Annotated in this window: 49 protein-coding genes, 1 tRNA gene and 1 pseudogene (1 of these 51 cut by a window edge); 23 read left to right on the top strand and 28 right to left on the bottom strand. The window is 43.4% G+C overall.

Features of this window, described 5'->3' with window-relative positions; genetic code table 11:
- The 4 genes from A9957_RS05860 to htpX form a co-directional block, all read left to right on the top strand.
- On the top strand, positions 1-388 hold a 388-nt coding region (locus A9957_RS05860), incomplete at its 5' end, for a hypothetical protein (RefSeq protein WP_292343499.1).
- 5 nt (positions 389-393) lie between these two features.
- Positions 394-648 (top strand): hypothetical protein, encoded by a 255-nt coding sequence (locus A9957_RS05855; protein ID WP_105460677.1) that lies wholly within the window; start codon positions 394-396, stop codon positions 646-648.
- 79 nt (positions 649-727) lie between these two features.
- Positions 728-856 (top strand): hypothetical protein, encoded by a 129-nt coding sequence (locus A9957_RS05850; protein WP_292343498.1) that lies wholly within the window; start codon positions 728-730, stop codon positions 854-856.
- A 94-nt stretch (positions 857-950) separates the two neighbouring features.
- A complete protein-coding gene (gene htpX / locus A9957_RS05845; protein ID WP_096712191.1) occupies positions 951-1,805 on the top strand; it encodes a zinc metalloprotease HtpX in 855 nt (284 codons plus the stop codon).
- Here htpX and A9957_RS05840 read toward each other — a convergent pair.
- Together A9957_RS05840 and A9957_RS05835 are read right to left on the bottom strand one after the other, a co-directional pair.
- The gene (locus A9957_RS05840) at positions 1,802-1,921 is read right to left on the bottom strand and encodes a DUF488 domain-containing protein (RefSeq protein ID WP_241645959.1); all 120 of its coding nucleotides are present in this window, start codon (positions 1,919-1,921) and stop codon (positions 1,802-1,804) included. The genes htpX and A9957_RS05840 overlap by 4 nt on opposite strands.
- Before the next feature lie 3 nt (positions 1,922-1,924).
- Positions 1,925-2,244: pseudogene (locus A9957_RS05835) on the bottom strand (DUF488 family protein); the annotation flags it as partial.
- 120 nt (positions 2,245-2,364) lie between these two features.
- Here A9957_RS05835 and A9957_RS05830 point away from each other — a divergent pair.
- From A9957_RS05830 to A9957_RS05820, 3 genes are read left to right on the top strand one after another with little or no spacing between them, the layout of a single operon-like run.
- A complete protein-coding gene (locus A9957_RS05830) occupies positions 2,365-3,018 on the top strand; it encodes a thymidylate synthase (RefSeq protein ID WP_292343497.1) in 654 nt (217 codons plus the stop codon).
- A complete protein-coding gene (aroA, locus tag A9957_RS05825; RefSeq protein WP_096712195.1) occupies positions 3,019-4,302 on the top strand; it encodes a 3-phosphoshikimate 1-carboxyvinyltransferase in 1,284 nt (427 codons plus the stop codon).
- Positions 4,303-4,310: 8 nt separating this feature from the next.
- A complete protein-coding gene (locus tag A9957_RS05820; RefSeq protein WP_096712280.1) occupies positions 4,311-5,507 on the top strand; it encodes an NAD(P)/FAD-dependent oxidoreductase in 1,197 nt (398 codons plus the stop codon).
- Positions 5,508-5,509: 2 nt separating this feature from the next.
- On the opposite strand, the gene A9957_RS05815 is transcribed toward A9957_RS05820, so the two are convergent.
- The gene (locus tag A9957_RS05815) at positions 5,510-6,013 is read right to left on the bottom strand and encodes an amino acid-binding protein (RefSeq protein WP_096712196.1); all 504 of its coding nucleotides are present in this window, start codon (positions 6,011-6,013) and stop codon (positions 5,510-5,512) included.
- Positions 6,014-6,290: 277 nt separating this feature from the next.
- On the opposite strand from A9957_RS05815, the gene A9957_RS05810 reads away from it, so the two are divergent.
- Positions 6,291-7,619 carry an isopropylmalate synthase gene (locus tag A9957_RS05810; RefSeq protein ID WP_096712197.1) on the top strand — a complete coding sequence of 443 codons (1,329 nt, stop codon included), beginning with the start codon at positions 6,291-6,293 and terminating at the stop codon, positions 7,617-7,619.
- A gap of 33 nt (positions 7,620-7,652) precedes the next feature.
- On the opposite strand, the gene A9957_RS05805 is transcribed toward A9957_RS05810, so the two are convergent.
- Positions 7,653-8,669 (bottom strand): isocitrate/isopropylmalate dehydrogenase family protein, encoded by a 1,017-nt coding sequence (locus tag A9957_RS05805; protein WP_096712198.1) that lies wholly within the window; start codon positions 8,667-8,669, stop codon positions 7,653-7,655.
- Positions 8,670-8,870: 201 nt separating this feature from the next.
- Between A9957_RS05805 and A9957_RS05800 the strand changes: the two genes are divergently transcribed.
- Together A9957_RS05800 and A9957_RS05795 are read left to right on the top strand one after the other, a co-directional pair.
- Entirely contained in the window at positions 8,871-9,713 is an 843-nt protein-coding gene (locus tag A9957_RS05800; protein WP_292343494.1) for a TatD family hydrolase, read from the top strand.
- Positions 9,714-9,796: 83 nt separating this feature from the next.
- Entirely contained in the window at positions 9,797-10,093 is a 297-nt protein-coding gene (locus tag A9957_RS05795) for a carboxymuconolactone decarboxylase family protein (RefSeq protein WP_096712200.1), read from the top strand.
- A 27-nt stretch (positions 10,094-10,120) separates the two neighbouring features.
- On the opposite strand, the gene A9957_RS05790 is transcribed toward A9957_RS05795, so the two are convergent.
- Complete coding sequence (locus A9957_RS05790; RefSeq protein WP_096712201.1) at positions 10,121-10,549, bottom strand: desulfoferrodoxin family protein; 429 nt, start codon at positions 10,547-10,549, stop codon at positions 10,121-10,123.
- A gap of 39 nt (positions 10,550-10,588) precedes the next feature.
- Entirely contained in the window at positions 10,589-11,614 is a 1,026-nt protein-coding gene (locus A9957_RS05785) for a DUF21 domain-containing protein (protein WP_096712202.1), read from the bottom strand.
- A gap of 445 nt (positions 11,615-12,059) precedes the next feature.
- Between A9957_RS05785 and A9957_RS05780 the strand changes: the two genes are divergently transcribed.
- On the top strand, positions 12,060-12,263 hold the full coding sequence (locus tag A9957_RS05780; protein ID WP_292343492.1) for a DUF378 domain-containing protein: 204 nt from the start codon (positions 12,060-12,062) through the stop codon (positions 12,261-12,263).
- 10 nt (positions 12,264-12,273) lie between these two features.
- Here the strand turns inward: A9957_RS05780 and A9957_RS05775 are convergent, their stop codons facing one another.
- Both A9957_RS05775 and A9957_RS05770 read right to left on the bottom strand, forming a co-directional pair.
- Positions 12,274-13,155, bottom strand: a complete 882-nt coding sequence (locus tag A9957_RS05775; protein WP_292343490.1) for a hypothetical protein — start codon at positions 13,153-13,155, stop codon at positions 12,274-12,276.
- Positions 13,116-13,541: a hypothetical protein gene (locus A9957_RS05770; RefSeq protein ID WP_292343488.1), complete on the bottom strand. Its 426-nt coding sequence runs from the start codon at positions 13,539-13,541 to the stop codon at positions 13,116-13,118. The genes A9957_RS05775 and A9957_RS05770 overlap by 40 nt, the downstream gene beginning before the upstream one ends.
- 190 nt (positions 13,542-13,731) lie before the next feature.
- Between A9957_RS05770 and uvrA the strand changes: the two genes are divergently transcribed.
- Together uvrA and A9957_RS05760 are read left to right on the top strand one after the other, a co-directional pair.
- The gene (uvrA, locus tag A9957_RS05765; protein ID WP_105460672.1) at positions 13,732-16,557 is read left to right on the top strand and encodes an excinuclease ABC subunit UvrA; all 2,826 of its coding nucleotides are present in this window, start codon (positions 13,732-13,734) and stop codon (positions 16,555-16,557) included.
- An 87-nt stretch (positions 16,558-16,644) separates the two neighbouring features.
- On the top strand, positions 16,645-16,830 hold the full coding sequence (locus A9957_RS05760; RefSeq protein WP_096712206.1) for a hypothetical protein: 186 nt from the start codon (positions 16,645-16,647) through the stop codon (positions 16,828-16,830).
- Between the two features lie 5 nt (positions 16,831-16,835).
- Here A9957_RS05760 and A9957_RS05755 read toward each other — a convergent pair whose 3' ends face one another.
- The 5 genes from A9957_RS05755 to A9957_RS05735 form a co-directional block, all read right to left on the bottom strand.
- On the bottom strand, positions 16,836-17,423 hold the full coding sequence (locus tag A9957_RS05755) for an FmdE family protein (protein ID WP_096712207.1): 588 nt from the start codon (positions 17,421-17,423) through the stop codon (positions 16,836-16,838).
- 8 nt (positions 17,424-17,431) lie between these two features.
- Positions 17,432-18,775, bottom strand: a complete 1,344-nt coding sequence (gene purB / locus A9957_RS05750; protein WP_096712208.1) for an adenylosuccinate lyase — start codon at positions 18,773-18,775, stop codon at positions 17,432-17,434.
- 137 nt (positions 18,776-18,912) lie between these two features.
- Positions 18,913-19,665, bottom strand: coding sequence for an ABC transporter ATP-binding protein (locus tag A9957_RS05745; RefSeq protein WP_128754451.1), 753 nt, complete (start codon positions 19,663-19,665; stop codon positions 18,913-18,915).
- Positions 19,665-20,738 (bottom strand): iron ABC transporter permease, encoded by a 1,074-nt coding sequence (locus A9957_RS05740; RefSeq protein ID WP_292343486.1) that lies wholly within the window; start codon positions 20,736-20,738, stop codon positions 19,665-19,667. Before A9957_RS05740 ends, A9957_RS05745 begins: the two co-directional genes overlap by 1 nt.
- 17 nt (positions 20,739-20,755) lie before the next feature.
- Complete coding sequence (locus tag A9957_RS05735; protein ID WP_292343484.1) at positions 20,756-21,880, bottom strand: ABC transporter substrate-binding protein; 1,125 nt, start codon at positions 21,878-21,880, stop codon at positions 20,756-20,758.
- Positions 21,881-22,194: 314 nt separating this feature from the next.
- Here A9957_RS05735 and A9957_RS05730 point away from each other — a divergent pair, with 314 nt between their 5' ends.
- From A9957_RS05730 to A9957_RS05710, 5 genes are all read left to right on the top strand, one after another.
- Positions 22,195-25,239: an FAD-binding and (Fe-S)-binding domain-containing protein gene (locus A9957_RS05730; RefSeq protein ID WP_128754448.1), complete on the top strand. Its 3,045-nt coding sequence runs from the start codon at positions 22,195-22,197 to the stop codon at positions 25,237-25,239.
- A 122-nt stretch (positions 25,240-25,361) separates the two neighbouring features.
- Positions 25,362-25,631 (top strand): ferritin family protein, encoded by a 270-nt coding sequence (locus tag A9957_RS05725; RefSeq protein ID WP_096712213.1) that lies wholly within the window; start codon positions 25,362-25,364, stop codon positions 25,629-25,631.
- 79 nt (positions 25,632-25,710) lie between these two features.
- Positions 25,711-26,319 carry a hypothetical protein gene (locus tag A9957_RS05720; protein WP_105460666.1) on the top strand — a complete coding sequence of 203 codons (609 nt, stop codon included), beginning with the start codon at positions 25,711-25,713 and terminating at the stop codon, positions 26,317-26,319.
- Positions 26,320-26,338: 19 nt separating this feature from the next.
- Positions 26,339-26,740, top strand: a complete 402-nt coding sequence (locus A9957_RS05715; protein ID WP_292343482.1) for a secondary thiamine-phosphate synthase enzyme YjbQ — start codon at positions 26,339-26,341, stop codon at positions 26,738-26,740.
- A gap of 54 nt (positions 26,741-26,794) precedes the next feature.
- Entirely contained in the window at positions 26,795-26,932 is a 138-nt protein-coding gene (locus tag A9957_RS05710) for a hypothetical protein (RefSeq protein ID WP_165868962.1), read from the top strand.
- 3 nt (positions 26,933-26,935) lie between these two features.
- Here the strand turns inward: A9957_RS05710 and A9957_RS05705 are convergent, their stop codons facing one another.
- The 3 genes from A9957_RS05705 to A9957_RS05695 all read right to left on the bottom strand — a co-directional run bounded on the left by A9957_RS05705 (position 26,936) and on the right by A9957_RS05695 (position 27,932).
- The gene (locus A9957_RS05705; RefSeq protein ID WP_096712215.1) at positions 26,936-27,313 is read right to left on the bottom strand and encodes a DUF2283 domain-containing protein; all 378 of its coding nucleotides are present in this window, start codon (positions 27,311-27,313) and stop codon (positions 26,936-26,938) included.
- Positions 27,314-27,625 carry a hypothetical protein gene (locus tag A9957_RS05700; protein ID WP_096712216.1) on the bottom strand — a complete coding sequence of 104 codons (312 nt, stop codon included), beginning with the start codon at positions 27,623-27,625 and terminating at the stop codon, positions 27,314-27,316.
- Between the two features lie 64 nt (positions 27,626-27,689).
- On the bottom strand, positions 27,690-27,932 hold the full coding sequence (locus A9957_RS05695) for a transcriptional regulator (RefSeq protein WP_096712217.1): 243 nt from the start codon (positions 27,930-27,932) through the stop codon (positions 27,690-27,692).
- Positions 27,933-28,059: 127 nt separating this feature from the next.
- Here A9957_RS05695 and A9957_RS05690 point away from each other — a divergent pair, with 127 nt between their 5' ends.
- The 3 genes from A9957_RS05690 to A9957_RS05680 all read left to right on the top strand — a co-directional run bounded on the left by A9957_RS05690 (position 28,060) and on the right by A9957_RS05680 (position 28,931).
- Entirely contained in the window at positions 28,060-28,407 is a 348-nt protein-coding gene (locus A9957_RS05690; RefSeq protein ID WP_096712218.1) for a hypothetical protein, read from the top strand.
- A complete protein-coding gene (locus A9957_RS05685) occupies positions 28,404-28,565 on the top strand; it encodes a hypothetical protein (RefSeq protein ID WP_165868961.1) in 162 nt (53 codons plus the stop codon). The genes A9957_RS05690 and A9957_RS05685 overlap by 4 nt, the downstream gene beginning before the upstream one ends.
- 174 nt (positions 28,566-28,739) lie before the next feature.
- Positions 28,740-28,931, top strand: a complete 192-nt coding sequence (locus A9957_RS05680; RefSeq protein WP_132130892.1) for a hypothetical protein — start codon at positions 28,740-28,742, stop codon at positions 28,929-28,931.
- Between the two features lie 45 nt (positions 28,932-28,976).
- Here A9957_RS05680 and A9957_RS05675 read toward each other — a convergent pair.
- The 5 genes from A9957_RS05675 to A9957_RS05655 form a co-directional block, all read right to left on the bottom strand.
- Positions 28,977-29,064: transfer RNA gene (locus A9957_RS05675), tRNA-Leu, on the bottom strand.
- Positions 29,065-29,365: 301 nt separating this feature from the next.
- Complete coding sequence (gene argF / locus A9957_RS05670; protein WP_096712220.1) at positions 29,366-30,274, bottom strand: ornithine carbamoyltransferase; 909 nt, start codon at positions 30,272-30,274, stop codon at positions 29,366-29,368.
- A gap of 1 nt (position 30,275) precedes the next feature.
- Entirely contained in the window at positions 30,276-31,589 is a 1,314-nt protein-coding gene (gene purD, locus A9957_RS05665) for a phosphoribosylamine--glycine ligase (protein WP_096712221.1), read from the bottom strand.
- A gap of 139 nt (positions 31,590-31,728) precedes the next feature.
- Positions 31,729-32,271, bottom strand: coding sequence for an orotate phosphoribosyltransferase (gene pyrE, locus A9957_RS05660; protein WP_292343480.1), 543 nt, complete (start codon positions 32,269-32,271; stop codon positions 31,729-31,731).
- An 18-nt stretch (positions 32,272-32,289) separates the two neighbouring features.
- Positions 32,290-32,838, bottom strand: a complete 549-nt coding sequence (locus A9957_RS05655; RefSeq protein ID WP_292343501.1) for a CDP-2,3-bis-(O-geranylgeranyl)-sn-glycerol synthase — start codon at positions 32,836-32,838, stop codon at positions 32,290-32,292.
- Between the two features lie 240 nt (positions 32,839-33,078).
- Between A9957_RS05655 and A9957_RS05650 the strand changes: the two genes are divergently transcribed.
- On the top strand, positions 33,079-34,008 hold the full coding sequence (locus A9957_RS05650; protein ID WP_105460660.1) for a cytochrome c-type biogenesis CcmF C-terminal domain-containing protein: 930 nt from the start codon (positions 33,079-33,081) through the stop codon (positions 34,006-34,008).
- On the top strand, positions 34,005-35,054 hold the full coding sequence (gene ccsA, locus A9957_RS05645; protein ID WP_096712225.1) for a cytochrome c biogenesis protein CcsA: 1,050 nt from the start codon (positions 34,005-34,007) through the stop codon (positions 35,052-35,054). Before A9957_RS05650 ends, ccsA begins: the two co-directional genes overlap by 4 nt.
- A 323-nt stretch (positions 35,055-35,377) precedes the next feature.
- On the opposite strand, the gene proB is transcribed toward ccsA, so the two are convergent.
- The 7 genes from proB to mcrB all read right to left on the bottom strand — a co-directional run.
- Entirely contained in the window at positions 35,378-36,520 is a 1,143-nt protein-coding gene (proB, locus tag A9957_RS05640; protein ID WP_292343478.1) for a glutamate 5-kinase, read from the bottom strand.
- A 23-nt stretch (positions 36,521-36,543) separates the two neighbouring features.
- Positions 36,544-37,887 carry a glutamate-5-semialdehyde dehydrogenase gene (locus A9957_RS05635; RefSeq protein ID WP_292343476.1) on the bottom strand — a complete coding sequence of 448 codons (1,344 nt, stop codon included), beginning with the start codon at positions 37,885-37,887 and terminating at the stop codon, positions 36,544-36,546.
- 136 nt (positions 37,888-38,023) lie between these two features.
- Positions 38,024-39,745, bottom strand: a complete 1,722-nt coding sequence (gene mcrA, locus A9957_RS05630; RefSeq protein ID WP_292343474.1) for a coenzyme-B sulfoethylthiotransferase subunit alpha — start codon at positions 39,743-39,745, stop codon at positions 38,024-38,026.
- Between the two features lie 5 nt (positions 39,746-39,750).
- Positions 39,751-40,506, bottom strand: coding sequence for a coenzyme-B sulfoethylthiotransferase subunit gamma (gene mcrG, locus A9957_RS05625; protein WP_128754439.1), 756 nt, complete (start codon positions 40,504-40,506; stop codon positions 39,751-39,753).
- A gap of 4 nt (positions 40,507-40,510) precedes the next feature.
- On the bottom strand, positions 40,511-41,122 hold the full coding sequence (gene mcrC, locus A9957_RS05620) for a methyl-coenzyme M reductase I operon protein C (RefSeq protein WP_096712282.1): 612 nt from the start codon (positions 41,120-41,122) through the stop codon (positions 40,511-40,513).
- Between the two features lie 5 nt (positions 41,123-41,127).
- On the bottom strand, positions 41,128-41,622 hold the full coding sequence (gene mcrD / locus A9957_RS05615; protein WP_096712230.1) for a methyl-coenzyme M reductase operon protein D: 495 nt from the start codon (positions 41,620-41,622) through the stop codon (positions 41,128-41,130).
- A gap of 29 nt (positions 41,623-41,651) precedes the next feature.
- On the bottom strand, positions 41,652-42,708 hold the 3' portion of the coding sequence (gene mcrB / locus A9957_RS05610; protein WP_096712231.1) for a coenzyme-B sulfoethylthiotransferase subunit beta. Its footprint extends 248 nt past the window's final position; only the last 1,057 of its 1,305 coding nucleotides appear in the window; the start codon falls outside the window, past its right edge — the gene reads right to left on this strand; its stop codon occupies positions 41,652-41,654.

The following is a 42,708-nucleotide window of genomic DNA, read 5'->3' as shown; positions in this document are numbered from 1 at the left end:
AGTTAAAATAAAGCTCAATGAAACCGAGGATGAGTTTACCCTCAATACTACCGATTTGAATGAAATCATAGCCGAAATCGGTAACAGAACCTCATTGACAGCTGAGCAAATCGAGCAGTATATGGAGGTCGATGAAGGCGAAGATTTCTATGATGAAGAAGACGTCGAGATTGAAGTGGAAATCGAGGGCGAGCAATCAGAAGTTAAAATAAAGCTCAATGAAACCGAGGATGAGTTTACCCTCAATACTACCGATTTGAATGAAATCATAGCCGAAATCGGTAACAGAACCTCATTGACAGCTGAGCAAATCGAGCAGTATATGGAGATCGATGAGGACGAAGACTCAGTAAACAGTACAATGAATGACGAGGTCGGGGAGGAATGAATAGCATGAAAAGATTCATATCTTTGTTGCTTGCCCTGATCATGTTTTCATCCCTGATGGTTTCGGGTTGTACAGACCAGAGTGATTCGGAAGTGGAAAATGAAACTGCATCCGAAGATACTGCGGAAGATATACTTGCACAGGAAGGTGCAGCAATTACCGATGAAGAAATATCGTCATTGGATGATGATCTCGCAGAACTTGAATCGATGCTTAAAGGTGTCGATAATGAATCCAATATTACTGTAGAGGACATCTAAACATCCTCTATCGTTTTTAGGGGCATGTATTAATAAGATGATTTATATATTAACACATGATCAACATCAGGAGATGATTATGCAAGACACGAAATTTAATGGAGAGGACGGTGCACAATATAATCCGGCTAATGTACTTCTTATCTTTGGTCTTGTATTCATGTTCCTGTTTGCCCTGCTTTTGGTAGGTATTGTAGGAGTAATCTGAGTTGACCGCAATACTTTTATAGAATTACAATTCATTCTTACATAACTAATATGAGCTTATTTTGACATAATCCGAAGTATGCTCGAGGTATATCATGAAGAACATGCTTAAAACTACAGTATTACTTGCAACACTCACGGGTCTGCTGGTAATGGTTGGTTCATACTGGGGTACAGGGGGAATGCTGGTTGCTTTTGCCTTTGCTATCCTCATGAATTTCGGTACCTACTGGTATAGTGACAAGATTGTGCTTAAAATGTACAAGGCAAAGGAAGTTACGGAAGCACAAGCTCCACAGCTGTACCGGATAGTGCATAATCTTGCTTATAATGCCGGTCTTCCAATGCCGCGGGTTTATATTGTGGAGACATCCATGCCCAATGCTTTTGCTACAGGCAGGAATCCTGAGCATGCTGCTGTGGCAGTGACTACAGGTATTATGGATATCCTGAATTCAGAGGAGATCGAAGGTGTTCTGGCTCACGAACTTGCTCATGTCAGGAACAGGGATACACTGATCAGTGCAATAGCCGCAACAATTGCAGGTGTAATCACCATGGTTGCTACATGGGCCCAGTGGGCAGCAATATTTGGAGGACTCGGCGGACGTGACGGTGAAGGCAATAATATCATAGGCTTCCTGGCTCTTGTCATAGTTGCTCCCCTTGCAGCTACGATTATACGCCTTGCAATTTCCCGGTCCCGCGAATTTGCAGCAGATTCAGACGGGGCCCGTATTTCCAAAAACCCCCAGGCTCTTGCAAGTGCTCTTTCTAAACTTGAGAAGGGTGCAACCAATTACAAGCAAAATCCAAAGGATGTGAAAGCATCTGAAAGTACGGCTCATATGTTTATCGTAAATCCGATAAGGAAAAGTACGCTTGCTAACCTTTTCCGCACGCATCCCACAACAGAAGAGCGTATTAAACGCCTGGAAAATATGTATTAAAAGGGGAGGGATGCCTGCCCGGGGTCGGTCAGGTGTATCACCTTTATCCCCTCTTTTTCAAGTTTTTCTGCAATATGTCTGCGATGACAGTTGCGTGGATTCTTTTCTGCACACATAAGAGCGATCTTTGTATCGTTGTCTGCCTTCCTGTTTATCTGGTATAATAGATCGCAAACCCTTTCCTGAAGTCTGCACTTTCCATATATTCGATGTAAGAACGCTTACCCATCCCACCAAGCAAAGGGTAGTGACAATAGACAATTTCATTCTCTGGGAGTTTAACTTTCAGGTTTTCTGCATTAAATTCCGGACGCTGTGATTGTGGATAACTATGTACATCTACAACGATTTTTATGGAGTTGTCCAGTAATCTATTCAGAAATTCATTAAAAATGCTATTTCCATAACCAATAGTATAGCATATCCGCTGTTTTTCCATAAATACTCTTTTGATACCCGGTTTCATTAGGATTTCGATGGGTTGTTATATATGGATCTATTCAGGTAAAGATTATATATTCATGAAATTCTATTTCCTTGCAGCTTGAGAGGATTTGACATGGTTCACAATACGCCTATAGGAAGAATAATTAAGGCCGATACAATTAGCGACGCATGGTATCGCGGACTCAATATAATATGGAATCACGGGGAAAATGTAACTGATGAAAGGGGCAGCAAAATCAAGGAATTCATGAATCTGATGGTTGTTATCGATAATCCTTATTCCAATGAGATACCTTCTGACATTTCCTGGAATCAGGAGCGTCTGGACGAATATGCAAAACAGCTGATTACGGGGGAAAATCCCCAGGACTTCGAATATACTTATGGGCAGCGATTACGGAACTGGGATGGACGAGTGGACCAGGTCTCCTATGTAATCGATAAACTCAAAAACAGTAATACCACTCGCAGGGCAACTGCTGTAACATGGATACCCTACATTGATACTGAAGTTGATGAAGTGCCATGTATGATCCTCGATGATTTCAAAGTCCGGAACAATCGGGTTCATATGACCACTCTTTTTCGCAGTCATGATTTTGCAGGAGCTTATCCTGCAAATCTTTACGGTCTTTCACAGCTTCTAAAATATGTGGCACAGAATGCCGGTTATGAAACAGGTACTATTACAACTATCAGTGTATCTGCACATATCTATGAACATGACTGGGATCGTATTGAAAAGATTGTTACAGGAGTGTGCTAAATGAGGGTAAAAATCAGTCGTACCAGTGTGGAGGGTGAAGTTTTTGCACCTCCGTCAAAAAGTTACACGCACAGGGCAATCACTATAGGTTCCCTTTCTGAGAAGTGTGTTGTTCGCAGGCCACTTATTTCGGAAGACACAAAGGCTACGATCCGTGCATGTAGAATGCTTGGTGCACAGATTAATGAGGAAAAAGGGGACCTCTTTATTGAGGGAGTTAAGGGCAAACCTCACATTCCTGAAGATGTGATTGATGTGGGTAATTCGGGTACAACATTGCGTTTCATGACTGCTGTGGCATCCCTTGTGAACGGTGTATCGATTCTAACGGGTGACAATTCCCTGCGCACCAGGCCAAATGGTCCCCTTATTGAAGTTTTGCATGACCTGGGTGCGGAAGTAATATCCACTCAGAATAATGGTTGTGCTCCCCTTGTAGTAAAAGGGGGATTGAAGGGAGCAATAGCCAAGATAGATGGGTCCATCAGTTCCCAATTCATCTCCGCACTGTTGATAGCATGTCCGCTCACAAGCCGGAGTACCACTCTTTCCATAAAGGGTGAGCTTCGTTCAAAACCCTATGTCAATTTAACTCTCGAAATAATGCGTAAGGCCGGAGCTGAAATATTTGAAGATAATAACCATAACATCAAATTCATAATTCCTCCCAATCAGGATTACGATTTAAGGGATTATCTGGTTCCAGGAGACTTTTCTTCTGCATCATATTTACTGGCCGCTGCCGCAATGACCGGTTCCAGAGTAGTTGTGAAGAACATGTTCCCTTCCCAACAGGGAGATATGGCTATAATTGAGATACTCAAGCAAATGGGTGCGGGAGTATCCTGGGATAAAGAAAACGGTGTGGTAACGGTTAATGGCCGTGACCTTAAAGGTGTACGGGTGGATGCTGCAGCAACGCCGGACCTTGTGCCAACCATAGCCGTCCTGGGTGCTGTCGCTGAAGGACAAACCGTGATAGAGAACGCCGAACATGTCAGGTATAAGGAAACTGACAGGCTACATGCCATGGCTGTAGAACTCAAGAAGATGGGTGTTTCTGTGAAGGAAGATCGGGACCAACTGACAATAAAAGGGGGTAAGCCCAAAGGAGGTGACCTGCATGGGTGGCATGACCATCGTATCGTAATGGCACTTACGATTGCCGGTATGGTTGCGGGTGATACAACCGTGGACACAGCAGAGTCGATATTCATCTCCTATCCCAATTTCTTTGATGATGTCAGGTCTCTGGGTGCTGATGTTATTGTGGATAAACAGTGATTGTGATCATGAGTTATGATGTCGCCGTGGTGGGAGCCGGCCCCGTGGGTTCGGTTGCCGCAAGATATGCTGCCCTACAGGGGGCAAAGGTTGCTCTTTTTGAGGAACATGCAACTGTCGGAAGTCCGGTCCAGTGTGCAGGCCTTTTGAGTGTGCGGGCTATGGATGAGTGTGGTATAAGTCCCAATGACTCTTCGGTTATTAACAGTGTCAGGGGTGCTTTTGTGCATTCTCCGGAGGGGACCTGTCTTCCTGTAAATGGCGGGCAAACCCGTGCCTTTGTAGTCTCACGCAAGATATTTGACAGGAAACTGGCATCCCTGGCAACTTCTGAAGGTGTGGATATTTTCCTGAACTCAAAGGTTGTTGCAATAGATAATAATTCAGGTTTTAAAAGATTGCATATACAAAGAGCAGGTAAACCTGAAGTTATCGAAGCCTCTGTGGTTATTGGTGCAGATGGTGTACGTCATGGTGTGGCTTCCATGGTGGGCCTGCCGGCTCCTTCACGTATTATGTCCGGTATCCAGTTTGAAGTTCAAATGCAAACAATTCGCCAGGATTTTGTGGAACTTTTCTTAGGTACCTGTGCGCCTGGTTTTTTTGCATGGGAAATTCCATTGTCTGACGGTATTGCAAGATTTGGACTTGCAACCGATAATTTGGCCAGTCAGGATTCTCTGTCATATCTCTGTGAACTTAGAGACAAACTTTCCAAAAAAGGGCGTGTAGTAGATGGTATGCTGGATTTTGTAGTGGGAGGCATTCCTATAGGTGTTGCAGCCAGGACTTTTTCTGACGGTGTATTGATCTGCGGTGATGCAGCAGGTCAGGTAAAACCAACATCAGGGGGTGGTGTTTATACAGGAGCTGTCTGCGCAAAGATAGCAGGTGAAGTTGCTGCAAAGGCAGCATTTGAAAATGATACTTCCCAATCCCGGCTGGAAGAATATGAAATTCGCTGGAAGCAGTCTCTGGGAAAGGAACTAAATATGGGTCTCAAAGCTCACGACTTTGTAGGTAGTTTGTCAGACGAACAACTCAATGAATTATTTTCATCCCTGGCAGAACCGAATGTGCTTTCATTAATTGAAAAGTATGGGGACATGGACCATCCTTCCATATTATTGCGTAAATTCCTGAACCCATTAAATTCCAGGCACCTAAAAGGTTTTTTTGTAGCTTTTTTGAAAACCCTGCTGTGAATTCAGTATATACTGACTCCTTTTACACTTTTTATGTTAAGGATTTCATTTACGGTATCCCCTGATATCTTTGAATCAGTGATAATAGTCATTTTAGCCTTGTCGGTAAAATACGGATCATCTGAAACTGCCTGTCTTATACTGATACCATGAGCGGCAATCACGCCAGATACTTCTGAAAGAATACCTACTGTTGCCGCATCTTCAGGTGTAATAATTATTACTCCAAGTCCCAATGCAGGAGCCACATCCCTTAAAAAGGGAATTGAGCGCACATTCTGGAATATGTTTCGAAGGGTTTCATCTTCAAGTATTGTGTCGGTAGTTGCATCTACGACCCGACGGTCCACACCTGCCTCTTTTGCGAGTTGGGTGTGTGCAATATCGATCTTGCCGGAGGTCACTTTCCCATCCTTACTTACCTGAAAACCTCTTTCGAATAAAATTTTCAGTACCTTTTGTTGGGCAGGATGTTTTTCAAACTTTTCAAGTAACATTTTCCACATGCAAGTCACTATTCATTCAAATTATAAATAGAATTAAGTTCTTTTGTAGTTTGTAATCTCTTGGAATGTTTAGCTGGTTACTTCTTATTTTGTTTTTGTATGTAGGAAGAAAGACATTTTAAGGATAAAATCTATCATAATACAATCTGATTCAATCGGTTAAATGTGCTTTTTACGAATAAAAAATCCATTTTAAGGGTTATATACAAATATTTTACAATGTATAATTATTAAGATACGGTATAAGTTATCATATTTGTGTGGAAGGAGGTATTTTGTGAAGGTATACAAAGATTATGGAGATCTGCCAAAAATCAAGCTTCCGCTTGATCAGGAGGTTTGTATCAGTGATAGTACCATCCGGGATGGAGCCCAAATGCCGGGGATAGTCCTAAAAAGTGGCCACAAGGTTCGAATTTATGACTATCTGCACGAGATCGGTATTGAAAAACTGGAAACTTTCGTTTATAATGAAAGAGATCGCAAAGCCATCGACCTCATGCTTGACAGGGGTTATGAATTCCCTGAGGTGACCGGCTGGGCACGTGCAAAAACAGAAGACATAGATAAGGTACTGCAGATTGGCGGTCTCAATGAAACCGGTATATTGATGTCTGTCTCAGATGTCCATATTCTGGAAAAGATGGGATTGCCCAGCAGAGAAGCTGCCGAGGACAGGTACCTTGAAGCCCTTCAGTATGCAGTAGATCATGGCCTTGCTACCCGTGCTCATGTGGAAGACATGACCCGTGCTGATAATTACGGTTTTGTCTATCCAATGATTGAGAAGATAATGGAAATTGACCCGGAATGTACCATAAGGGTGTGCGACACCATCGGCTATGGGATTCCTTTTGATGGAGTGGACGAACCCTATGGTATTCCCTCAATTACCAAATATCTCAAAGATGAGATTGGTGTTAAAAACATCGAAAGCCACTGTCATGATGATTTTGGTTTCGCTTTTGCAAATTCTATGGCATCTTACTGGTATGGTGCCAACTGGTCCAATGTAACCTTTATGGGTATAGGTGAGAGGGCGGGAAATGCTGAAATGGAAAAATTGCTTTTGTTCCTGGGCCAGCGGGTGGAAGGTTTTGATAAATATAATCTTGATGTCATAACTGAATTCTCTGAATTCATGCAAAAAGAAATCGGCATACGTGTACCTCGTAATAAAGCCGTGGTTGGTAAGAATGTATTCTCTCACGAGTCAGGTATACATGCTGCCGGTGCTATTAAGAATCCTTTCACATACGAACCATATCCCCCTGAGGTTGTGGGTGGAGAACGTATATTCCTTGTAGGTGATTCTTCAGGTACCGAGGTCTTAAGGTATAAGATTCAGGAAACCCTGAGGGAATTGCTTGATGTACAAATCACTGTGGAGAAAAAAGATCCCAGGCTTAAATCCATACAGAAGGATATCCAGGCACTCTATGACAATGAAAAGCGTGTATCCTGTATCTCTGATGAGGAAATCCAGGGTTATGTCGAGAAATACTTCCTGTTTGAGCCAGTTGTAGAAAAGAACATGAGCCGGGAAAGTGCCTATTCTGGTGAATATGTACCAGATCCCCTTTCAAGAAAGAAGAAGGATGTATAAGGTAATTATTAACCTTATACATATTTACTGTTTTTATTCAATTTTGCTGACAATAGCATCTGTCATTTCACTGAGTCTTGCACTGCCGCCCATATCGTAAGTTACATACTTACCTTCGGAAATGACTTCTTCGGTTGCTTTGAAAATAGCATTTGCATTGTCTTTTTCTCCGAGATAGTCAAGCATCCAGGCACCGGCAAGAATTGTTGCAACAGGATTTACTTTATCTTCTCCTGCATATTTTGGTGCTGAGCCATGTGCAGGTTCGAACATTGCATAATTGTCCCCGATGTTTGCGGAATATACCAGGCCAATACTTCCGATAAGAGCGGAGCATTCCTCACTGATAACATCCATGAATAGGTTTGTGGAAAGCAATACTTTCTTGTTGAAAAGCTGCGGGTTCTTGATAAGTTGCTGAGCAATATTGTCGATGTGGTATTCCCAGATGTCAATATCGGGATATTCTTTTCCTATTTTCTCGACTTCTTCCAGGAAAGTTCCACATGTCTGTTTGAGAATGTTGCTCTTGTGGATTGGAACGACCGTATCATACCCACGTTTCTTTGCTTCTTCAAAGGCATACCTTGCAATGTTACGACAGGCCGGACGGGTGGTCTTACGCAGTGCGATATACACATCATCCGTCAGTTTTACTTCTTCACCTATGTACATTCCTTCCGTTCCTTCACGTACGCATATAAAATCAACATCACCAAGGGGTGTGTTTGTGTTGGGGAATGTTTTTGTAGGTCGGACATTTGCGTAAAGATTGTATTTCTGTCTGATTGATACTGCGACACTTTTTGGAGAACCCGCACCTCCGGGGGTGGTGGTTGGTCCTTTGAAACCGGCATCGGAGCTTTCCAGTATTTCCCATGTCTCATCGGGAATAAGGGTATTTCCTCCGTTTTCCTCCCACCAGGCGGCACCGGCTTCACAGGGTACAAACTCCACAGCCGTACCTGCTGCCTGTGCTACTTTTAGCATGGCATCGACAAGTTCCGGCCCTACTCCGTCTCCTTTAATAACTGCTGCAGTTTTACTCATTTTAATCACTTCTATAATTACTTATGTTTATAAGGCTAGATGTGCCCCTGTAATGCCTCCATCATATATATGCTATCTGCCCAGTTGACCGTAATAATAATGGTTTATATATTTTTGATGATATTCAGGTGTTTATTAGATTAATTGCGTTAATTTCATTTCCTAAGTATTTTTATATGGCAGGCAATCATACTCTCTTTCATGTACCCAAACATTCCTATTACCGATGAGCATATACATATTGACCCCCGGGCAAAGGGTATTGATGCTGTAAAACAATTCCAGAATGCAGGAGGAACTCATATGATGGTGGTCTCCAAACCGACATGGACGCTTGGGGTCGAAGTTACAAAACCCGATGACTATCGTGCTGTATTTGATGAAACTGTGAATATTGTCCGCCAGATCAATGAACTTGGGATTGGTGCTTTTCCGGTGCTTGGCGTACATCCGGCAGAAATTACCAAACTATGTGAAAGAATGAAACTTGAAAATGCCACCTCCCTTATGAAAGTGGGTCTGGAGATTGCATCTGAATACGTAAACGAAGGTCTTGCTGTGGGATTGAAAAGCGGACGTCCTCATTATCCTGTCTCTGATGAGGTGTGGCAGGCTTCTAATTCAATAATGTCTCATGCTTTTTCCCTGGGCAAGGGTCTGGGATGTGCTGTCCAGCTGCATACCGAAAGTGTAGGAGAACCTGAGCTGGAGGACATTGCCAGCAGGGCAAAGAGTATTGGTATCCCTCTGGAAAAAGTTGTGAAACATTATGCACCTCCGCTTGTGGATGTCTGTGAAAGGATAGGCCTTTATCCTGGTGTACTTGCCGGCAAAGGAGCAATTGAAGAAGCCCTTAAGCAGGGTAGTCGTTTCATGATGGAGACGGATTATATTGATGATCCGCAACGTCCCGGTGCAGTACTTGGTCCAAAAACCATTCCCCGGCGAACCATGAAGCTTGTTGAAACCTACGGGGAAGAAGTTTTCTGGAAGGTTCATAAGGAGAATATCGAATCTGTTTATGAGGTGGACATTGAACTTTAAAGAGCTGGAAACATACTTGTATTAATTACAGTAGCAATAATTATCTATATTCTTGTTCGTTATATCCTATCAGGAGATAATTAATGAAATTTCTTATCGATAAATTACCGGAAACTGCAAACGCATTTGCAGACATGCGTGCATCCCTTTTCAAGGATAGCGCCCTGGACACAAAGACAAAAGAGTTGATCGCTGTTTCCTCATCGGTCCTGATGAGATGTGAAAAATGTGTAGAAATCCATGCATCCCGTGCAAGAGATAATGGTGCAACCGAGGATGAGATCGCTGAAGCAGTTGCAGTCTCGATGTTTATTGCCGGTGGTTCGCAACTGCACTGGACCCGGAAATACGACCAGATATTTGAAAGTGTAAATGAATGAAACTTATGGTGTCATTGTAATTAAATTTTAGACTCCGAATCCTTCCTGCAAACATTTTTCTCGACGGCATCCGGCAGTTAAACGGAGTTCTTCTCTTATTTCAATACAATTTTGCCATAATCCGTGAACATTGCAGTATGCAAGGGCGCAGAACTCTCTGTATTTGCCAAAATATATTAGTCTGAATAATGCATCAGGTGAAGTTCCCGGGGCGAAGTTGACTCGTCCGATCTGGATTGTATTCTGCATTTTAGTGCGTGCATACAATTCTATCCATTGAATTTGATGCTGCAGCGAATTCGGATGTTTCACATTTTCCCCGACTACAACATGGATGTAATCCTTGCCGCTGTTGCCATAATTTTTTAGAACCTCTATAGAAGGTATGTGTCTTTCTTTTGATTGGGAGTCATATTTGTGTGACCTGTCATTTTTCATAATATCCGATGGATCCATAATTTAGCCTGCTTGTTATCTTTAAAAAGAGATAGTTTCTCAGAATGTTGTCTCCACTCTTCTTACAACTCCTCTGAGAAGTCTGGAAAGAATGTCTGATCCCGTCAGGATTCTTTTTTCTTCATCTGTCCAGTAGATTATCACGTCCTGGTCAATAATATCTCCTTTATCATGCTCAGGATACATCCTTAGTTTTGGAATTACTTCTTCTAGCCTGGTTTTTGGTGACATTACGATAACCGGCCTGTGACAATAATCTTCAGGATCAAGGGTTATGTTGCCGTAGGCTAAATCTCTCAAAAGGTCATCACTGTTAAGTGTACGTATGGGATTCCCCTCTGGATCCGTGATAATAATCCATTTCTTACCGGATTCGCTGATTTTTTTGAGGAAAGGATCTTCAAGGGTTTGTTTAAATTCCGGGAACACCGGTTTCCTGTTTTTTATAGGAAGGGAAATGATACTTTTTGGGTCAATTGGGTTGCCTTCCTTTGTGATCTTTGTATCATCCATTGTCAAAAAATTAAGAGCTCCCTGTCCCTCCACACTTCCGATATCAGATCTTGCGGATTGTATGTGTCTCTGGAGGACTTTTTTAAGGGACCTCTCTTTGAAGAACATTATTTCTTCTTTTCCCAGCCACCAGTCAAGCATTATTGCCGAAGGTTTTGCAAAAGGATAAAGGATCAATTGATACATCTTGACTAATGGAGTTAAATATGCTCCGGCTTTCAGGGCATTTCTGGTGAAATATGCCTGGGGCATAATCTCACCAAAACAGGTTATTATTACAGTGGAGAATACAAATGCAGCAGTACCACCCATTATTGAACCTGTAAGCAGGGCAATAAGAACATTTACGGCAACGTTTCCCCATAATAAAGTTGTTAAAAGAAAGTTGGAATCCCTTCGGATATCTAGTATTTTTCTTGCATCCTTATTGCCAGATTCGGCTTCAGTTTCCAATACCAGCCTGCTCAATCCAAAAAGTCCAATGGTAAGGCCGGAAAACATTGCCGATTGACTGACAAAAAATAAAAGTAGAATCCAGGTTATAATTTCCATATTTTCTTCCACTATAGTTGTGCGACAATATATTTATATCTACTTAAATCTTTGACTGTCGTAATATTGTGATATTGTTCTCAATCTGTATTATCGAACCATTTATGCATGATGTAATTTCCTGTCATAACATATGCCATTAATTTAAAAGAGGAGTTGTTTCAATTTTTATGGGGATATGTTTGCCTGTACGGTAATCTTTGCTATATACCCTTACATTTACTTTTGTTTGAGGATTTGGTATTTTTACTTTATGGGTATCTGTGATTTAGTTATTTTAAAATATGTTTATCTTTTGTTTATTGAAAGGTTAACATACTATTAACATTTTTGATTTGAGAATTATATCATAACTTCTATTAATTATGAATGAAGAAGTTGTAATAGTTTTTAATGTACTATTCATGTGCCTATACGAAATAGGTTTTTGAGTGAGGGTAAAAGTATGACCGAGAAAACAGAATTAGACTGGATAGCAATTGCTCTTGTAGTAATTGGAGGTTTGAATTGGGGATTGTTTGGTATATCACAGGACTATAACCTGGTAGAACTTATCTTTGGATATAGCGCAATAGCACGGGTAGTCTACATTATTGTAGGTTTGGCAGCCCTGTACATGATATACTTTGCAAGCAAAGACCACCAGTAATTTGGTGGTCTTATTTTTTATGCATGATGAAACGTGCAGACAGTATAATTATGCTTTCCAAAAGCCCGAATGAAGGTGATTTTTCCGCCATCTTAGTACTATCGGGAAGGCTTTTTTCATCTAGTTCTATCATTGAAATCGAACGTCTTTTGTTTTTTGTTGATGTACATGCAATTTTATTTCCTTCCGGTGACCATTGTGGCATAAAACCTCTCCCGACTTGCAGTTTTTCATTTCCTTTATGGTCAGTTATCCATATTCCGTATTCTCCGATATCTCCGTAATTAAATACGATTTTATCTGCGTCAGGCGACCATGCAGGAAATGAATAGGCCTTGAAGTATCCCGAATTGTTGGTTATTTTTCTTTGATTGCTACCATCAGCATTCATAACCCACAGGCTTGTAGTGTGATTATTACCTGCTCTAACATATGCAATTTCAGCACCATCCGGTGACCAGGCAATGTCATATGCTTTTCCTTTGAAAATGCGGGATTTTCCTGAACCGTCAGTTTCCATAATCCAGATACCTTCAGTTTCCGGATTATTCGAAACGTAAGCAATGAGGTCCCCTTCTGGTTGCCATTGTGGTTCAAGATAGGGGCCATTGCTATCAGTGAGTTTAGTATTTTCGCTACCATCGGAGTTAATTATCCATATATCTGAGTCCTTGCAGATATTTGATTTATTCAACATTCTTTGTTTTGTCCCATCTTCTTTTTCTACCATATCCCATATATCACCGTTTTCAGAAGCTGCAGATACATAAACAATTTTAGAGCCGTCAGGACTCCAGTCGGCTTCCCAACCCCTCAAGCCCAGCAGGTAGTTTTCCAGAAAGGCTCCTTCAGTTATTTTCTTTTGCCAGAACCGTCTGGATGCATCGTCCATAATTCATAATTTCCTGTCAGATTTGATATATAGAGTAACAAATTTCCTTCAGGAGACCAGGGGTCAAAGAAAAAACCTCCGCTTTCATTTCCAGAAGTTAATTTTTCTTTATCTGTTCCATCTGCTTTTGATAAGCAGGCACTTAGATTTTCCAGTGAATTACCTGTGCTTGAAGAATAGGCGATATATGTTCCATCAGGGGACCAGTAAGGAGCAAAATTGTGTGTGGAATTTTCAATTGCAAATGTATTCTCGTCTGCATTACAGGGGCTTGCAATAAAAAATAATATCAGGGTGGCGAAACAAAGGAGGTGTTTTAGATTCATCTTTATACTTCCAGTACACAGTAACAGAATGTACACATAGTTAATTTTGTTGTCATTCATGAAACTCCTTTGCCTTATGTGGGTATAATTTACTAAGTGCATATTATATAAATTAATTGGTAATATATTTTATTTTACTTTTAGGTTGTCACATTGATTCACAATGTCTGATAGCAAACCTTTAATCCTTCCAGACAATATTCTCTTCCCCAAACCAACTTAAAACAATCCTTTTAATCTTTCAGGACACATGTCTCTCAAAAATATAATGATAAAGGGTGCCAAAGAGCACAATTTAAAAAATATTGATGTAGTGTTGCCCAGGGATAAATTAATCGTGATCACGGGTTTAAGTGGCTCGGGCAAGTCATCTCTTGCTTTTGATACGATCTATGCTGAAGGCCAGCGTCGCTATGTTGAATCGCTTTCATCATATGCCCGGCAATTCCTGGGCCAGATGGAAAAACCCAATGTGGAATACATTGAAGGGCTTTCTCCTGCTATTTCAATCGAACAGAAGACCACCAGCAAGAATCCCCGCTCCACCGTGGGTACCGTTACCGAGATATACGACTACCTGAGATTGCTGTTTGCCCGTATAGGGGCTCGCCACTGTCCGGATTGTGGGCGTGCCATCGAACCCCAGAGTGTTGACCAGATTGTGGACAACATAATGAAATTCCCTGCAAAAAGCAAACTTCATATCCTGGCGCCTGTTGTCCGGGAGCGTAAAGGTGAATACAGGAAACTTCTCGCTGATATCCGGTCTGATGGTTATTCCCGTGCACGTGTGGATGGGGAGATTATCCGGCTCGATGAAGCTGATTCCCTGGAACTGGGGCGCTACAATAAACATAATATTGAAATTGTGGTTGACAGGCTTTCCATCAAAGAAGGAATAGAAGAGCGTCTCTCTGATTCTGTGGAACAGGCCCTTGCCAGAAGCGGCGGGATTGTTATAGCTGATGTTGTGGATGGCGATGAATTCGTATTCAGCGAAAAACTTGCCTGTCCACACTGTGGAACTGGATTTGAAGAGCTGGAACCTGCCATGTTTTCCTTTAACAGCCCCCAGGGAGCATGTGATGTATGTCATGGCCTGGGAACTTCCATGGAATTCGATCCGGACCTGATAATCCCTGACAGATCCCTGTCTCTCAATGAAGGAGCAGTTGAACCGTGGGGTACGAGAAAAGATGGCTATTACATGCAGTCTCTCCAATCTCTTGCTGATCATTTCGGATTTTCTATGGATGCTCCTTTTGAAGATCTGGAGCCACAGTATCAGAATATGATCCTCTATGGCACGGCCACCAAAGTCCCGATGGTCCATACCGGTAAAGGTGGAGGTGTCTGGAAACGCAATAGTCGTTTTAAAGGTGTTATTGCTACCATTTCCAAGATATACAATCGTACAGATTCAGAAAATACCAAGGACCGGCTAAAACGGTATATAAGCACCAAACCATGTCCGGCCTGTGAAGGTGAAAGGCTCAAGCCAGCCAGTCTGTCTGTTTTCATAGACGGGTTCAATATAATCCGGACAACTCACATGTCTATTGAGGATTGTCTCCACTTCTTCGAGAAACTGGAACTTAGCTTGGACCAGCGGGAATTTACCATAGCCCGCCTGATATTGAAAGAAATTAAATCCAGACTGGGTTTTTTGGTTGATGTGGGTCTTGATTATCTAACATTGAGTCGTTCAGCATCCACTCTTTCCGGAGGGGAAGCCCAGCGTATCCGTCTTGCCACTCAGATAGGCTCCAGTTTGATGGGGGTACTGTACATTCTGGATGAACCGAGTATTGGTTTGCATCAGCGGGATAATCTCAGGCTTATCAACACTCTCAAACACTTACGTGATATCGGTAACACCGTTATTGTTGTGGAGCATGATGAAGAAACAATAATGAGTGCCGATCATGTTGTGGATATGGGACCAGGTGCCGGTATTCATGGTGGAGACCTGGTAGCGGAGGGAACTCCTGTGGAAATTATGCAAAACCCGGATTCTCTCACGGGGAGATATCTCAAAAGGGAACTGGAGATTCCGGTGCCCTCGGAACGGCGTACTCCTGAGGGTTTCATTAAACTGATTGGTGCTGCTGAAAACAATCTCAAGGAAATCGATGTGGAATTTCCTCTCTCAGTAATGATATGTGTAACCGGGGTTTCAGGGTCAGGTAAAAGTACACTTATCAATGAAACCCTGAATAAAGTGTTAGCCCGCAAACTCAATCGTGCCAGGGAGAGAACAGGAAAATATTCCGCTATCGAAGGTCTTGAAAATGTTGACAAGGTAATTACAATAGATCAGTCTCCCATAGGCAGGACTCCCAGATCCAATCCGGCTACCTATACCAATCTCTTCACACCCATACGTGAATTATTTGCCCAGACAAAACTTTCCAAATCCCGCGGCTATAAACCGGGTCGTTTCAGTTTCAATGTACGTGGAGGCCGTTGTGAGACCTGTGGCGGGGAGGGAATAATCACTATTGAAATGCACTTTTTGCCCGATGTTTATGTGCCCTGTGAAGTCTGTCATGGCAAACGGTACAACAGGGAAACCCTTGAGGTAACTTACAAGGATAAAAGCATAGCCGATGTACTGGATATGACAGTGGAAGAGGCTCTTGGTTTTTTTGCAAACATTCCAAAAATAAAACGTAAGTTACAGACGCTTTTTGACGTTGGTCTGGGCTACATCAAACTCGGTCAGTCTTCCACCACGCTTTCCGGTGGGGAAGCCCAGCGTGTCAAACTTGCTACTGAGTTGAGTAAACGCTCTACCGGTAAAACGGTCTATATTCTTGATGAACCAACCACAGGGTTGCATTTTGATGATGTCAGGAAGTTACTTGAAGTGCTTCAGCGCCTCGTTGAGGGAGGAAATACAGTAATTGTAATAGAGCACAATCTGGATGTTATCAAGGTTGCAGATTGGATTATTGACCTTGGTCCTGAAGGTGGAGAAGGTGGAGGACTTGTTGTTGCAGAAGGGGTTCCTGAAAATGTGGCAAAGGTCGAAGGTTCCTATACCGGTGAATTTTTGAAAAACATTCTCTCCTGAGAACTCGGGCACAAGGTTTATTTTCTTTCAGGAAAGAATTTACATGACCAAAATACTGGTTACCGGCCTTACCGGGGGTGTATTTATATGGTAAGAAAAATCCGTTGCAAGAATATCAAGAATGACCTCGAATATCTGGGGGGCATCATGTCACATCAGGAAGGCAGGGAGCCCACTCCTGATGTGGCCAGGTTTAAAACCCAGGTAGAATATAAGAAAACACTATGCAAAATACTAAGGAATGAAAAAGAGAAGGAAGAGCTTGATCGCTGATTCCTTCATATATCATATTTTTCAAAACATGGAAGGCAGTAAAAGTTGCCGTTCATAACTCTTGCCCGGCTTTCCATCATTCCTTCGCCACATTCACTGCAGATGAGGGTCTGGAAAATAACTGCCTTTTCAGGCGGTTTTATTTCGATTTCCTCAATTTTGAACAGCTCTTCAAGAGGCATGTTCAGGACTTCATGGGATTTTTCTTCATGTTTTTGCTTAAACCTTTTTTCTTCCTCTTCTGTAGCACTGCCTTCCCTGATCTTTGGAAACAGGTTCTGATGTTCTTCATCATTTTTCATCCCATCAGGTTTCACCACGAGCCGCAGAGCTTTATCGTCTCCCCGATTGAAGAAAGTGTACACATGTTTGCCGAAATCACGGTATATCAGATTACCTTTCCCGAAGGTGCATCCATTGACCACCTGTATGGCATCCACAGAACATGACTTGTTTTCAACTATGCACACGAGCTCTTCATCCTCTGCCCTAATGTTTTTAAAATGTTCCTCTGCTGCTTTTGCAGCCCTGAACCCCAGAGATAATCCGGGACAAAGATGGCCGTGGAACTTTACTGCGTCTTCAATTTCCATTAAATCCCTCACAGGTATTGTTTTCTTAACTTTTCAACTGTAATTTCAACTTGCTTAACTGCGGTACCGGTATATCGGTAAGGATCAACAAGTTTCTCGACATCCTCTCCATTAAGATAGCCGGATACATCTTTATTTGCAAGCAAAGTTTCACGCAGGTGTTTTCCGCTTTCGTGGGCCTGCATGGCAGCTGTACGTACTATCTCATGGGCTTCCTGTCTGCCGACACCTCTTTTTGCAAGTTCTATCATGACCGCCTCGCCCATATTAAGTCCTTTGAGCAATTCAAGGTTACGCTTGATGTTTTCCGGATAAAAGTGCAGGTTATCGGTCACATGGATTCCGAGTTTCAGGATGTGGTCGGTTAGCACACATGTTTCAGGGAAAACAACCCTTTCACATGAAGAGTTTGTAAGATCCCTCTCATCCCATAGTGTATTATTCATAAGTTCAGGTTCAATCATGGAGCGTACAATTCTTGCAAGCCCGCATATCTGTTCGGATTTGATTGGGTTGCGTTTATGAGGCATCGTAGAGGAGCCTACCTGTTTTTTGCCGAAACTTTCCTCGACTTCTGCAAGTTCACTTCTCTGCAGTGTTCGTAATTCAACACCAATTTTATCCAGTGTTGTTACGACATTTGCCATCCACATAACAAATTCCGCATGACGGTCCCTCTGGATAATCTGGTTGGAGACATCCACACCTGTGATCCCAAGATATTCCATCGCTTTTTTCTGGATTTCAATACCCTTCTCACCAAAAGCAGCCTGGGTACCTACAGCCCCGGTCATCTGGCCTACTTCTACCCTGGGCTTGAGCTGTTCAAGTCTCTCTATATGCCTGCCAATCTCGGCTGCCCAGATTGCAAAACGCAGGCCGTATGTTGTTGGTACGCCGATCTGTCCGTGGGTTCTGCCCGCACATACAGTTTCTTTGTGTTTTTCAGCCTGACGCAGGAGCACTTCCAGTAGTTGTCTGATTTTTGGTTCCATTACTTCAATGGCATCTTTCATCTGGAGACCTGTAGCCGTATCCAGCATATCGTTTGATGTTGCACCGAAATGTACCCATTTACTGGCATCTTCCTCACATTTTTCGGAGATGGCAAGCACAACTGCCATCATGTCATGATGGATCTCATCTTCGATTTCTTTGACCCTTTTGAGTTCCACATTTTCAATACTTTGTTCTATTATCTTAGCGGCGTCTTCAGGGATTAATCCCACATCAGCTTCTGCTTTTGCAAGGGCTGCCTCTGCTTTCATGATACATACCAGGCGGTTTTCCTCACTCCAGACATGTTTCATTTCCTCGGTTCCGTACCGGTATTCTATGGGATGGATGGCCATTGATATTCTCCTTTTGTGACTATAATTTCAGATGATTGGTTTTAATGGAACTACAGATTGCTTTTAATTATAATTATGTTTGGGTTAGCAGTACAGGCGTACCCATGATATTCTTTATGAATAATAGCCGCTTCCTATCACTCCACAGGAACTACCATCTTATAGCCGCTCACCTCACCAATGGTCACTTTTACCCCATAAACAGCTTCGATATTTTCAGGTGTGATTACTTCTTCCTTGCCGTGTGCAAACACTTCCCCATCTTTAATAAGGACATAACGATCGGAATATCGAATTGCCAGATTAATATCATGCATGGTTATTACTGCTGAAACGTGTTCTTTCCTGGCAACCTCTACAACAGTATTCAGGATACCCAGCTGGTTTTTCAGGTCCAGGCTGCTTGTGGGTTCATCCAGCAGGAGTATTCGGGGCTGTTGCACCAATGCACGGGCAAGGCTTACTTTTTGCAATTCACCGCCGCTCATCTCATCAATGTAGCGCAATGCAAGCTCTTCCATCCCCATGTCCGATATTACCTGACGGGTAATTTTCATGTCTTTTTCTTTCATACCCCATTCGATGTGAGGTTTCCTCCCCAGTAATATCGCATCAAATGCTGTCAGACGACTGGGTTCTGTATTCTGGGGAACATAGCCGAGCATTTTTGCGATTTCTATTCGGGGAAGTTCCAGAACATTTTCCCCTTCTACAATTATACTTCCGGATTTTGGAGTAAGAATTGTGTTGATACAGCGAAGCAATGTGGTTTTCCCTACACCATTAGGTCCCAGAATTGTCAGTACTTCTCCGGGGTTGAGGTCAAATTCAATTTCCTTGAGTACTTCTCTTTTTTTATAGTCAAACTGAAGTTCTCTTATTTTTAGCATTAGTGGCTATACCCCCGGATAAGCAGATACAGGAACAAAGGTGCCCCCATGAATGCAGTAATTATTCCTACAGGGAGTACATAGGGTGCAATTATCAGGCGTGCTGCAACGTCAGAAGCAAGCAGAAGAACCGCGCCTACAATACAGGCAGAAGGTATCAGGAAGCGCTGGTCATCTCCTACAAACCGGCGGGCGATATGCGGGCACACCAGCCCGACAAATCCTATTATTCCAAGAAAAGACACAGCTGCTGCAGTTGCCAGTGATGCCACCAGCATTCCTGTCAGGCGCACTCTGTCAACATTCACTCCCAGTCCCCTGGCGACCTCATCTCCTGCATCAATCGCATTATAGTTCCAGCGATTATAGAAGAAATAGGCTGAAGCTAGCAGTGTGATAAATTCCATTATGTAGATACTTTCCCAGTAAGCTCTTCCAAGATCTCCGAAGGTCCAGAACACTATTTCCGGTAGTTCTGAGTCATCTGCAAAAAACTGTAACAGCATTGTTGCAGCCGTAAGCAACGAACTCAATGCCACTCCAACAAGTATGAGCACTTCCGGGGTTGCATTTTTGTATTTTGCAATTGCCAGGATTGTTAAAGTTGATATCAGGGAAAAGGCAAAAGCTGAAATTGTTGTCATATAAGGAAGGTCAACTATAGGCAGCCAGTTGCGTGTACCTGCCAGAATTGAAAGGGTGGCTCCAAAAGCTGCTGCATGGGAAATTCCCAGTGTGTAGGGTGATCCAAGAGGGTTGCGCAGGATGGACTGCAATACAACCCCTGATATCGAAAGGGCGACACCTGCAATTATTGCAGCAACAGCCCGTGGTATTCTCAAGTTCCAGATAATTGATTTGGAATGTGTTAATTCAGCTGGCATTCCAAGTATCGTGCGAGTTATGTCAGAGATTGTAAGGTCGGCATTCCCCACTGAAAGAGAATACAGGAATATTCCTCCGGTCAACAATACTGAAAGGAGAATAAAAGAGGTCTTCCTGTCAATGTAACTTCGGTATTTTTCAGGAAGTGTCCCCACTTCATCCTCATCTTTTTTGCAGTAATATTCCATGTAATCCCCTGATAGTATTATTCAAAGGAAATCTGTCCAAACTCATGGCCGAAGTTGTCGGTCATAGTTTCGTAGATATCCTCATTTACAGGCGATTCTGCATAGAGGAATGAATAGATCTCATTTGCTTTTTCCTGAGGGCTTACGTCCTGGAATTCTGAAGGATAGACAACTTTTCCTACATACCATGCATCTGCAAGCACATTTCCGTGATTTGTTGTGTACCAGTTGTAAGGCATAACTCCATAAATTTCATCGTTTTTAGCCGCATCCAGTTCAGCATAAACCCCGCCGGTTGCAAAAGAACTAATGCCGTACTTTTCATTTGTATGGGTATTCCCATTCTCCGAAAATTCATAGGTACCCAGATCAACGAAAATGTAATCGATACCCGGATTGGAATCCCATTTAAAAAGGGCATCATCTCCTATCTGGTAGCCTTCCCAATCTCCGGTTTTTGAAACGCCGGAAGCGACATTGTTGACATTAACATATTCAAAAGGGGGATAATCCGGCTGTGTGGAAAGAATGCCGTGTGACCCTCGGGAATTAATTCCTGCTATATATGCAGTGGGAGTTTCTTTATCCTTAGTTCTCTCATTGAGTTCTGCAATTTCTTCTTCAAAGAAAGTTATTACTTCGTTGGCTCTTTGTTCCTTGTCCATTATCTTGCCCATGATCTGGAGGGATTGTTTCATGTTTTCATCCCCGGTATTGCCATAATTCAGGCCAACTACCGGTATTCCGACATCAGAAGATAATTTATCCGCATCCTCAGCACTGGAATATGTATAGAATATAACATCAGGAGCCGGGTTAAGAGTCAGAATGGATTCTGCATCATACTTACCCCTGAAAGCGCCAATATAGGGATATTTTTCAGAATCTGCGAACTGGGGGTTTGCGATCCTGTATGGTCTTTCAGGAGAATCGATGGATTCCTCCCATTGTTCAATGTCCTCCACTCCGACAACTGTGTCCTGTTCTCCAAGATAACACAGGTATCGTAATGCGCCCGGTCCCACACAAATAGTATGCTCGATGTTATCGTTTATCACTACTTGTCTTCCATAAGAATCTGTTATGGTGAGCGTTTCATTATTCCCTTCATTTCCTTTATTTTGTGGTTCAGAAGAATCCATGCATCCACAGGATACTAGAATAATTCCTAATATTGCCAGTGTGAGTAATATTTTTGTTCTATGCATACAATCATCTTCAAATTTGTAGTAATTAATAATTGTTCATAATCTCATATTAAGTGCTATTATTATTCATTTTCGTAGCAGTTAATTCTATAAATATTTGTTGCGTATTATTCATGAGTATTTTTTGTATTTTTTAATGCTACAGAACAAGAAACGAAACACAGGTTTTGTATGGTGTACCCACAACCATTATATACCATGTTTACTTTATATAGTATATAGTTCATAATTATCAATGGAGGGTATTTATGTCACAACAAATCTTTGAGTTTTCAGAACAGCAGAAAAAGGAACTTTCCGATCTTTTCGGGGAAAGGGTCAATTTAAGTCGCAGGGAACGTCATTTCTATAACCATGATGTAGGAGCTTTGCCTTCCATGGCAAAGAGACTCCTTGGAAAAGCAAAACCTGCTGCGATTGTTAAACTCAGGGATGAGGATGATGTTGTCAATTTGATGGATTTTGCTTCCCGCTATTCAGTACCTGTAGTTCCCAGGGCTGGAGCTACATCCGGTTATGGGGGTGTGATTCCTACAAAGGGAGGAATCATTGCTGATGTCGGCAGGTTAAACCAGATTTATGATATTGATAGGGAAAAACTGACAGCAACAGTCGGGGCGGGAATCGTCTGGGAAAAACTGGAATCCAAACTGAATCATGTTGATCTTTCTGTCTGTGCCCTGCCTTCAAGTGCACCGGCAGCAACCGTTGGCGGCTGGCTTGGGCAGAACGGTCTGGGTTATGGAAGTTATGAGTACGGTTGGTCACAGGAAACAATGCTTTCCGCACGACTGGTAACTCCCGAGGGTAAGGTGCGTGAGTTCGAAGGAAATGATCTGCAAAAGATTGCAGGCAATTTGGGTGTGCTTGGTATTATTACACAGGTCACCCTCAAGATACGACCACACAGACAAACAAAAGCATTTTCTGCAAGTTTTGAGAATCCTGATGCTCTACAAAAGGCTCTGCAGTTGATTGATGAGCGCAACATTGCGCTCTGGTCCATATCATTTATTAATCCGGGTTTTGCTGACATGAAAAATCGTGCTCCTCAAAAATTGCACCATGGTGAACCCATTGTGCTGGATGATGTCGATTTACCTGAAGCTTATATCTGTAATTTTTTCTATCCGGATAACAGGGATGTGGGTGGTCTTGAAGATGCCATCAAAGAAGCCGGTGGTTCCATCCTTCCTGAGCAAATTTCAAAACATGAAACTGGTGAATGGTTCCGGACGATGAAAGTCAAAAGGCTTGGACCTTCTTTTATTCCGGCAGAGGTAGTAGTGCCACAGGACAAGGTCAGTACGGTAATCAATGAGATTAACGAAAAAATTTCGCTGCCTGTATTGATCGAAGGGACGGTTTCGCGGGATGGCGAAGTCGTACTCCTCTGTTTCATTCCTCATTCGGAGAGGTCTTTCAAGTTCAATATGGCATTCACCCTGGCTCTCAGTATCATCAGGATCGCTGAAGATAACGGAGGCAGGATGTATGCTTCGGGTCTCTATTTCGCGGGTCAGGCTGAAAAAGTTTACGGTGAGATGCTCAAACAATTGATGGATATCAAAAAGGAGCTTGACCCCTCAGATATCATGAATCCTGAGACATTTACCGGCAGGGGATTATTCACTTCTGCTATTTCAATGGCAGGTAAAATGGAACCTCTGATGCGCTTTGTGGGTAACATGTCAGGAGTGGATAAGACTGATTTCAAAGATCAGAAAAACATTCCTGGTGACATAATTTCCCACGCTTATACCTGTGCACAGTGCGGCTATTGTGTAAACGAATGTGATCAGTATTACGGGCGTGGATGGGAATCTCAATCCCCCAGGGGTAAATGGTTCTTTATCAAGGAATACCTGGCCGGAAGGGATGAGATTAATCAGGAACAGACAGATACTTTCCTTGCATGTACTACCTGTGAATTGTGTGATGTACGGTGCCAGCTGGATCTTCCCATTGAGAATTCATGGTTGCGCCTGAGGGAAAATCTTGTTCAGCAGCGTGGTAAGATGACCTTCCCGCCATTTGAGATCATGGCTCAGAGTCTGAACAAGGAACGCAATATCTGGGCGGAATACCGTCAGGGCAGGGATGAGTGGGTTCCTGAGGACCTCAAACCCAAAATCAAGGAAAAGGCAGATTATGCCTATTTTGCTGGCTGTACGGCTTCTTTTGTGGAAAAAGATATCGCAGAAGCTTCTGCTCGCATGCTTTCGGATGCCGGAATTGATTATACTATTCTGGGCAAGGAAGAATCCTGCTGTGGTATTCCGATGCTTGCAGCCGGGAAGTGGGATGTTTTCGAAAACATCATGAAAATGAATGTGGGCAATATGAAGAAAAAAGGTGTAAAAACTGTAATTACTTCCTGTCCAGCATGCTGGTTCGTGTGGCATACCTATTACCGCCAGTGGGCCGAAAAACTGGGAATTGATTATGATTTTGAAGTCAAGCACTATTCCGAAGTACTTGCTGAAAGGATGGATGTACTTGAACCCAAACTCAAGGTTCCACTTGAAAAGACCGTTACTATCCATGATGCCTGTCACATGGGGCGTGCCGGAGGTATCTATGAGCCACCCAGAAAGCTTGCAAAAGCCATTCCCGGTGTTGACTTCCGTGAGATGGAGCACAACAGGGAAAACGGACATTGCTGTGGTTCAGTATTGACCCTGGTGAGCGAGCCTGACGTTGCCAATATAATTGGTGGTGTGCGGCTGAAAGAAGCCGAAGCCGTGGGTGCGGATATTATGCTTGCCGCCTGCCCATGTTGTCAGGTGCAGCTGCGTGTGTCTGCACAGAAGAGCAATATCCCTGTGGATGTGCAGGACCTGGGTGCAACCGTGGCCCGTAGTATGGGGTATGATATTGCTGATACTACAAATGATGCTCTGGTGGGTTGGGCTGCCTTTGAGCAGATGATCTATCTTATGAAACCTGAGAACATGACCAATCTGATGATGGAATTGATGCCACAGATGATGGAGGCCATGCCTTCGTATATGAGGGGAATGATGAAAACGGTCAAGTATGTACCGGGTATGGATAAACTAATGGCACCGATGATGCCCAAAATGATGCCGATGCTTCTGCCTTCCCTGATGCCGAAGGTCATGCCGGATATGCTTGAAGCAGTTACCCGTCATGTCCAGATGCCCGATTACATGGAAGAACAGCTCCCGGACCTGATGCCAAAAGCGATGGAGAATCTGATGCCCAACATGCTCCCACAGATTGCACCGCTTTTGACACCCCGGATGATAGAATACATCAAGCAGAACTAAGATTTGATACACCCCTATAAGGGGGGTGTCATTTTTTCATTTTCCTGCTTCCATTTTGCTGTTTCCTGTGTTTCCTTGTATTATTTATAAAATGAGCACTTCTCTTTCATGGGGGTTGAAAGTTGTTATCGGAAATTCCTGCAATACTTGAAGAACTAGATTCAGAAGATATAGATAAAGAGGTATTAAGGGCAGCTATAATCGCAGAATTCGATGCGGTCAATATCTATGAACAGATGGCTGGCCTGACAAATGATGATAATCTACGTACGGTGCTTCTGGATATTGCCAGGGAAGAAAAACTTCATATTGCAATGTTCCAATCTGTACTTCTTGAATATGATCAGGAATATCTGGAAATAATGGCAGATTATTCCCTTGCACGCAAATGATACTTTGTCAGATAAAATTTATATATTTGCAACTGTTCATTTTGATGTGAGAGATGGGTAGGGGACCTTGTGATCAATTATGAACCTAATAAATAGTCGTATTCTGATAGTTTCATTTGTCGTTTTTGTAATATTTGCGCTATTTCTGGCATTTGTGGATGCAAGCGCTTCTACTTCAAATACAGGAGTCGATCAAAAGATAAGTGGCTATTCATTCTCCCAGCCCGATTCATCCGATCCGGCTCCGACAGGTGTTGTTTACCTTGATTTAAATGGCAAGAATGGATTTTCTGTAATTCTTGAAGATGAGATTGCAGACCTTCTTGAAGAAAAAGGATTTGAAGTGGAAACAGTTTCAATGCAACCGGTTATTTATGACAGTACTGCACTTGCTGTTGTTGTTAATAAACCAGATATTTTCTACAATCCGTTTTACTCAACTGCAACTATGGATGTGGAATTTGTTTATTCCCGCACAGGCAACATGGAATACCTGGATATGCTGATTGATGATTATGATAAGCCGGTTGTCTTTTCTTCTATGGATGGTTATCAGCTATTGCGACATGGGCAACTCACCTTTAATGATACTACAAAGGGTCTTGTAACCTATCCCTACTATAGACGCCATCTAGCTGAAAATATAGCAGCAGGAGTAGTTGAAAAAGCATTCAGTGATGATTTGTGAGTTGATAATGGAGGATTATATGCAATTGTCCACCAGTAAGCGTGTTGAAATCGTGGATATTACCGATAAAGTGTCCGGTGTAGTGAGAAGCAGTAATATCGATGAAGGAATGTGTACGATTAGTACTTCCCACACAACGTGTGCGATAATTGTCAATGAACACGAGTCGGGCCTGGTTTCTGATATTATGGAATTGCTGGAAAGACTGGTTCCTTCAAATGCAGACTACTATCACAATAGGATAGATAACAATGCAGATGCCCACTTAAGAGCAGTTCTCCTGGGAAACAGCGAAACGATGCCTGTGAGGAAAGGAAACATTGAACTTGGTACATGGCAGAGTATCTTTTTTGTGGAACTGGATGGGCCGCGCAAGAGGAATGTAGATATAGTGGTATCATCATCTGATTTTAGGGGATGAGTTCTCAGCCTCTACTATCTTTAATCAGTGCTAATTATGTATAGGTGGTCTATTATGGTGGAAAAAGAGAATAAGCAAGAGCAAGAAATTGAAGACAAAGATAAGAAAAAGAAAGTGGCACATGTGGAGCCGGTGCATCCGGGAGATGAACGGGTAGGAAAAAGCCGACATCTGCTGGATACCGGTGAATGATATTTATGCCAGTGCCAGGGTGGTTGACCCTGGGGACAAATTCATCTCGTTGTTACCTGTAACGGAAACAGTCTTTGCAACGGGATGATTCCTTTTTACAAAAGTCATTTTAAGGTTGAGAGTAAGTTTACCGTCTTCTACTTCAAAATTAACATTCAGTTCCACAGGTTCACGCATCTCATATTTACTGATATTGAATTTCCTGGATGCATCAAGTATTTCAATCCCGACAAACTTGTTATTTTCGTCCACGTCAAGGATGATATCATCTAACATCAATGAGGATCTGTATTTACGGTCCCGGGGATAAATGTACATGCTGTCATTTAGCCAATCGTAATCAAAATGACTATGTTCATAATGAACTACATCGCCGCTCATTTACTTGATCCTCCTTTCAACTTCCCGTGGAAAACATGTCACCAATGAAACCTTGAAGGGGTTGGTGCTTCTTACTGCAATGATAATAACCACGTCGTATTTATCGTTATGCCTGTAAAGTACTTGAAATTTGTTATTTTCCTGGTCCACAATCCCTGCAGGATCTTCTGTGGATATCATGTTATGTGAAGTGGCCAGATCGGTGAGATGGTCTAATCCTCGCTCTTTGGTTCTTTTCACGAAATGCTTGCTAAACGTTATATTATCGATATCTATTGTCTGCAGGCTTTCGTGGAATTGTCTTATGTTCAATAGTCTACCTCACAGGACCAGGTACATCTGTTAACCGTTAGACCTGTACATATCTGTTTCGTCTTCAATCCCTGGCCAACCTGAAGCCCCAGCCCTTACCTTTCATTTCTGCCTCGAGTTTGCCCTCTTCTGCAAGTTTCAACAGCCTGTCCTTGGCGTACCTGGGATTACATCCCACAATTTCCGCAACATCTGAAGCAGAAACAGTTGCTTTTTCAAGTGCTTCTTCAACAGCTTCGGTAAAATCCTCATCTGTGTACTGTACTGCAAAGCGGGCTCTGTTTTCGGTTCTTGGTTGTTCTTTCATAAATGAATCACCGGGGAGAATATGGTTCGATTGCATTTATAATTAATGCTGTATACCACAAACAGCAAACTATATATAGTGATTACTATATACTGTATACTGTAATCAGTAAACAAAGAGGAATATTATGGCAAACACAAGAAAAGGATGTAAAGGCACGGTCTTTGTGAGGACCGTTAAGCAACCATTCGATGAATGGCTGGTGGGCTTGATAGACCACACTGAAAAGAAAGGAAGCCGTGAATGCCGCATGTGTGGCGATCTGTGCGACTGCCACAGCGTCCGGACTACTGAAGACGGTATAGGCCTTGTGTGGAAATGTAACCATGACCACATGTTCAAGCAGGATGTTTCCCTGGAAGAACTCCACAGGATATACCAGAAGGCCAACCCACAAAAGTATGAAAGTGAAACGGTTTATTTGAGCAAGTACAGAATGAGAGATCTACCAAAGAAACTGAGGTCAATAGTATGACATCTAAAGATATACCCCCTGAACACCGTGTTGCATCCAGAGATCTAGTGCAAAAGGTAGGTGTTGAGTTCCTTGAGCATTTGGAAAAGTTTGGCGAAACTTCCCATATCCGCGGTTTCTGTGCCTACATGTTGGACATACATAGAGGTAAAATCTGAAAATCGGAGGAATTGATATTTACACACTCACCACATGCCCCCACTGCAAGAAAGAAAGTTATCACAATCTCGGTGTCAAGGTGAAAGAGTACAGGTAAAATCCATCGCTGAACGCACAGGTGTAAGTAAAGTTATCACAATCTCGGTGTCAAGGTGAAAGAGTACCGTGGTTCCTTGGAGATCTTTAAAATCCTTGTGACGGATTCTGTTACCGTGGAGGATTTCACGGAGGCCATCCGGGCAGAAATGCTTAATTCCAATGGTATAATAACTACTATGGGAGTTGAAAGGATCCTCAAGGATACATTTGGCCTGAACCCCAATGACATCAACCAAATGCAAGAACGACTGTACGAAACTGTCTAAACACCACGTTGATGGCACGGAGGCAGTACGTTAAAAATTAGGATTTGGTGCGAGGGAAGGGATTCGAACCCTCGAACTCCTACGAGAATAGGCCCTGAACCTATCGCCTTTGGCCTGGCTGGGCAACCCTCGCACACGATTTCTGGCTATAGATAGGGCTTTTGATTCTTAAGGGTTTTGGTCTTGGATGAATAGTAGTCAGGGATATTTCACCCTGACATCTAAATATAGGAGTCTGTTTTTGGAGGTTGTAAGCCGGAAGTTTTAACCTCCGGCAAGGGTTAGAATTTGCATTTCTCCCTTATCAACAGAACGCATGGCTTCTATATAGCCTCTTTTGCCTGGTTTTTCCAACGAGGGGTGACTCTGAGCATGGCATTAAAAAATATAAAGGATCACTAAAATGAAAAAGGAACAAACGGATGAGTTACTTCTCATCCGATAAGTTTCAATATCAGGGCTTTCTGTGCATGCAACCGGTTTTCTGCCTGATCGAAAACTACGGAATGGGTACCGTCCATAACTTCGGCCGATATCTCCTCTCCCCTGTGGGCCGGTAGGCAATGCATGACGATCACATCATTCTTTGCGACATCAAGCAAATTACTGTTAATCTGGTAATCCGCCAGGTCACTCAGCCTTTTATCCCTTTCCCCTTCGTCTCCCATGGATATCCAGACATCGGTATAGAGAACGTCAGCATCAGTAGAAGCCTCTATCGGATCCCTGAGGATCTCAACCTTACCCCCCATTTCACGTGCCATACTTACGATATCATCGTCCGGTTCATAACCATCAGGACAGGCCACAGCAATCTCCATTCCTACCATGGCACAACCCAGTATCATTGAATTGCACACATTGTTGCCATCGCCTACCCAGGTAAGTTTCCGGCCTTCCAGTGTGCTTTTGTACTCCTTGATTGTCAACAGGTCTGCCAGGATCTGGCAGGGGTGTTCCTTATCGGAGAGGGCATTGATCACAGGCACAGTAGCATGTTCTGCGAGTTCTTCCACGGTTGAGTGGCTGTTCACCCTGGCAGTAATAGCTGCTACATACCCGGAAAGGACCTTTGCGGTGTCTGCAACCGTTTCTCCTCTTCCTATCTGCATGTCCCTCTGGTTAAGATAGAGGGAATGGCCGCCCATATCACTCATGGCCACCTCAAAGGAAACCCGGGTTCTGGTAGATGATTTTTCAAAGATCATCGCAAGGCTTTTGTTTTTCAGTAGATCAGTGACCTTGCCCTTAATTCTCTTTTCTTTAAGATCCTCTCCAGTCTCCAATATATCCAGTATATCTTCTTTGGAAAGGTCCGTCATTGACAGGACATGTTTCATTATATCAGCTCTGTTTTTGCTCTCTTATTTTATTCATATGTGTGACTTTCTTTCGTACAAGAGCCCGGGTACCGATATCCCGGCGTGAATGCAAATCGCCGATGATATTCTCAAGTGCATCCTGTGCTATTCTTTCAGCCTTGCTTATGGAATCAGCGATACCGACAACGGCTGCGGCGCGAGATGTGCTGGTATAGATTTTCCCATCCTTTTCATCTACGCTGGAATAGAACAAAATTGCATCGCCCATATCCCCGAAAACTATTTCTTTATCTGAATCCGGGTTATCCGGATACCCTGCAGGGACAACGTACTTACACACAGTTGCCTTCTTGCTGAACACCACATCGAGATCTTCCAGCCGCCCTTCCACAATAGCTTCCATGACATCAAGTATATCGGTCTCAAGCAGAGGCATTATGTTCATAGCTTCGGGGTCTCCGAAACGCGCATTGAATTCTATAACCTTTGGTCCTTTACTGGTAAGAATGAACTGGCCGTAAAGGATGCCCTGATATGGAATTCCTGTAACCTCACAGAGTTTTTCTACGGTCTTTTGCATTATGGCTTTGGCCTTTTCCAGATCATCTACCATCATGAAAGGCAGGATTACATCGGTGTCGGAATAGGCTCCCATCCCGCCGGTGTTTGGTCCAAGGTCATTTTCGAAAGCTCTCTTATGGTCCTGTACGCAGGGAGTAAAGGCAAGAGTGCTTCCATCCACAAATGCCTGCAGGGTGAATTCCTCTCCTTTCAGTTTCTCCTCAACAATCACACTATCTTTTTCGAGGATGCCAAGTGCATATTCATAGGCATCTGTAGTATCCGGCAGTTGATCACCTATAACCTTGACGCCTTTTCCTCCGGTAAGCCCGGCGGGTTTTATGGCGACATCCCCAAGTTCCTCGATATATTCTTTCAATCCATTTTCATCATTGAAGACTTTAAAAGCAGGACATCCCTCGATATTTTCTTCCTTCATGAAAGTCCTTGACCACGATTTATCGAATTCAATCTGGGCAACATCCTTTTTCGGACCCACGGAAGGTATTTTAACTTTTTCAAGAGCATCTACAAGGCCGGCTGCAAGAGGTGCTTCCGGACCTATGAATGCAATGTCTATTTTTTGCGAAGTGGCATATTCAACCACTTTTTCCACATTTGTTTCTTTTTCAAGTAAGAAATCCCTGCAAAGCTTTGCTATACCGGGATTTTTTTTGCTCATTATTGCATACAGTTGCGGCTCTCTCTTACTTCTGGAGATGGCTTCAGCAATGGCATGTTCCCTGCCGCCTCCACCGATAAGCAAAACATTCATCTGTAGACCTCTCTGATTAAAAATCCTATAAAACACGTTGCTAATTATTCATTTATATTATGCAAATTTGTGTTGTAAACAATTATTATTAGAATAGAGCATTCCGGATAATTAGATAAATACTTTCCGCTTTTGCTGCTTATTCTTCTTTGAGCAGATCGGATGCTTTCACAAGCGGATTCAATGTCACATTTTCATTCCACAAATTTGCTTCTGCTCCTTCTTCCCTGTCAACAACGGTAATCACTTCATCGACACTGGCACCGAAGTCCCTGAGAAGATTGATCGCTTCAAGAACAGATCCGCCACTTGTGGTAACGTCTTCTATCAGTATGACTTTATCTCCTTTTTCCAGATCACCTACAAATCTTCCCCTGGTTCCATAGGCCTTTGCATCCTTGCGTACGAGTAAAAGGGGAATCTCTGTTTTCAGGGAGACAGCCGTTGCAAGAGGAACTCCTCCAAGGGCCACTCCTCCAATACGACTTGTTTTAGAAAGATCAATCCTGGCTGAAGCAATATCAGATATTTTTTTGAGGGTTACAGGGTCTGAAATTGCCTTTTTTATATCTACGTAATATTTGCTGTCTTTCCCCGAGGCAAGGGTAAACCGGCCGAACTTGAGGGCTTCACACTTATTGAGAGCCTCTATGAGTTCATTTTTCTCATTGTTTTCCTGCATGGCATTAATCTCCTGAGGTTACCAGGGTTCTTTCTTGATTCCAAGTACGTAACCTATTATATTGGTCCCTATGTGTAAAAGGGGTGTTAGTATAAGTAACACTATAATGATATTCAGGGTGAAATTTGCAACAAACCATTGTGGGGCTACCAGGTAGGTCAATATCCAGGCGCCTGCTACAAAATCAAGCTGATCTGCAATTGGCAAAGGAGCTCCTCTTTTCAGATTGATCCTCCTTTTAACAAAACTCATTGTCATATCACCAAGGAGCGAGCCAATCGAAAGAGTAGCAATCGGAATTATTGCATCCGGGATTGTAACCCCAAAAGGTGGTAATCTAATCCCCATAAACTCGATTCTGGTAAAGGCAATCCACGTTTGTAGAATCCCGGCGAGGATTCCCATTAAACTTCCGGCGACAAATCCCCTTATCGTTTTTCCGTCACCAAGTATCCTTCTTCCGTCACCCAGGGTCCTTTTGCCATCAATGGGTCTTCCTCCTCCCAAAAGAGCTGCAAAAGGACTTGGAAGGTAGGCAGGCACCATTAGCCACACAGCGAGAATAATTGTATCAAGCGTCTTGATCAGCCCCTTTTGACCTCAGTTATTTTCGTTTTTATATAAGGGTTTGCTGTTTTATTCCTGTATGGAGGGGTGAAATTTGAACAGATCCCTGAACTTTATTTATTTGAGTAGAATCGCTATCAGTTTAAACAATTAACAGTGTGAACTAAAATGTGCAAACTCCTTTATACCTGAAAAACTTCCTTTCTGCTAATATATTTCTTACAGGACAGGCTTGTTTACATGGATATCCAAAATCTCATTTCCAGAAAAAACCTTATTTTCGTAACTGTGACAGCATTCGGGATACTTGCAGCTTTGATAACTATTGGAATGCTGACGCCCCTCGTGGTTCAGTTCCTAAGTGGTATGCAAATAGGTATGGATGCAACATATTTTAATAACAGGGCAGCACCGATTGCCGGTTTACTTGTTATCCTGCTATGTGCCTGCATGCTTGTCACCCATATCTCCAGCAGGTATATTGGTATCCTGCTTGGAGGTATAATTCTATTGTCTGTGCTTATGGCAGTGTTTTCTCCGACCGGGAAACTGCTTGTAGACATTTCTATAATACCCATGCTTGTTGTTTTTGCGGCATCGCTGTACCGGTTGGTTCATGTTACCAGAAAACGCAGTGGCAAATCCCGTTTCAAGGGAATAGGTGCTCACATTATCCATATTGGGATTTTGCTGGTGATATTCGGTACTATTTTCAGTTCAGCAATGAAAGTAGAAGATTCAGCTGTAGTTAGCATTGGTGAAGAAACGGCATTTGAAGGGATTCCTTATTCTGTAAGTGTGATGGGTATTAACTCAAATTTTGAAGGTACTCCCTATGACAAATATCCCGGTTCATCCTATGCAACGGATGTTGGTCTTATAATTTCCAAAGACGGGAATGAGTTTGACAGGGGTACAGTTAGGTATATAACCGATATAAAATGGAGGCAGACCTATACTTCTACATATATTGACCGCGGAATCATGGAAGAGGTTTTTATTGCCCCCAAAGCCCTCGATGAAAAATCCGGAGAAGTTGACCTGTATCTGCGGGTAGTTCCATTTATCAGTTTTCTATGGGCTGGTATTTACATAATGCTTGGGGGTATGTTCATACTGCTTCTTGGAAGTACAGTGTTGCCAGACAGTGAAAATGAGGTGGTCACATGAATTTTGGTATGATTATTATATGGTTGGCATTTCTTTTTGGTTTGCTTGCTATGGTCTATTCATACCTGGGTTTTCGCAGGGAAGATGAGAAGTACCGGATACTTTCATCAAGACTTGAAATTACCTGTGCTGTTTTGGTCACAGTTGCCTCTGTCATGCTGATGTACTATCTTTATGATGTTGCCGCGTTCTTTGAGTATGTTTATACTCATTCCAGTCTTGATCTTTCCACGTACTATCGTCTTTCAGCTTTCTGGGCAGGTCAGGAAGGTTCACTTTTGTTGTGGGCCTGGGCCATTTCGGTTATGCTTTTGGTCCTCAGGTATGCCTCCCGCTTTTCTACAGGAAACGTATTCACGGTCACAAGGATACTGTCCCTGGGTATTCTTTCGGTATTCCTCATGCTGCTTGTACTTGACAATCCGTTTGCAGTATATTACTCAAAAGCCGGCTCCATTATGGTAAGCAACTGGAATCCGTTTATCCATCCCTATCACCTAACAGATGGACAGGGCATGAATCCGCTGCTTCGCAATCCCTGGATGGCTATCCATCCTCCCATCCTTTTTTTGGGTTATGCAGCTTTTACTATTCCTTTTACATCTGCTATTGCGGGTCTGCTCCTTAATGACAGCAGCTGGCGCAAAATCGCCAATAACTGGATGCGGATTTCCTGGTTATTCCTGACTGCAGGGATAGGTCTGGGTGGTTTCTGGGCCTATGAGGTTCTTGGCTGGGGTGCATGGTACTGGAGCTGGGATCCGGTTGAGACCTCTTCGCTGATTCCCTGGATAACCGCGACAGCTTATCTGCATACAATATACGGCAGACAGGGACAGTTCAGGTTCTTGGCGCCAGCAATGGCTATTTTCTCATTTATACTTGTAATTTTTGCAACTTTTGTTACGAGAAGTGGTATGTGGGCTTCTGTCCATTCCTGGCAGGATTTCAATGCAGAAAGCCTCTTAATAGGTATATTCCTGGCAGGAGTTACTCTTGCGGGAACATCGCTACTTGCAAAAAGGTATTTTGAAGAACAGGATTGAAACTGTTCTTTGCTTTTTATTTATAGTGGGCAAAAGCCAAGGTATCAGGACCTTGTCGAGAAGGGACTTTATACACGATCTTTAAAATTGTATGTTACGTTCTGACTGCAGTCCTCACTGGCATAGAGAAGAGCTTTGACATGTTGCTGTAGCCTATCACAATTCCTGATTATTGTAAACAAGGCGTCTTTTTGCTTGTTGTTAATTACTCCTTACTCGCCTTTAGCGAGCAAATCGCTGAAACCTTTGATGGATGCAAGAGGTCTTTGTAAATCCCTTGCTTATATTGGTGAGGATGCTATTAACACGCTATATATTAATACTTATATATTAAATCCTTCTTTAAAAAGCCCTATGTTATCTTTGTTTAAAACATTGTCATAATTTTTGTATCCCAGGATATCTGCTATCATATTGGTATGTTTCCCCTTTATTTTCTGCAATTCATCTGAGGTGTAATCCGTAATTCCTTTCCCGAATACCTGCCCGTTGCACTCGAGTTTTACTATATCTCCGCGATCAAAATCACCCTTTAAACCAATTACACCCGAAGGCAGGAGACTCATGCGGTTTCTTACCGCATCTCTGGCTCCTTCATCTACCACGATTGTGCCTGAGGAATGAGCAAGTAAAATCCATCGAATGCGGTTCTTATGGACTTCTCCTTCAGCTAAAAACAGGGTGCCGATTTCTTCACCCTCCATTATTTTGAGGATTGCATTTTGGATAGAGCTGTTTGCAATTACCATATGGCAGCCTGCCATATTGCATATTTTGGCAGCATCTATCTTTGTCCTCATGCCACCGGTCCCTTTTGTACTTGAAGGGCTCCCTCCATAACTTTCTATAGTTGGTGTAATCTCAGACACAGTTTTCAGTAATACAGCATCCTTGTGCCTTTTAGGATTTTTATCATATAAACCATCAATATCCGATAGGAGTATCAGCAGATCGGCTTCCATTTTGCTGGCAACCATTGCCGAAAGCCTGTCATTATCTCCAAGGGTAGCTTCTATCTCGTGCACGCAGGTACTGTCATTCTCATTGATAACCGGGATTACCCCATATTCCAGTAATGTGGATATACTGTTTCTAAGGTTGAGATAGGTTAACCTGCTGGTAAAGGAGTCATAGGTCAAAAGAATCTGAGCAACATTGAGATCGTAAGTACTAAAAGCCTCCATCCATTTTTGCATCAAAATATTTTGACCAACAGCTGCTGCTGCCTGTCGGACCGGAATTTCCCGTGGCTTACAGCCAAGTTGCATCAGGTCAATCCCCACTCCTATGGAGCCAGAGCTGACAAGAATGACTTCTTTTCCCAGACTGTGGAGGTATGCAATCTGTGAGGCTACATGTTTCATGAATTCTTCATTCAATCCTCCACAATCATTACTTATTGAAGTTGTTCCTATTTTGATAACAACTTTTTTTGCGTTGTCAAGGATGACTTTTCTCTTGCTCAAAATCACAATCCCCGGATGTTATTTCAAATGATGTCGCTTATCTGTTTATCCAGTTTCCTGTGGGTAAATTGTTTTGCATTATCTCCTGCATAATCGGATACCCTGTCACCGTTACCCAGAAGAATATACTTGTATATCAAAAGACCTTCCATTCCTACAGGTCCACGTGCATGTATTTTATTTGTGCTGATGCCAACCTCTGCCCCTTTACCATACCTGAAACCATCGGCAAATCTTGTAGAGGCATTTACCATGACGCTTGAGGAATCCACAAGATCGGCAAATGTGCGGCGCTTGTCCTTGTTCTTGGTGACAATGCAATCCGTATGATGGGAACCGTACCTGTTAATATGATCAATTGCTTCACCTATTGAATCAACCGTTTTCACAGACAGTATCAAATCATTATATTCAGTGCTCCAATCTTCATCGGATGCTTTTTTTACATCTTTGATGCCTGCATCTTCTGCAATAGTGTATGCTTTCTCATCCAGGCGGATCTCTACACCTGCTTTAACGAATTTTTCGATCATTCCGGGCAGGAACTTGCCTGTGATATCACTGTTTACAAGCAGTGTTTCCATTGCGTTGCACACTGCCGGATACTGTACTTTTGAATCATAGCAGACATCAATCGCTTTTTCCATATCTGCTTCATTGTCTACATAGACATGGCATATTCCGTCTGCATGACCCAGTACGGGTATCCTGGTGTTATCCTGTATGAACTTCACAAAAGCGTTCGACCCACGGGGTATAAGCAGGTCTATATAGGAATCAAGTGCCAGGATGTCCATTACCTCTTCCCGGGTTTCCATCAGTTGGAAGGCTGTTGCAGGAATATCCCCGGTTTCTTCCAGGGCATTTTTAAGTATGTTGAAAATAGTACGGTTTGAATTTAAGGCCTCACTTCCCCCCTTAAAGATCGTTGCATTACCGCTTTTCAGGCAGAGGGACATGATCTGCGGAACAACATCAGGACGTGACTCGAAAATAACCCCTATAAGGCCTATCGGGCAACTTACCTGATACAATTCCAGTCCATCGTCAAGCTCTAAGCAGCTGAGAGTTTTGCCTGTCGGGTCTTCAAGTTCCATGACATCTTTTATACCTGCGATCATTCCATCGATCTTGCTATCATTTACTTTTAGCCTGTCCACAAGAGCCTGTGAGATTTCCCCTTGATCTTTTAACTGCTCAGCGGCTTCGAGGTCTTTGCGGTTTGCCTCTTGTATTGAGTTCCTATTTTGATCAAGGGCCTCTGCCATTGCTTCAAGCCCTTTATTTTTAAGGAGTGTATTTATGCTGGCAAGTTTGATGGAGGCATCTTTTGCTGGTATGACTTTTTTCTCTGTATTATCGGTCATGGGAACACCTGACTATATGGTTGTAACTATGGCAAAAGCAAATAGGATCATCATATAAAAAAAGCTTTGAGCTATTTAATTGGGGGGGTTATAAAATAGTAGGTGAAGTAGGCAGGGCGCCTACTTCATATTGTGCTTATTTGGCCGGGATGATGAGGGATCTCTCACCAGAAGGCTCAAACTCACGAAGCGCACCGCGTCCGAACTCCTTCCTTGGCTGGGAGAAGTCGAATGGGAGCATTTCGTCGGCGAAACAGACCTTGATCAGTGGGTTGAGTGCATATGCATCTCCACGACCGGCGTGTGCTGCGGCTGCGATTGCAGCGTAGCCACCCTGGTGACCAACGTTCATTGCGTAGTTCGGGTAGTTTGGACCACGGAGTTCGTGGGGCAGACCTTCGTCGGACTGGTAGGAGAATGTGTTGGTTGCACCACACTGGTCCTGCAGGTCATATCCGAAGAATCCGAGACGTCCGTGACCTTCCTTTATAAGGTACATACAGAGATACCATGCGGAGAGACCGGCGTTTGCGTTACCGGTTGCAAGGGATCCTGCACTACCGGCGGCTGCGGACAGGACGGTTGCTCTCTGGGATCCACCAAAGTGGTCTTCAAGTGCAACAGGGTATTTCTCGTAGTTCTCGAGACCGTAGAGTGTGGACTCTGTTGCGATATCCTTTATAACATCCATGCTTGGGGCGACCTTGTTGTCGATACCCTTGTCGGCTGCACCGTCATACTTGTCGTTGATGTATTCAACGTCATAGTACAGGTTGTCATCCAGAATGTTGTTGGTGTATGCAGCAGTGGAGTACTGGGTAAAACCGACACCACCGGACATGTAGGATCCGAGCCAGATCTGATCGTAGAGCATACATCCTGCACCGACTACCTCAAGGGTTACGTTTGCAGGGTCATCCGGGTTTACACGGCTGGTCTGGATGATGTCTGAAAGGTTACCAAAAGTGACACCACCAGGTTCGTTTGGTGCACGTGCACGTCTTGCTGGGAGCATGTCACCCATGTTAACAACACCTGCGTGCTTTGCTGCATAGGAAAGGTCTGCCACAGCTGCTTCACCGGCACACATTCCGTATGCTGCAATGTAAGACATACCGATCTGCATTGCAGTCCATCTTGTGGTTTGACCTCCGTCTGTTGTTCTGGATACGATGGTTGGGATGTGGGCTGCCTGCCAGGTAGTCTTGCCGATAGAGGATTTGAGCTGTTCTGCCTGTTCTGCTGGGAACTGTTTGTCAATATCGATGAGGAACTGGTCATCAATTTCGTCTGCAAGTTCATCGTCACCTGTGAATATTTTCACGTAACAGTCATCAACGAGTGCGGGGTGAGTCTCTACCATGTGTTCCTGAACAACTGCACCGCCAGGGAGTGCGTGGTTGAGCACTTCGAGGTAGTGGTTGATTGTTTCAGGGGTTACCTCGATACTCAGTCTTTTCTCGAGGGTTTCGTGGGCCATATCCATACCGACAATACAGGTTCTGCGTATGTCGTCCCACATCTGCTGCATTGCAGCATTGTTGACATAGTGAAGGTCATCATTTTCGACCATCATGTCATCATTACCGGAGATGAAGGATGGTGTAAGAGCTCTCTGACCGAGGGGTATACCACCGCAGTGCATCATGGGGTTGTAGCCTGCAAGACCCCTCTTTTCTGCAATCTCCTTACCTACTTTCTTCATTTCCAGTTTCCTGGGGTTCTGGTCGACACCGAGGCGGTAATATGGAATTCTCATATCCGTAATGTCGCCGCCGCCCATCTTGTTGGTGCCGTGCTCCTTTGTGAATTTATTTTCTAAATCTTTCTGGAACATTCTTTTTCTGTCGTCTGCCATTTTACTCACTCCTGTACAGCTGGCTTGTATCCATACATGGTTCTCTGTTCAAAGACCCTGTGTACCCATTCGAGGACTTCCTTGTCCTCCCTGTATGGGACGTTATCTACACGGTAGATTGTGGTCCTTTTTGCAGCTTCTTCGTCGGACATTGGTTTTCCGAGATCGACCTTCTTGTCTATTGGTCTTCCTACCAGGTCCTTCTGGACGATGATGGTTCCGTTTTCCAGACGTACTCTTTCGAGCATGTCAAACATTACACCATCTTCCTGAAGGCGGAGGGAGTGACCGTGTACACTGGCACCACGAAGGCATGCAAGTGCAGGGCAGGTCATTTCGGTTTCAAGCTGGAATTTTGCAAGTTCTTCCATGTCCCTCTCACGGGCTTCTACGACCTGACGGCCGGAAAGTGTACCCGGGTCTACGCCTCTGAAGTTAATTGCAGCGTTGTAGGACCTGAAGTATGGGGTGGAAGGTGCATTGTACATTGAATCTACAAACTGTACGTATCTGATCCTGTCACCTGCTTTTGCACCATTTGTAGGTTCTACCATTTCGCGGATGGAACATTCTGGTTCGCCCATTTCCGCCAGTGGTGGGTGGGTGCTTGGGTAATCTGTACCGGGAACACGGTGTCCGAGAATAATGGTTAAGTCATCATCAGAGATTTCCCTGAGTTTTTCGACTTTACCGGACATGTGTTTCCTTCTATTTTCCGCAACACTTGTTGCTCCGGGATAAAACTGTGCTTCATATGCCATATGATTACACTCCTTTGTTATCAATTGATTTCATTGTGGATTTCACTGCTTTGACGAGTTCGTTTAACTTGTCTCTTGGACAAGTTTCTCCTCGCGTCACTCCAGTCACAATCTCCATCACTTTTCCCTTTGTCTGGATGTTTTTATCTTGAGGTTTTACCAATCTAGTATGGATACCGGCCTTTGCAAAATCTTCAAAGTCCACGATTGTCTGACAGACAACCACTGCCGGCACTTCTGCATAGACCAATATTTCCCTTACTTTCCTGACAACGTGATCACGAATGTTTCCTGTATGAATGACTGCCATCTTGTGCCTGTTTATCTGTTTGATCTCCTCCGGGTTGATACCGAAGGAACCAGATTTCATCTGTTTATCGGGTTCTCCTGATCCCGAATTGAGCACAAGCACACTTACCTGTATATCTTCTTTGCGCATTCCGTAAGTCAGTTCACAAACAGGCTTGGTGATATGGCGTCTTCCGGGACTCATAGCAACTGCGACTACGTCGGTTCTGCCGGCTTCGGAGAGTGTGCCTCTCTGGGCAAGTCCGCCTCCTTTGCCAAGGCCCATTCCGTGTCTGCAATCTACAACCTGAGTTTCCCGGTCAAACATCTGAATCATTCCTTTTCATTTGTTCTCAGGAAGTTCACCTGTGATTCGACCTTGCTTTTCGGGTCATAAAGACCGTATAAGGCAGGATCGGCTTTAGGGCCTCTTTTTGCATAATCTGAAACTGTTTGCCTTGTCTGGATGAAACGCCCTTCCCGAATGTCAAAACCGCAGGGAAGTGTGTCTTCACAAATCACATTTATTTCTTCCATGACTTCCTTTTCGGCAAGTTCCAGTGTAATTCTCCCTACAAGTATTTCCAGGCCCATTTCGGTCTCACCAAAATGTACATTTGTCCTTAATGGATGATGTACGGGTGTTCCGACAGCAGGTCCGAATGGTACTTTTGTAGGTAGGCGCGGCCCCTGTATGAATGCCCTTAGTATACCTTCCAGACTGCAAATTTTATTGAGCAGCCTCTCTACGGTATCGGGTTTAATCATACGCTTTGGGAATATCTCGATCTGTATGGGTTTTTTTGTGTCTGAAGCAGAAGTTTCCATTATTGGTACCTTCAATCTTTTTGACTCGTTTAGAGTGATTCAGCGACTGCTTTTATTGGTTCTCTGAATTCTTTGATTGAACCAAATACGTCACCGATGAGGCCGGATGTCTTCTCTATGGAGAACATCTGGGTACCTGCATCAAGGGATACACCAGCGGATACACATGGAATTGCGAATCCTCTTGAGTGTCTGGTTACAATGTGGTTACCATTGAATACACCGGGACCACCGCCGCCATAGATAGAGTGGCTGAAGAAAGAGAATCCGACAGCAGTACCCTGTGCCCTACCCATATCACAGCCAGGCAGGCCAGTTTCTTTCTCGATGATATCGTTGTAATACAGAATTGTGGATGATACATTCTGGGCAGCCCTGCCTGCACCACAGTTTACCATTGTAGCGGCAAGCTGGCCGGCTGCAGCGTATGCATTCCACATGGATACATCGTTTGCCTTGTAGAAGTTGTAACCTGAAGGAGCAGTGTTGTCGACTTCGATTACATTGTCCTCAATTGCTCTTTCAACAACAGACTGTACTACGGTACCGACGGTTCCGTCTTTGCCATTGTCTTTTACAAGATCATATACTACGTTGTTGGCGTTAAGGCCCTGGCATGCAAATCCCAGAAGTTGATGTCTCTCGAACTCTCCGACTGCATTACCCATTTCGAACATACCTGCCTGTTCAAAGATGGAAGACAGTGCGGCTGCATTCATTGCTTTTTTCTCTGTAATTGCAGCAATGTGGTTGGTCATGATGTTCCTCAGGGAGTATCCCAGACCTTCGTTCTTCTGTGGGATGTTCAGGATTGAAGCGATGTTTCCACCGGCCATATCCATTGTCTGTGGGTAGTTGCCCCAAACGGCTCCTTTGACCACAGGTGCGTTGAACATGTCAATGTTGAACATGTCAACAATGGTCTGGACGGTTGCTGCTGCACTTACGGTAAGTGCGGAAGAGTAATCAGCACCGGCGGTGAGCCTTGCGGTTGGAAGCTGAACAAGAAGATGCTTGCCGCCACCGAGAGTCTCGATGTTTGTGTCGTCGTCACCGTCTATCTGTACAAGTTCCTTTACGGAATCT

It is taken from the genome of Methanohalophilus sp. DAL1 (genome assembly GCF_001683555.1).
GTDB lineage: Archaea > Halobacteriota > Methanosarcinia > Methanosarcinales > Methanosarcinaceae > Methanohalophilus > Methanohalophilus euhalobius.
Note: the sequence above shows the minus strand (reverse complement) of the source record. Positions and strands in the feature narration are given on the sequence as shown.

Excerpts from the sequence above, each read along its gene's own strand:
- A9957_RS05855 (WP_105460677.1), top strand. The coding sequence starts at position 394 with ATGAAAAGATTCATATCTTTGTTGCTTGCCCTGATCATGTTTTCATCC.
- A9957_RS05850 (WP_292343498.1), top strand. The coding sequence starts at position 728 with ATGCAAGACACGAAATTTAATGGAGAGGACGGTGCACAATATAATCCG.
- htpX (WP_096712191.1), top strand. The coding sequence starts at position 951 with ATGAAGAACATGCTTAAAACTACAGTATTACTTGCAACACTCACGGGT.
- A9957_RS05840 (WP_241645959.1), bottom strand. The coding sequence starts at position 1,921 with ATGTGTGCAGAAAAGAATCCACGCAACTGTCATCGCAGACATATTGCA.
- A9957_RS05830 (WP_292343497.1), top strand. The coding sequence starts at position 2,365 with ATGGTTCACAATACGCCTATAGGAAGAATAATTAAGGCCGATACAATT.
- aroA (WP_096712195.1), top strand. The coding sequence starts at position 3,019 with ATGAGGGTAAAAATCAGTCGTACCAGTGTGGAGGGTGAAGTTTTTGCA.
- A9957_RS05820 (WP_096712280.1), top strand. The coding sequence starts at position 4,311 with ATGAGTTATGATGTCGCCGTGGTGGGAGCCGGCCCCGTGGGTTCGGTT.
- A9957_RS05815 (WP_096712196.1), bottom strand. The coding sequence starts at position 6,013 with ATGTGGAAAATGTTACTTGAAAAGTTTGAAAAACATCCTGCCCAACAA.
- A9957_RS05805 (WP_096712198.1), bottom strand. The coding sequence starts at position 8,669 with ATGAGTAAAACTGCAGCAGTTATTAAAGGAGACGGAGTAGGGCCGGAA.
- A9957_RS05800 (WP_292343494.1), top strand. The coding sequence starts at position 8,871 with ATGTACCCAAACATTCCTATTACCGATGAGCATATACATATTGACCCC.
- A9957_RS05795 (WP_096712200.1), top strand. The coding sequence starts at position 9,797 with ATGAAATTTCTTATCGATAAATTACCGGAAACTGCAAACGCATTTGCA.
- A9957_RS05790 (WP_096712201.1), bottom strand. The coding sequence starts at position 10,549 with ATGGATCCATCGGATATTATGAAAAATGACAGGTCACACAAATATGAC.
- A9957_RS05785 (WP_096712202.1), bottom strand. The coding sequence starts at position 11,614 with ATGGAAATTATAACCTGGATTCTACTTTTATTTTTTGTCAGTCAATCG.
- A9957_RS05780 (WP_292343492.1), top strand. The coding sequence starts at position 12,060 with ATGACCGAGAAAACAGAATTAGACTGGATAGCAATTGCTCTTGTAGTA.
- A9957_RS05775 (WP_292343490.1), bottom strand. The coding sequence starts at position 13,155 with ATGGACGATGCATCCAGACGGTTCTGGCAAAAGAAAATAACTGAAGGA.
- A9957_RS05770 (WP_292343488.1), bottom strand. The coding sequence starts at position 13,541 with ATGAATGACAACAAAATTAACTATGTGTACATTCTGTTACTGTGTACT.
- uvrA (WP_105460672.1), top strand. The coding sequence starts at position 13,732 with ATGTCTCTCAAAAATATAATGATAAAGGGTGCCAAAGAGCACAATTTA.
- A9957_RS05760 (WP_096712206.1), top strand. The coding sequence starts at position 16,645 with ATGGTAAGAAAAATCCGTTGCAAGAATATCAAGAATGACCTCGAATAT.
- A9957_RS05755 (WP_096712207.1), bottom strand. The coding sequence starts at position 17,423 with ATGGAAATTGAAGACGCAGTAAAGTTCCACGGCCATCTTTGTCCCGGA.
- purB (WP_096712208.1), bottom strand. The coding sequence starts at position 18,775 with ATGGCCATCCATCCCATAGAATACCGGTACGGAACCGAGGAAATGAAA.
- A9957_RS05745 (WP_128754451.1), bottom strand. The coding sequence starts at position 19,665 with ATGCTAAAAATAAGAGAACTTCAGTTTGACTATAAAAAAAGAGAAGTA.
- A9957_RS05740 (WP_292343486.1), bottom strand. The coding sequence starts at position 20,738 with ATGGAATATTACTGCAAAAAAGATGAGGATGAAGTGGGGACACTTCCT.
- A9957_RS05735 (WP_292343484.1), bottom strand. The coding sequence starts at position 21,880 with ATGGATTCTTCTGAACCACAAAATAAAGGAAATGAAGGGAATAATGAA.
- A9957_RS05730 (WP_128754448.1), top strand. The coding sequence starts at position 22,195 with ATGTCACAACAAATCTTTGAGTTTTCAGAACAGCAGAAAAAGGAACTT.
- A9957_RS05720 (WP_105460666.1), top strand. The coding sequence starts at position 25,711 with ATGAACCTAATAAATAGTCGTATTCTGATAGTTTCATTTGTCGTTTTT.
- A9957_RS05715 (WP_292343482.1), top strand. The coding sequence starts at position 26,339 with ATGCAATTGTCCACCAGTAAGCGTGTTGAAATCGTGGATATTACCGAT.
- A9957_RS05710 (WP_165868962.1), top strand. The coding sequence starts at position 26,795 with ATGGTGGAAAAAGAGAATAAGCAAGAGCAAGAAATTGAAGACAAAGAT.
- A9957_RS05705 (WP_096712215.1), bottom strand. The coding sequence starts at position 27,313 with ATGAGCGGCGATGTAGTTCATTATGAACATAGTCATTTTGATTACGAT.
- A9957_RS05695 (WP_096712217.1), bottom strand. The coding sequence starts at position 27,932 with ATGAAAGAACAACCAAGAACCGAAAACAGAGCCCGCTTTGCAGTACAG.
- A9957_RS05690 (WP_096712218.1), top strand. The coding sequence starts at position 28,060 with ATGGCAAACACAAGAAAAGGATGTAAAGGCACGGTCTTTGTGAGGACC.
- A9957_RS05685 (WP_165868961.1), top strand. The coding sequence starts at position 28,404 with ATGACATCTAAAGATATACCCCCTGAACACCGTGTTGCATCCAGAGAT.
- purD (WP_096712221.1), bottom strand. The coding sequence starts at position 31,589 with ATGAATGTTTTGCTTATCGGTGGAGGCGGCAGGGAACATGCCATTGCT.
- pyrE (WP_292343480.1), bottom strand. The coding sequence starts at position 32,271 with ATGCAGGAAAACAATGAGAAAAATGAACTCATAGAGGCTCTCAATAAG.
- A9957_RS05650 (WP_105460660.1), top strand. The coding sequence starts at position 33,079 with ATGGATATCCAAAATCTCATTTCCAGAAAAAACCTTATTTTCGTAACT.
- ccsA (WP_096712225.1), top strand. The coding sequence starts at position 34,005 with ATGAATTTTGGTATGATTATTATATGGTTGGCATTTCTTTTTGGTTTG.
- A9957_RS05635 (WP_292343476.1), bottom strand. The coding sequence starts at position 37,887 with ATGACCGATAATACAGAGAAAAAAGTCATACCAGCAAAAGATGCCTCC.
- mcrA (WP_292343474.1), bottom strand. The coding sequence starts at position 39,745 with ATGGCAGACGACAGAAAAAGAATGTTCCAGAAAGATTTAGAAAATAAA.
- mcrG (WP_128754439.1), bottom strand. The coding sequence starts at position 40,506 with ATGGCATATGAAGCACAGTTTTATCCCGGAGCAACAAGTGTTGCGGAA.
- mcrC (WP_096712282.1), bottom strand. The coding sequence starts at position 41,122 with ATGTTTGACCGGGAAACTCAGGTTGTAGATTGCAGACACGGAATGGGC.
- mcrD (WP_096712230.1), bottom strand. The coding sequence starts at position 41,622 with ATGGAAACTTCTGCTTCAGACACAAAAAAACCCATACAGATCGAGATA.